This window comes from Promicromonospora umidemergens (genome assembly GCF_024171995.1).
GTDB lineage: Bacteria > Actinomycetota > Actinomycetes > Actinomycetales > Cellulomonadaceae > Promicromonospora > Promicromonospora umidemergens.
Window position 1 is genome coordinate 1 of the sequence record NZ_JAMTCT010000018.1, and the last position, 56,752, is coordinate 56,752.

At 72.4% G+C, this 56,752-nt stretch carries 53 protein-coding genes (1 of these 53 cut by a window edge); 27 read left to right on the top strand and 26 right to left on the bottom strand.

Annotated features, from left to right (window positions below):
- The coding region (locus tag APR04_RS31360) for a transposase (RefSeq protein WP_372496158.1) at positions 1-175 on the bottom strand (175 nt) is incomplete at its 3' end.
- 279 nt (positions 176-454) lie between these two features.
- On the opposite strand from APR04_RS31360, the gene APR04_RS22585 reads away from it, so the two are divergent.
- From APR04_RS22585 to APR04_RS22595, 3 genes are all read left to right on the top strand, one after another.
- A complete protein-coding gene (locus tag APR04_RS22585; protein ID WP_253874592.1) occupies positions 455-661 on the top strand; it encodes a hypothetical protein in 207 nt (68 codons plus the stop codon).
- Positions 658-1,014 carry a hypothetical protein gene (locus APR04_RS22590; RefSeq protein WP_253874594.1) on the top strand — a complete coding sequence of 119 codons (357 nt, stop codon included), beginning with the start codon at positions 658-660 and terminating at the stop codon, positions 1,012-1,014. Before APR04_RS22585 ends, APR04_RS22590 begins: the two co-directional genes overlap by 4 nt.
- A gap of 243 nt (positions 1,015-1,257) precedes the next feature.
- On the top strand, positions 1,258-2,922 hold the full coding sequence (locus APR04_RS22595; protein WP_253874596.1) for a thiamine pyrophosphate-binding protein: 1,665 nt from the start codon (positions 1,258-1,260) through the stop codon (positions 2,920-2,922).
- Here the strand turns inward: APR04_RS22595 and APR04_RS22600 are convergent.
- Genes APR04_RS22600 through APR04_RS22610 form a run of 3 tightly spaced genes read right to left on the bottom strand, consistent with a single transcriptional unit; the run spans position 2,919 to position 6,102 of the window.
- A complete protein-coding gene (locus APR04_RS22600) occupies positions 2,919-3,764 on the bottom strand; it encodes a carbohydrate ABC transporter permease (RefSeq protein ID WP_253874597.1) in 846 nt (281 codons plus the stop codon). The two genes, APR04_RS22595 and APR04_RS22600, sit on opposite strands and share 4 nt — an antisense overlap.
- Entirely contained in the window at positions 3,761-4,678 is a 918-nt protein-coding gene (locus APR04_RS22605; protein WP_253874599.1) for a carbohydrate ABC transporter permease, read from the bottom strand. The genes APR04_RS22600 and APR04_RS22605 overlap by 4 nt, the downstream gene beginning before the upstream one ends.
- Positions 4,675-6,102: an ABC transporter substrate-binding protein gene (locus tag APR04_RS22610; protein ID WP_253874601.1), complete on the bottom strand. Its 1,428-nt coding sequence runs from the start codon at positions 6,100-6,102 to the stop codon at positions 4,675-4,677. The genes APR04_RS22605 and APR04_RS22610 overlap by 4 nt, the downstream gene beginning before the upstream one ends.
- A gap of 139 nt (positions 6,103-6,241) precedes the next feature.
- On the opposite strand from APR04_RS22610, the gene APR04_RS22615 reads away from it, so the two are divergent.
- Both APR04_RS22615 and APR04_RS22620 read left to right on the top strand, forming a co-directional pair.
- Complete coding sequence (locus APR04_RS22615) at positions 6,242-6,763, top strand: PH domain-containing protein (RefSeq protein ID WP_253874604.1); 522 nt, start codon at positions 6,242-6,244, stop codon at positions 6,761-6,763.
- Positions 6,764-6,909: 146 nt separating this feature from the next.
- Positions 6,910-8,298 (top strand): PH domain-containing protein, encoded by a 1,389-nt coding sequence (locus APR04_RS22620; RefSeq protein WP_253874606.1) that lies wholly within the window; start codon positions 6,910-6,912, stop codon positions 8,296-8,298.
- A 56-nt stretch (positions 8,299-8,354) separates the two neighbouring features.
- Here the strand turns inward: APR04_RS22620 and APR04_RS22625 are convergent, their stop codons facing one another.
- The 3 genes from APR04_RS22625 to APR04_RS22635 form a co-directional block, all read right to left on the bottom strand.
- The gene (locus tag APR04_RS22625; RefSeq protein WP_253874608.1) at positions 8,355-8,681 is read right to left on the bottom strand and encodes a DUF5808 domain-containing protein; all 327 of its coding nucleotides are present in this window, start codon (positions 8,679-8,681) and stop codon (positions 8,355-8,357) included.
- 112 nt (positions 8,682-8,793) lie between these two features.
- Complete coding sequence (locus APR04_RS22630) at positions 8,794-9,741, bottom strand: diacylglycerol/lipid kinase family protein (RefSeq protein ID WP_253874610.1); 948 nt, start codon at positions 9,739-9,741, stop codon at positions 8,794-8,796.
- Positions 9,742-9,809: 68 nt separating this feature from the next.
- Positions 9,810-10,760 carry a helix-turn-helix transcriptional regulator gene (locus APR04_RS22635; protein ID WP_253874612.1) on the bottom strand — a complete coding sequence of 317 codons (951 nt, stop codon included), beginning with the start codon at positions 10,758-10,760 and terminating at the stop codon, positions 9,810-9,812.
- Positions 10,761-10,839: 79 nt separating this feature from the next.
- On the opposite strand from APR04_RS22635, the gene APR04_RS22640 reads away from it, so the two are divergent.
- Positions 10,840-11,289 (top strand): SRPBCC family protein, encoded by a 450-nt coding sequence (locus APR04_RS22640; RefSeq protein WP_253874614.1) that lies wholly within the window; start codon positions 10,840-10,842, stop codon positions 11,287-11,289.
- A gap of 24 nt (positions 11,290-11,313) precedes the next feature.
- Here APR04_RS22640 and APR04_RS22645 read toward each other — a convergent pair whose 3' ends face one another.
- Positions 11,314-11,886, bottom strand: a complete 573-nt coding sequence (locus APR04_RS22645) for a dihydrofolate reductase family protein (RefSeq protein WP_253874616.1) — start codon at positions 11,884-11,886, stop codon at positions 11,314-11,316.
- A 182-nt stretch (positions 11,887-12,068) separates the two neighbouring features.
- Here APR04_RS22645 and APR04_RS22650 point away from each other — a divergent pair, with 182 nt between their 5' ends.
- Positions 12,069-12,752, top strand: a complete 684-nt coding sequence (locus tag APR04_RS22650; RefSeq protein ID WP_253874618.1) for an alpha/beta fold hydrolase — start codon at positions 12,069-12,071, stop codon at positions 12,750-12,752.
- Between the two features lie 31 nt (positions 12,753-12,783).
- Positions 12,784-13,218 carry a VOC family protein gene (locus APR04_RS22655; RefSeq protein WP_253874620.1) on the top strand — a complete coding sequence of 145 codons (435 nt, stop codon included), beginning with the start codon at positions 12,784-12,786 and terminating at the stop codon, positions 13,216-13,218.
- A gap of 67 nt (positions 13,219-13,285) precedes the next feature.
- On the opposite strand, the gene APR04_RS22660 is transcribed toward APR04_RS22655, so the two are convergent.
- Positions 13,286-13,879: a hypothetical protein gene (locus APR04_RS22660; RefSeq protein ID WP_253874623.1), complete on the bottom strand. Its 594-nt coding sequence runs from the start codon at positions 13,877-13,879 to the stop codon at positions 13,286-13,288.
- A 136-nt stretch (positions 13,880-14,015) separates the two neighbouring features.
- On the opposite strand from APR04_RS22660, the gene APR04_RS22665 reads away from it, so the two are divergent.
- The 4 genes from APR04_RS22665 (at position 14,016) to APR04_RS22680 (ending at position 16,044) form a co-directional block, all read left to right on the top strand.
- Entirely contained in the window at positions 14,016-14,225 is a 210-nt protein-coding gene (locus APR04_RS22665; RefSeq protein WP_253874625.1) for an EF-hand domain-containing protein, read from the top strand.
- Positions 14,226-14,411: 186 nt separating this feature from the next.
- Positions 14,412-14,561: a hypothetical protein gene (locus APR04_RS22670; RefSeq protein WP_253874627.1), complete on the top strand. Its 150-nt coding sequence runs from the start codon at positions 14,412-14,414 to the stop codon at positions 14,559-14,561.
- Between the two features lie 217 nt (positions 14,562-14,778).
- The gene (locus APR04_RS22675) at positions 14,779-15,405 is read left to right on the top strand and encodes a TetR/AcrR family transcriptional regulator (RefSeq protein ID WP_253874630.1); all 627 of its coding nucleotides are present in this window, start codon (positions 14,779-14,781) and stop codon (positions 15,403-15,405) included.
- A 210-nt stretch (positions 15,406-15,615) separates the two neighbouring features.
- Positions 15,616-16,044 carry an organic hydroperoxide resistance protein gene (locus APR04_RS22680; protein ID WP_253874632.1) on the top strand — a complete coding sequence of 143 codons (429 nt, stop codon included), beginning with the start codon at positions 15,616-15,618 and terminating at the stop codon, positions 16,042-16,044.
- A 157-nt stretch (positions 16,045-16,201) separates the two neighbouring features.
- Here the strand turns inward: APR04_RS22680 and APR04_RS22685 are convergent, their stop codons facing one another.
- Positions 16,202-16,729 (bottom strand): CGNR zinc finger domain-containing protein, encoded by a 528-nt coding sequence (locus APR04_RS22685; protein ID WP_253874634.1) that lies wholly within the window; start codon positions 16,727-16,729, stop codon positions 16,202-16,204.
- Between the two features lie 374 nt (positions 16,730-17,103).
- On the opposite strand from APR04_RS22685, the gene APR04_RS22690 reads away from it, so the two are divergent.
- Together APR04_RS22690 and APR04_RS22695 are read left to right on the top strand one after the other, a co-directional pair.
- Complete coding sequence (locus APR04_RS22690; RefSeq protein ID WP_253874636.1) at positions 17,104-18,081, top strand: hypothetical protein; 978 nt, start codon at positions 17,104-17,106, stop codon at positions 18,079-18,081.
- Positions 18,082-18,357: 276 nt separating this feature from the next.
- Positions 18,358-19,266 (top strand): ArsR/SmtB family transcription factor, encoded by a 909-nt coding sequence (locus APR04_RS22695; RefSeq protein ID WP_253874639.1) that lies wholly within the window; start codon positions 18,358-18,360, stop codon positions 19,264-19,266.
- 60 nt (positions 19,267-19,326) lie between these two features.
- Here the strand turns inward: APR04_RS22695 and APR04_RS22700 are convergent, their stop codons facing one another.
- The 3 genes from APR04_RS22700 to APR04_RS22710 form a co-directional block, all read right to left on the bottom strand.
- The gene (locus APR04_RS22700) at positions 19,327-20,301 is read right to left on the bottom strand and encodes a hypothetical protein (protein WP_253874641.1); all 975 of its coding nucleotides are present in this window, start codon (positions 20,299-20,301) and stop codon (positions 19,327-19,329) included.
- 98 nt (positions 20,302-20,399) lie between these two features.
- Positions 20,400-20,855, bottom strand: coding sequence for a hypothetical protein (locus tag APR04_RS22705; protein WP_253874643.1), 456 nt, complete (start codon positions 20,853-20,855; stop codon positions 20,400-20,402).
- A 31-nt stretch (positions 20,856-20,886) separates the two neighbouring features.
- Positions 20,887-21,936 carry a DNA topoisomerase IB gene (locus tag APR04_RS22710; RefSeq protein ID WP_253874645.1) on the bottom strand — a complete coding sequence of 350 codons (1,050 nt, stop codon included), beginning with the start codon at positions 21,934-21,936 and terminating at the stop codon, positions 20,887-20,889.
- Between the two features lie 169 nt (positions 21,937-22,105).
- On the opposite strand from APR04_RS22710, the gene APR04_RS22715 reads away from it, so the two are divergent.
- From APR04_RS22715 to APR04_RS22740, 6 genes are read left to right on the top strand one after another with little or no spacing between them, the layout of a single operon-like run.
- Positions 22,106-23,236 carry a FecCD family ABC transporter permease gene (locus APR04_RS22715; protein ID WP_253874647.1) on the top strand — a complete coding sequence of 377 codons (1,131 nt, stop codon included), beginning with the start codon at positions 22,106-22,108 and terminating at the stop codon, positions 23,234-23,236.
- Positions 23,233-24,066, top strand: coding sequence for an ABC transporter ATP-binding protein (locus APR04_RS22720; RefSeq protein ID WP_253874649.1), 834 nt, complete (start codon positions 23,233-23,235; stop codon positions 24,064-24,066). The genes APR04_RS22715 and APR04_RS22720 overlap by 4 nt, the downstream gene beginning before the upstream one ends.
- Positions 24,063-25,076 carry an ABC transporter substrate-binding protein gene (locus APR04_RS22725; protein ID WP_253874651.1) on the top strand — a complete coding sequence of 338 codons (1,014 nt, stop codon included), beginning with the start codon at positions 24,063-24,065 and terminating at the stop codon, positions 25,074-25,076. Before APR04_RS22720 ends, APR04_RS22725 begins: the two co-directional genes overlap by 4 nt.
- Before the next feature lie 3 nt (positions 25,077-25,079).
- Entirely contained in the window at positions 25,080-26,759 is a 1,680-nt protein-coding gene (locus APR04_RS22730; protein WP_253874653.1) for an ABC transporter ATP-binding protein/permease, read from the top strand.
- Positions 26,756-28,396 (top strand): ABC transporter ATP-binding protein, encoded by a 1,641-nt coding sequence (locus tag APR04_RS22735; RefSeq protein WP_253874662.1) that lies wholly within the window; start codon positions 26,756-26,758, stop codon positions 28,394-28,396. The genes APR04_RS22730 and APR04_RS22735 overlap by 4 nt, the downstream gene beginning before the upstream one ends.
- 24 nt (positions 28,397-28,420) lie before the next feature.
- On the top strand, positions 28,421-30,397 hold the full coding sequence (locus tag APR04_RS22740; RefSeq protein WP_253874664.1) for a thioredoxin domain-containing protein: 1,977 nt from the start codon (positions 28,421-28,423) through the stop codon (positions 30,395-30,397).
- A 23-nt stretch (positions 30,398-30,420) separates the two neighbouring features.
- Here APR04_RS22740 and APR04_RS22745 read toward each other — a convergent pair whose 3' ends face one another.
- The 5 genes from APR04_RS22745 to APR04_RS22765 form a co-directional block, all read right to left on the bottom strand.
- Positions 30,421-31,815 carry a threonine/serine exporter family protein gene (locus APR04_RS22745; RefSeq protein WP_253874666.1) on the bottom strand — a complete coding sequence of 465 codons (1,395 nt, stop codon included), beginning with the start codon at positions 31,813-31,815 and terminating at the stop codon, positions 30,421-30,423.
- Positions 31,812-34,436, bottom strand: a complete 2,625-nt coding sequence (locus APR04_RS22750; protein ID WP_253874668.1) for a family 78 glycoside hydrolase catalytic domain — start codon at positions 34,434-34,436, stop codon at positions 31,812-31,814. Before APR04_RS22750 ends, APR04_RS22745 begins: the two co-directional genes overlap by 4 nt.
- On the bottom strand, positions 34,433-35,257 hold the full coding sequence (locus APR04_RS22755; RefSeq protein WP_253874670.1) for a carbohydrate ABC transporter permease: 825 nt from the start codon (positions 35,255-35,257) through the stop codon (positions 34,433-34,435). Before APR04_RS22755 ends, APR04_RS22750 begins: the two co-directional genes overlap by 4 nt.
- Positions 35,257-36,219, bottom strand: a complete 963-nt coding sequence (locus APR04_RS22760) for a carbohydrate ABC transporter permease (protein WP_253874680.1) — start codon at positions 36,217-36,219, stop codon at positions 35,257-35,259. The genes APR04_RS22755 and APR04_RS22760 overlap by 1 nt, the downstream gene beginning before the upstream one ends.
- 62 nt (positions 36,220-36,281) lie before the next feature.
- Positions 36,282-37,619 (bottom strand): ABC transporter substrate-binding protein, encoded by a 1,338-nt coding sequence (locus APR04_RS22765; RefSeq protein WP_253874683.1) that lies wholly within the window; start codon positions 37,617-37,619, stop codon positions 36,282-36,284.
- Positions 37,620-37,809: 190 nt separating this feature from the next.
- On the opposite strand from APR04_RS22765, the gene APR04_RS22770 reads away from it, so the two are divergent.
- On the top strand, positions 37,810-41,007 hold the full coding sequence (locus tag APR04_RS22770) for a family 78 glycoside hydrolase catalytic domain (protein ID WP_253874685.1): 3,198 nt from the start codon (positions 37,810-37,812) through the stop codon (positions 41,005-41,007).
- 31 nt (positions 41,008-41,038) lie between these two features.
- On the opposite strand, the gene APR04_RS22775 is transcribed toward APR04_RS22770, so the two are convergent.
- Positions 41,039-42,043 (bottom strand): LacI family DNA-binding transcriptional regulator, encoded by a 1,005-nt coding sequence (locus APR04_RS22775; RefSeq protein ID WP_253874687.1) that lies wholly within the window; start codon positions 42,041-42,043, stop codon positions 41,039-41,041.
- 170 nt (positions 42,044-42,213) lie between these two features.
- Here APR04_RS22775 and APR04_RS22780 point away from each other — a divergent pair, with 170 nt between their 5' ends.
- The 6 genes from APR04_RS22780 to APR04_RS22805 all read left to right on the top strand — a co-directional run bounded on the left by APR04_RS22780 (position 42,214) and on the right by APR04_RS22805 (position 52,239).
- On the top strand, positions 42,214-45,225 hold the full coding sequence (locus APR04_RS22780) for an MGH1-like glycoside hydrolase domain-containing protein (RefSeq protein WP_253874689.1): 3,012 nt from the start codon (positions 42,214-42,216) through the stop codon (positions 45,223-45,225).
- Positions 45,226-45,299: 74 nt separating this feature from the next.
- Positions 45,300-49,979: a family 78 glycoside hydrolase catalytic domain gene (locus APR04_RS22785; RefSeq protein ID WP_253874691.1), complete on the top strand. Its 4,680-nt coding sequence runs from the start codon at positions 45,300-45,302 to the stop codon at positions 49,977-49,979.
- A 121-nt stretch (positions 49,980-50,100) separates the two neighbouring features.
- The gene (locus APR04_RS22790; RefSeq protein ID WP_253874693.1) at positions 50,101-50,676 is read left to right on the top strand and encodes an iron transporter; all 576 of its coding nucleotides are present in this window, start codon (positions 50,101-50,103) and stop codon (positions 50,674-50,676) included.
- Positions 50,677-50,763: 87 nt separating this feature from the next.
- Positions 50,764-51,129: a DUF2171 domain-containing protein gene (locus APR04_RS22795; RefSeq protein ID WP_253874695.1), complete on the top strand. Its 366-nt coding sequence runs from the start codon at positions 50,764-50,766 to the stop codon at positions 51,127-51,129.
- 88 nt (positions 51,130-51,217) lie between these two features.
- Complete coding sequence (locus APR04_RS22800) at positions 51,218-51,727, top strand: nitroreductase family deazaflavin-dependent oxidoreductase (RefSeq protein WP_253874697.1); 510 nt, start codon at positions 51,218-51,220, stop codon at positions 51,725-51,727.
- Between the two features lie 62 nt (positions 51,728-51,789).
- The gene (locus APR04_RS22805) at positions 51,790-52,239 is read left to right on the top strand and encodes an SRPBCC family protein (RefSeq protein ID WP_253874699.1); all 450 of its coding nucleotides are present in this window, start codon (positions 51,790-51,792) and stop codon (positions 52,237-52,239) included.
- Here APR04_RS22805 and APR04_RS22810 read toward each other — a convergent pair.
- The 7 genes from APR04_RS22810 to APR04_RS22840 form a co-directional block, all read right to left on the bottom strand.
- Positions 52,228-53,676: a PepSY-associated TM helix domain-containing protein gene (locus tag APR04_RS22810; RefSeq protein WP_253874701.1), complete on the bottom strand. Its 1,449-nt coding sequence runs from the start codon at positions 53,674-53,676 to the stop codon at positions 52,228-52,230. The two genes, APR04_RS22805 and APR04_RS22810, sit on opposite strands and share 12 nt — an antisense overlap.
- A gap of 173 nt (positions 53,677-53,849) precedes the next feature.
- Complete coding sequence (locus APR04_RS22815; RefSeq protein ID WP_253874703.1) at positions 53,850-54,215, bottom strand: hypothetical protein; 366 nt, start codon at positions 54,213-54,215, stop codon at positions 53,850-53,852.
- The gene (locus APR04_RS22820) at positions 54,205-54,834 is read right to left on the bottom strand and encodes an Asp23/Gls24 family envelope stress response protein (protein WP_253874705.1); all 630 of its coding nucleotides are present in this window, start codon (positions 54,832-54,834) and stop codon (positions 54,205-54,207) included. Before APR04_RS22820 ends, APR04_RS22815 begins: the two co-directional genes overlap by 11 nt.
- The gene (locus APR04_RS22825) at positions 54,831-55,418 is read right to left on the bottom strand and encodes an RNA polymerase sigma factor (RefSeq protein WP_253874707.1); all 588 of its coding nucleotides are present in this window, start codon (positions 55,416-55,418) and stop codon (positions 54,831-54,833) included. The genes APR04_RS22820 and APR04_RS22825 overlap by 4 nt, the downstream gene beginning before the upstream one ends.
- 34 nt (positions 55,419-55,452) lie before the next feature.
- Complete coding sequence (locus APR04_RS22830; RefSeq protein WP_253874709.1) at positions 55,453-56,061, bottom strand: hypothetical protein; 609 nt, start codon at positions 56,059-56,061, stop codon at positions 55,453-55,455.
- Complete coding sequence (locus APR04_RS22835; protein ID WP_253874711.1) at positions 56,058-56,621, bottom strand: hypothetical protein; 564 nt, start codon at positions 56,619-56,621, stop codon at positions 56,058-56,060. Before APR04_RS22835 ends, APR04_RS22830 begins: the two co-directional genes overlap by 4 nt.
- Positions 56,618-56,752, bottom strand: partial view of a hypothetical protein gene (locus APR04_RS22840; RefSeq protein ID WP_253874713.1) — the end only. It continues 231 nt past the right edge of the window; the window shows 135 of its 366 coding nt (coding positions 232-366); the start codon falls outside the window, past its right edge; its stop codon occupies positions 56,618-56,620. The genes APR04_RS22835 and APR04_RS22840 overlap by 4 nt, the downstream gene beginning before the upstream one ends.

A 56,752-nucleotide genomic window follows, 5' to 3' on the forward strand; every position in this document is an offset into this window, starting at 1 on the left:
GCTGCTTCTTGTACGCGTTCACCCAGTTCCGCAGAGTCTGCTGCACCACACCATTCTCACGCGCTACCTGCGCGATAGTGCGTGAGCTCCGGATCACTTCCTGGACGCACGCGTCCTTGAACTCCGGTGAATACTTCTGTTCCGCCAACGGGCCATTCCTTCCAGTCAATCCCAAGAATTATATCTTGGGGCCAACTGTCCGAGAACCGTAGGGCGCCTCAAAGCCATCGAGACCGAGACCCGCGATGATGCAGACGCGGAGATGGTCTACAACTTTCACGTCGAGACCCACCACAACTATTATGTCTAGGCTGGCGCTGTCCCGATCCTGGTCCACAATGCCGCCCATGTTGGCCCGAACGGCACGTACGAGCCCAACCCGAAACATGGCCTGAGCCAGCGTGGTAAGGCCGCGCCCGAGCCCGCGGACGGGCAAAAGGCGCTGGATCGCTCGGTGCCCTACAAGAACACCTCGACCCGGCGTGTGGCTGTGGACAAGGAGAACGGGGAATTCGTCGTGCTCGATGAGCACGCACCTGGAAAGTTCCATGGTCACGTTCGGGAGTGGAACGGAACGCCGAACCAGCAGGGACTCAGGGACGAGATGAAGAATGCACTCGTAAAGAACGGCGATGTGAACAGGAAGGGGAAGATACTGTGAGCCTGGAGTACTACAAGTCGGAAGAGATTGACCGTGGGAAATTCCTGGCAGCCATCGAGGATGGCGAATCATTGCCTCTGCGCGAAGCGATGATATCTGCGGCCTTTCACATCGACGACTGGAAGTGGTTGCAAGGGCAATACGTCGAGCTTCTTGGGCATGACGATCCCTGGGTACGAAAAGTCGCGGCCACCTGCCTGGCCCATGTGGCACGAATCCACCGTCGTCTGGATGTCGCGGTGGTTCGCCCATTGATCGAAGCACTCCTGGATGATCCGGAAACCCGTGGCCACGCCGAAGACGCGCTCGAGGACATCGAAGACGTGATGCTCGTGGACGGCTCTGCAGGCTAGATCTCCGTGGCCGACATCTACGGAACGACCACTTGGCACCTGGACGGGGCGATATGCGCCCTCGTGCTGCACGAGAGCAGCCGCACCAACCTGGAATGACCCGGGGGGATATACTCCCGATCGTCAAGGCGGACCACACCGCCTGCGCTCGAAAAAGGGGCGCGCGACGGGCCCAGAGCCGGGCCCGCACGGGACACATACGGACCGCACCACTCATCCGTCACTGTTTCCCTGGAGGCCCCCGTGCCCACCGTGTCTGCCCACGTCGCCCGTACCGTCGCCCGCCACGTCGACCACGTCTTCGGCGTGATGGGCAACGGCAACGCCTGGTTCCTCGACGCCCTCGAACGCTCGACGACCGCACGCTTCACCGCCGTCCGCCACGAGGCCGGCGGGGTCGTCGCCGCCGACGCCCACTTCCGCGCGTCGGGCCGCATCGCCGCGGCCACCGCCACCTACGGCGCGGGCTTCACCAACGCGCTCACCGCGCTCGCCGAGGCCGCGGCGGCCCGCGTGCCGCTGGTCCTGCTGGCGGGCGACGAGCCGACGTCGGGCCCCCGCCCCTGGGACGTGGACCAGATAGCGCTCGCGGCCGCCGTCGGCGCCCGCACCTATACCGTCGGCCGCGCCGACGCCGCGGCCACCAGCGTCATCGCCATCGAGCACTCCCTGACCTACCGCGTGCCCGTGGTGCTGGCCATCCCGTACGACGTCGCCGCGCTGGAGGCAGGCCCGGTCCCCGACGCGCCGGAGCCCACCCTCCCCCAGCCCATGGCACCTACCGGGCCGTTCGACGCCGCCGCCATCACCGACCTCGCCAAGCACCTCGCCGGCGCTGACCGGCCGCTGCTGCTCGCCGGCCGGGGCGCCTGGCTCGCCGGCGCGGGCAAGGCGCTCGGCGACCTCGCGGAGGCGACGGGAGCTCTGACGGCGACCACGGCGCTGGGCCGCGGTGTCTTCCCCGACGACCGGTACGACCTCGGCGTCGCGGGCGGCTTCGGCGCCGAGCGGGCGATGGAGCTGGTCCGCGAAGCCGATGTCGCCGTCGTGGTCGGGGCGTCGCTCAACCAGTTCACCATGCGCTTCGGCGACCTGTTCGCGCCGGGCACGCGCGTGGTCCAGGTGGACACCGCGCCGGCGGCGACGCACCGGCACGTCGGCGGCTTCGTCCGCGGCGACGCCGCGCTCGTGACCCGCATCCTCATGGACGAGCTGCACACCCTGGGGGCAAAGCCGTCCGGGTGGCGGGAGTCCGTGGACGTCGCAGCGGCCCGCCGCTACGAGACCGGCCCGGCGGACGGGATCGCGCCGGACGGGCGCCTCGACCCGCGCGCCGTCGCGCACCGCCTCGCGAGCCTGCTGCCCGCCGACCGCGTCGTCGTCTCCGACGGCGGGCACTTCATCGGCTGGGCCAACATGTACTGGCCCGTCGCCTCACCCGACCGCATGGTCATGGTCGGCACCGCCTACCAGTCCATCGGGCTCGGCTTCCCCAGCGTCGCCGGCGCTGCCGCGGCCCGCCCCGACGACGCCGTCGTGCTCACCACAGGCGACGGCGGCGGGCTCATGGCGCTGGCCGACCTCGAGACCGCGGTACGCACCGCCGGCGGGCGCGGCATCGCCGTCGTCTGGAACGATGCCGCCTACGGCGCCGAGGTGCACGTGTACGGGCGGCAGGGCATCACGAAGGAGCCGATGCTCATCCCCGAGACGGACTTCGCCGCGCTCGCGGCCGCCGTCGGCGCCGAGGGGGTCGTGGTGCGCTCGCTCGCCGACCTGGATCGCCTGGCGCGGTGGGCCACCGAGCCCGTCGCCGACCGCCGCTTCCTGCTGCTCGACTGCCGGGTCTCGGGTGACGTGGTCGCCCCGTACCAGGAGGAGATCCTGGCGGCGAACCGCACGCACTAGCCCTTGGTCCCCGTCGTCGCGATCCCCTGCACGAAGTACCGCTGGCCCGCGAAGAACAGCAGGATCATCGGCACGGTGGTGATCACCGACGCCGTCACCACGACCTCCCACTGCGACTCGCCGCCCGGACCGAACTGGTCGATCAGCGCCTTGAGCCCGCGCGGCACCGTGAAGGTCGCCGCGTCCTGCAGGTACACCAGCGGGCGCAGCAGGTCGGTCCAGGATGCCTGCGCCTCGAACAGGAACGTCAGCACGAGCGCCGGCCGGCACAGCGGCACCGCGACCAGCCAGAACAGCCTCCACTCGCTCGCGCCGTCGAGCCGGGCCGCCTCGAAGGGCTCACGCGGCAGGCTGAGGAAGAACTGCCGCAGGAGGAACACGTAGAAGGCGCTGGCGAACAGGTTGCCCGCCCAGAGCGGCACCGTGGTGCCCACGAACCCCAGCCGGTGCCAGATGAGATACGTAGGGATCAGCGTGACGGCGCCCGGCAGCATCATCGTCGCCAGCACCACCCCGAACAGCGGCCCCCGCCCGCGGAACCGGTAGTGGGCGAACCCCCACGCGACCAGCGCGCTGGAGACCGTCACCGCGGTGGCCGCGAGCGCCGTCACGACCAGCGTGTTGCCCAGCCACAGGGCCAGGGGCGCGGACTGCCAGACGGTGAGGTAGTTCTCGAGCGTCGGGTGCTGGGGCACCAGGCGGTTGTCGAAGATCTCGGCCCGCGGCTTGAACGAGGCCGACAGGAGCCAGATCAGCGGGTAGACGAAGACGATGGTGAGGACCACCAGGGCGGTGACGACCACCGCCCGGACCCAGCGCCTGCGGCGGACCGGGTCGCTCATCGCTGCTCCCCCTCGTAGTAGACGAGCCTGCGGGACACGAGCAGCTGGACGGCGGTCACCACCATGATGACGGCGAACAGTAGCCACGCCAGCGCGGAGGCGTAGCCCATGTGGAGCTCGGCGAAGCCCTCGCGGAACAGGTAGATCACGTAGAAGAGCGCAGCGTCGTTGGAGTAGGTCGAGTTCCCGGCGCCGAAGTAGGCCGAGTACGCCTCGGTGAACATCTGGAACGCGGCGATGGTGTTGACCACGGTGACGAAGAACAGGGCGCCGCTGATCATGGGGATGGTCACGGTCCGGGTGCGGCGCCACCAGCCGGCGCCGTCGACGCGGGCGGCGTCGTACAGCTCTACGGGCACGTCCTGGAGCGCGGCCAGCAGGATCACGACGGCGGCGCCCACGGACCAGAGGCTCACCAGCGCGAGGCCCGGCTTGATCCAGTCGGGGTCTGTGGTCCAGCTCGGCCCGTCGATGCCTATGGTGCCGAGCGCCTCGTTGACGAGGCCGTACTCGCCGTTGAACAGCAGGAGCAGCAGCACGCCGACGGCGACGGGGGGCGTCATCTTGGGTATGAAGAACGCGGTGCGGAAGAACCCGGAGGCCCGGCCTGCCTGGTGCAGCAGCAGGGCGAGCGCGAGCGCGACCAGCACGTACAGCGGCACCTGCAGCAGCGTGTACTGCAGGGTGTTCCAGAGCGCGAGCCGGACCTGCGGGTCGTCGACCATGCGCTCGTAGTTGTCCAGGCCGACGAACGACGGGTCGGTCAGCACGTCGTAGTCGGTCAGGGAGAGGTAGCCGCTGTAGAAGATGGGCCAGGCCGTGAAGACCAGGAACCCGAGGATCCAGGGGCTGATGAAGGCCAGGCCTGCGGTGCGCTCGCGACGGGCGCGGGCGCTGGGACGTGCGGTCGTCACTGCTGTTCGTCCCACGTAGCCCACGCCTCGTCGAGGGCGGACTGCGCTTCCTCCTGTGCCTGGGCCATCGCGGCGGCGGGCTCCTGCTGGCCGTTGAGGACCCGGTTGACGCCGTCCTGCCAGGCGGTCTCGAACTCGGCGCCGGCGGGGTTGGCCGGGAGCGTGAAGGTGTGGTCGTTGGCCGCGTACATCGCGTCGATCGCGTCGTCCCACGGAGCGGGCGGGTCTGCGGGCACGAGCGTGTCGCGGATCTGCGCGTCCGCCTCCTCGTTGCCGGTCAGGACGCCGGTGAACACCAGGCCGTCGGCCGCCCGCGCGTCCGCCCGGACCTGTGCGGCCTCGGCCCAGGCCTCGGTCTCGGTCATGCGGGCGGCGTACGCGCAGGCTGCGGCCGGGTCCGCGGCGCCGACCGGGATCGCCCAGGCGGACCCGGTCGCGAAGGCGTGCACGTCGCCATCGGGTCCTTTGACCGGGCCGAACGCCAGCGGGGCGTCGGGTGAGCTCTCGTTCAGCACGTTGACGTACCACTGCTCCATCGCCATGGCGCCGAGCTGTCCGGTGGCGAACTGGTTGCCCGCCCCGAAGAAGTCCGCCGAGTCGCGGTACGTCTTGACGTCGGGGAAGCCGCCCTGGGCGTCGTAGACGGCGACGGCCTGTTCGAGGGCCTCCACCACAGCGGAGTCGTCCAGCTGTGCGGTGCGGCCGTCGTCGGACAGGAGGTCGGCGCCGCGGCCCTTGGCCCACAGCGGCAGGAACTCCGGCAGCTTGGAGTCGACTCCGATGACGGACAGCTTGCCGCCGTCACGGCGCGTCATGGCCTCGGTCGCGGCCAGGACGGCGTCCGGGTCGGACCCGTCGACGTCGGCCAGGCTCAGGCCCTCGTCCGCGAGCAGGTCGGCGCTGGCCATGGTGATCTGGACCATGTTGAACTCGGGGATGCCGTAGAGCTCGTCCCCGAAGGTCACCTCGGCCAGCGCCGGGTCGACGAACGCGTCGGTGTCGATCCCCTGCTCGTCGACGCAGGCCGACAGCGGCAGGATCGCGCCACGCGAGGCGAAGGTGCCGATCTGGTCGCGCTCGGCGTAGACGAGGTCGGGCGGGTTGCCCGCGGCCGCTGCCGAGAGGAACGCCTGCGGGTCGAGCGCGCCCTCGGACAGCTTGACCTCGGTGCCGAGCGCCTCGGTCGCGCGGTCGTGGCGCACCTCGCCGATCTCGTCACCCGTGCCGAACCCCATCACCTGGAGCGTGCCGCCGGGTGACGGCGACGCCCCGAAGTCGACGTCGGCGCCTGCGCCGTCGTCCGCGCCGATCCCGGTGGCGCAGCCCGTGGTCCCAAGCACGACGAGGAGCGCCGCTGCCGCGAACGGGCCGACGGCACGGGACCGGTGCGGGCGGCGGGGGCGGTGCGGGCGTGGCGCGGACATGGCGGCCTCCTCCGGGTGGCTGCCGGCTCCGCTCGACGGGCCGACCTCCGGATCATGGTGTGCCGGTGCTGCCGCACTCGCAGTTCGGCGCACGTCGAAAGGCGTTGCCGCAGCGCGCGCCGCTTGGGAGCATGGTGCCGTGACCGCGCCGACCGTCGACGAGAGTCCCGGCCCTGCCCTGCGCCTGCGCCCGCCACGGCACGCCGTGGACCCACGCGCCGTCGGCTGGTGGTCGCTGCAGCTCTGGCTGCTGACGGCCGTGCCGGTGGTCCCCCTGGGGGTGCTGGGCCTGCTGATCGCCCCCGCCCGCCCGTGGCTGCTCCTGCCCGCCGTGGTCCTGGCAGCCGTCGGGGCGCTCGCCGCCCTCACCCTGCCCAGGCTGTGGTTCCGCCACCACCGCTGGGAGGTCACCGACGAGGCCGTCTACACCCGTACCGGCTGGTTCTTCCAGGAGTGGCGGGTCGCGCCCCTGTCAAGGGTCCAGACCGTCGACACCGGGCGAGGCCCGCTGGAGCAGCGCTTCGGGCTGGCGACGCTCACGGTGACCACGGCGTCCGCCAAGGGGGCGGTGAAGGTGGAGGGGCTCGACGCCGAGACGGCCGCCGCGCTCGCGGCCGACCTCACCGTCGCCACCCAGGCCACGCCAGAGGACGCGACCTGAGCGGCGACGGTGCCGCGTGGGAGCGGCTGGACCGACGAGCCTTCCTCGCGGGCGCGCTCTACACCGCAGGCCCCGCCGCTGGAGCCGCACTCATCACGGGGTACTGGCTGGCCGTCGGCACCTCGGTCGGGGCGGCGCTGGCCTGGGTGCTGCCGGGGTTCGTGGTGGCCGTCGCCGCCGGCGCCGCGTCGGGCGAGTGGATGTGGCGCGTCACGAGCTACCACGTCGACCCGGAACGGTTCCACGTCAACACCGGCGTCGTGTTCCGCAAGCGCCTCGCGCTGCGCAGGGAGCGGATCCGTTCGGTCGACCTCACCGCCGACCCGGTGCTCCGCATGCTCGGCGTCGTGACCGTACGGGTGGGGACGGGCGAGCACGCCGGGACGGAGGGCACCGTCACCCTCTGGCCGGTGCGCCAGGAGTCGGCCGACGCGCTGCGCGGCACCCTGCTGGCGCACGCCGCGCGCCCGGACGGTCCTGGCGCCGAGGACGCCGGCGACGGGATGCTGGCCCGGGTGGACCGGCGCTGGATCCGGTTCGCACCGCTGTCCTTCCTCAGCCCGACGCTGGGCGGCGCCGCGGCCGGCGGCACGCTCCAGGTGGCCGACTGGTTCGGGATGCAGGTCCGCGTGGTCGAGACGGTCGGATCGTGGTTCGGCGTCGCGCCGGCGCTGCTCGTCTCGGCCGCGCTCGCCGTGGGCCTGCTCCTCGTCGGGGGCGTGGCCACGGTGGCCATCTGGGTCGAGTACTGGTGGAACCACACGCTGGACCGCAGGCCCGACGGCACGCTCCAGGTGCAGCGCGGGCTGCTGACCACCCGGTCGATCTCGCTCGAGGAGTCCCGGCTGCGCGGAGTGGAGGTCGTCGAGCCGCTCGCCGCCCGCCTGGCCGGCGGAGCGCGGGTCGACGCCGTCGCCACCGGCCTGGCGACGAGCGAGGAGGACAAGACCGACAGCCGGACCCTCCTGCCGGTGGCGCCAAAGGAGGTAGCCGACCGGGTGGCGGCGGACGTGCTCCGCGAGCCGTCCACCCCGCCGACGGCGGCGCAGCTCACGCCGCACCCGCCCGCGGCCCGCGGCCGCCGGCTGCGCCGGGCGTTCGGCACGGTGCTCGCCGCCGAGGCAGTCCTCGTGGTGCTCGGCCTGCTGCTCACGCCCGTGCTGCTCCACGTGGCCTGGATCAGCGCGCTGGTGCTGGTCCCGCTGGCGGTGCTGCTCGCCCTCGACGCCTACCGCGCGCTCGGCCACACGCTCACCGGCATCTACCTGGTCGCCCGCAGCGGCACGGTCCGCCGAGCGACGGTGGCGCTCCAACGGCGGGCCGTCGTGGGCTGGACCGTACGGCAGTCGGTGCTGCAGCGCCGGGCCGGGCTGATCACCGTCGTCGCGACGACCGCAGCGGGCCGGGGCGCGTACGCCGTCCGCGACGCCGCACAGCAGGACGGCCTCACCCTCGCCGACGCCGCCGTCCCCGGCCTGCTGCGCCCGTTCCTGGTCGGCGCGGACCTGCCGGAACGAGTCCTGCCGCCGGGCTGACGCGCTCGCCCGGTCGGCCGCCCGCCGGCCGGCCCGGCCCAGCCGGTCCGGCAGGGTCAGACGCCGACCTTCTGCCGCACCACGGCCACGGCCTTGCCGAGGTTCACGCTCCACCCGACGCCGAACACGCGGGGCCCCACGACGTGCTCGGCCTCGGGGTCCCACAGCCGTTCCCTGGCGCGCTCCAGGGTCGGGACGCGCAGCTCGTACGGGACGACCGACGCGATCTTGCCGTGCCAGCCGCGCTCCGCCTTCGGTGTGCGCAGCTCCTTCACGACCGCAGCGGCCATCAGCGCGATCGCGACGAGCGTGAGCAGCTTCTTCAAGCCCCCGCCGCCGTGCGCCGCCGTCTCGACGTGGTCGGTGTGCTTCTTGCGCGACATCTTGATGCCTCCCGTGCTCTCGGTATCGCCCCTGTGCGACCCATCTTGGGGCATGTGTCCGCAACTGGCCCGTGCAACGCGCGGACCCGGGCACCACCGGACGGCACAGTGCTCAGCGGACCCGCACGGCGCCCGGCTGGACGGTGACGGCGACCCGGGTGGTCTCCCCCAGGTCCTCGCCGTCGATCTCGAAGACGCGCGGCTCCAGCAGCTCGATGCTCATGCTGCGCAGGCGCAGATGCGTCGCGCTGTCGCTGCTCTCGGCCACGGCGCCGCCGGTGGCGAGCCGCTTGACGCCGTTGTCCCAGACCATGTTCCGCAGCGTGTCGGCCCACCCCGCCGCGTCGTCGGCGCTCAGGACGAGCAGGTCCAGCTCGCCGTCGCTCGGGTCAGCGTCCGGCAGGAGGTTGATCCCGCCCTGGAGGGTTCCGCAGTTGCCGATCAGCAGCGTGTGCACGCTCTCCTGGCCCAGCGGCTCGTCGTCGGCGGTGATCCGGACGTCGAGGGTGTCGCTGGCGGACAGGGCGCGGCCGAGCGACTCCACGTAGGCCAGCCAGCCGACCTTGTCCTTGAGGTCGTCGTCTGTCTCGGTGATCATGTGCGCGTCCAGCCCGAACCCGGCCAGGACCGCGAACGCGTGCCGCTCGGTCCCGCCGTCGAGGTCGATCTCGAGCCACCCCACGTCGATGGCCCGCGCCTCGGCGGTGAGCGCCCTCGTGAAGGCGGCGGCGACGTCGCCGAGAGGAACCCCGAGGTTCCGGGCGAGGAGGTTCCCGGTCCCGAGCGGGACGATCCCCAGCTCGACGTCGCCGCTCGCCTCGGCGAGGTGCTCGGCGACCGCGCGCACGGTCCCGTCGCCGCCCGCGACGACCAGCACGTCGGCGCCCGCCTCGATCGCCGCAGAGGCGGCGCCCTGGCCCGCGTCGTCGACGCTCGTCTCGAACCAGCGGGCCTCCGTGCCAGGGCTCGCCGCGGAGACTGCCTTCTCGAGCGCGGACTCGAGCTCCGTCCTGGTCGTCTTGGAAGGGTTCCAGATGATGCCCACGCGTCGTGCGGTCATGAGCGGAATGCTTCCACAGGACCCGGCAGTCATCGAGCCACGGCCACCGGCAAGCCGCCACCGCCTCCTCAGGAGTCGGCCACGGCAGCGGCGAGCCGCACCGCGAGCGCCCCGACGGCGGCCCGGAGCTCTGGTCCGCCCTCCACCCGGAACGGGAACGGCACGCTCGCCAGCCACTCCTGCGCGTACATCTCGGGGTTGCGGGTGCTGCCGACCAGCACGCACCCGCCGTCCGCCGGCTCGAGCCGTCCCATCTGCGCGCCGACCCAGGGGGCGACGTCGGCGAGCGGGGCGTCGAAGACGACGCGGGTGGTGAGCTGCCACCCCGTGCCCAGGTGCTCCTCGAGCGCCGTCACGGGGTCGAGGCCGTCGGGCGGTTCAAAGGCACGGTCGGTGTCCTCGACCGCGACGACCCGGTCGATGCGATACGTACGGGTCGCACCGGCGCGGTGGGAGTGGCACAGGAGGTACCACCGTCCGTAGCGCACGACGACGGCCCACGGGTCCACCTCGGCGACCCACTCGCTGCCGGACTCGCCCCGGTAGGTGACCAGCACGCGCCGTCGGGCCGCGATCGCCGCGACGAGCTCGCTGGTGACGGTGCTGTCCGGGCGGGCCGCGTACCGGTCCGGCGCGGCGGACGCGTGCTCACGCAGGGCGGACGCCTGGCGGCCGACGTTCTCTGGCAGCGCCCGGATCACCTTGCCGAGAGCCGTGTCGACGAGGTCGTCGGCGTCGGCGTGGCTGTCGAGCACTGCCATGACCAGGCCGAGCGCCTCGGTCTGCGTGAAGGTGACGGGTGGCAGCCGTGTCCCGCGCCCGAGCCGGTAGCCGCCGTGCGGGCCGCGGACCGACGAGACGGGGATCCCGGCCTCACGCAGGATCTCGATGTACCGGCGGGCGGCCCGTTCCGTGACGCCCAGGCGTTCGGCGAGCTCGTTCGCTGTCGTGCCGGGGCGGGTCTGCAGGACTTCCAGGGTGCGCAGCGCGCGTGCGGTGGGGCTGGTCTCGGACGGCACCTCAGCAGGCTATGCCCTCGACGCGCGAGTGGGCCGGGCCCAGGTCACGGTGGGGGCACGCCAACGAAGGGAGAGACTCGTGGCCAGCATCACGAAGTCGATCGACGTGGAAGTACCCGTGCGTACCGCCTATGACCAGTGGACGCAGTTCGAGGAGTTCCCCAGGTTCATGGAGGGCGTCGAGGAGGTCCGCCAGCTCGACCCGACCCACACCCATTGGACGACGAAGGTGGGCGGGGTCGAGCGGGAGTTCGACGCCGAGATCACCGAGCAGCACCCGGACGAGCGCGTGGCGTGGACGAGCCGGACCGGGCCGGACCAGGCCGGTGTCGTCACGTTCCACAAGCTTCAGGACGCCAGGACCCGGGTCACCGTGCAGATGGACTGGGAGCCCGGCAACGCCACCGAGAAGGTGGGCAGCGCGCTCAACTTCGACGACCGGCGCGTCGAGGGCGACCTCGAGCGGTTCAAGAAGTTCATCGAGTCCCGCGGTGCCGAGACGGGGGCCTGGCGCGGCGACGTGAGCTGACCGGCCGGTTCAGCGCACCGCCTCTCAGCGCACCACCTCGAAGACCTGCTTCTGGACGCCGTTCCTGTACGCCTCGTGCTCGACCAGCCGAAGCTGCTGGGCCGCCTTGTCGGCGTCGCTGAACAGCGGCTTGCCCTGGCCGAGGAGCACCGGGAAGACCAGCAGGTGGTAGGTGTCGATGAGGCCGGCGTCGGCGAGCGCCCGGGTGAGGGACACGCTCCCGTGCACCTGGATCTCGCCGACGTCGGTCTTCTTGAGCCGCGCGACGTCGTCCAGTGAGCGCAGGATGGTGGTCTCGCCCCAGGTGTCGGTCAGGTCGTCGTCGGTGAGCGTCGTGGAGACGACGTACTTGGGCAGCGTGTTGTACCGCGTGAACTCGTCCATGTCGGGCCAGACGGGCGCGAACATCTGGTAGCTCGCGCGGCCCAGCAGCAGCGCGCCCGCCTCTTCCTGCTCGCGCTCCTTGAGCTGGAAGGACTCGGGCACGGGGGCGACCGTCCGATAGGTCCACGCCGTGTCGTGCAGCTCGGGGTCTCCGCCGGTCGGGTCGACCTTGCCGTCGAGCGAGACGAAGTGCGTGGCGACGATGGTGCTCATGCGTGGTTCTCCTTGTCGTGGTGGCCACGCGATCCGCGGGCCTTCTGGCAGATCAGACGAGCGGGCGAGCGAAATTCATCGCACCTTGCACGGTTCGGGACAATCCGGAAGTAGAACGTCCGGAACTGGCTCTACCGTGGTGCGCATCGGCATTCTGCCGCACCGACCACGGAAGGAACATCATGGACATCCTGCTTGTCGGAGGCGCCTGGCTCGACACGTCCGCCTGGAGCGAGGTGGTGCCGGAGCTCGAGGCGCTCGGGCACCGGCCCGTGCCGGTCGCGCTTCCCGGCCAGGGCGACGGTTCGACGTCGGCCACGCTCGACGACCAGGTCGCCGCGGTGCTCGCGGCGGTCGACGCCGCGGACGGGAAGCCGCTCGTCGTCGGGCACTCGGCCGCGTGCACGCTGGCCTGGCTCGCTGCCGACGCGCGTCCGGAGGAGCTGGCCGGGGTGGCTCTCGTCGGCGGCTTCCCCTGGGACGACGGCAAGCCCTACGCCGACCTGTTCGAGATCACCGACGGCGTCATGCCGTTCCCCGGCTGGGGACCCTTCGAGGGGCCGGACTCCGCCGACCTCTCCGACGCGGCCAAGCGCGCCTTCGCGGACGCGGCGGTCCCCGTCCCCGAAGGAGTCGCCCGGGGCGTGGTGCACCTCACCGACGAGCGCCGGTTCGACGTTCCCGTCGTGGTGGTGTGCCCGGAGTTCACCGCCGCCCAGGCCCGGCAGTGGATCGACGCCGGCGACGTGCCGGAGCTCGCGCGGGCCAAGCACGTCGACCTCGTGGACCTCGACTCGGGCCACTGGCCGATGTTCACGCGTCCGGCCGAGCTGGCCCGACTGCTGGCGGACGCGATATCTCGATGACCAGGTCGGCACCGGTCGTTATGGTGACCCGATGCCAAAGGTCCAACATTTCCAGGTCACCTTCGACTGCGCCGAGCCGGAGCGGGTCGCCCGGTTCTGGTGCGAAGTGCTGGGGTACGTCGTACCGCCGCCTCCCGAGGAGTTCGCCTCCTGGGACGAGTACACCAGCTCGCTGCCGCCCGAGCAGCGGGACACGGACTTCGCCTGTGTCGATCCGACGGGTGTCGGTCCGCGCCTGTACTTCCAGCGCGTGCCCGAGGGCAAGATCGTCAAGAACCGGGTGCACCTCGACGTGCGGGCCGGCGCCGGGCTCGTGGGCGCGGAGCGGCTTGCCGTGCTCGAGGCCGAGGCCGCACGGCTGATCGCGCTCGGCGCGACGCACGTGCTCACGCAGTACGCCGACGAGGAGAACGAATCCTGCATCACCCTGCAGGACATCGAGGGCAACGAGTTCTGCGTCGACTGACGGACGTCTCCGTCGAGTGCTGGGTTTTTGCCCCTCTACCGCGCGTGGAGGGGCAAAAACCCAGCACTCAACGCTTCAGGCCTAGGGTGCGCAGCTCCAGGTCGGCCAGGCGGCGCACCGCGTCCGGGTCGCCGGCGCGCCACGCGCCGACCGGGTCGTCCGTGATCCGGGTCAGGGTCCGCAGCGGCTGGTTGGCGAGGGCGCGGAGCGCCAGCAGCTCCGGGTCGGCGCCCGCGAACCGCCGGGCCGCGCCCGCGCGGCGCACGAACCGGACGCGGAACGGCACGTACAGGACGGCCACCAGCAGCACCGGGATCAGGAACACCGCGATCCCGACCAGCAGCGCGACGTCGGCCACCGTCTCGGCCTGGGAACGCCCGGCGGCCGCCAGGCTCTCGGCCGCGTCGGCCGCCCCCTTGAACGGTGCGGCCAGGTCGTCCCCCACGGCCGGAAGCCCACCGACCCGCCCCTCGACGTCGTGGAAGCGGCCCGCCATCTCGTCGGCCGCCGACGCCGTCGCGAGCCCCGGCCGCCCCAGCGTCAGGGTCACGTCGTGGACCTCCCGCCCGGCCCAGGCCCACGCCGCGATCCAGGCGACCAGCAGCAGGTCACCCAGCACCTGACGGGCACCTCGGGCCGGTGCGGCCGCATACAACCTCATGGTCTGGTCCTCCGGGCGTCGACGAGTGCCACGCCGCACGGTATCGGACGGCAGCCGACATTCGGGGCGCCACCACGCGACCGTTCTGTGGTTGCATACTCTCCGACTTGTTCCCGGCATCGCGGAGGTACTGCCCATGACCACCAACGACGAGCTCACCCGCACGTTTGTCGAGTTCGACGGCGACGGCGACGGCCGGATCACCGCCGACGAGTTCCGCCGGGCCATGGCCACCCGCGGTGAGGAGACCACCGACAAGGACCTCGACGAGATCTTCGGCAAGGCCGACCACGACCAGGACGGCCGCATCGACCTCGCCGAGTTCACGAAGGCCTGGGACGCCTGAGGGAACTCACCCACCTGGTCAGGAGGCCCTTCCGCACAGGTCCCACCTGGCAGGAGGGCCTTCTCGCTGCGCGGGCGACGCCCGCCCGTCATGCCGCCAATGCCCGAGATGCGAATTACGGCGAACAGGAACAGTATCGAGGTAGCACGGCGCAATCGAGCGTCGTGCCGGAGGAAGGAGATCGACATGCCAACGTGGCTCATCCTCATCCTGGTCGGCGTGGCCCTCGTGATTCTCGGGGTCGCCACCGAGATAGGCCAGTTCCTCATCTGGATCGGTGTGATCGTCGTCGTGGCCAGCCTGATCATCGGCCTCGTCCGGCGCAGCCGGACCTAGCGGCGCCGGCCGCGCCGCGAGCAGCAGGGTCGCCGAGCGCCAGCTCGCTCGGCCACGTGGTCCGCTCGCGGCGCGGCCGACCGCACCGCCCCCTCACCCACGCCGCCGCCCAGGAGACGCTCCCAGGAGACGCTCCCCAGGTAGACGAACCCGTCCGTACACCCCGGCGTAGACTGTTCCGTCAGATCATCCGGGACGGAAGCGAGCAGGTGGCGGCATGAGCACGACGACGTCCGGCGAACCGGCCAGGGGCCCCGTCGGAGCCGGCAGCCCCCGCTCGACCCGGGACCGCATCCTCGACGCGGCGACCGAGCTGTTCTACACCCAGGGCGTCCGCGCGATCAGCGCCGACAAGATCATCGAGCGCGCCGGCATCACCAAGGTGACGTTCTATCGGCACTTCCGGACCAAGGACGCCCTGGTGGTGGCGTACCTCGAGCGGCAGGCCGCGTGGGAGCGGAGCGCGCTGGAAGGGTTGCGCACGTCCGCCGGCGACGACGCAGAGGCGCTCCGGCTGTTCGTCGCCGCGATCGGCGCGGAGAGCTGCAAGCCGGGCTTCCGTGGCTGCGCGTTCATCAACGCGGCGGCGGAGTACGCCGAACCTGACGGGCCGGTCCGGAGGACGGTCGCCGAGCACCGGGCCTGGTATCGGGCGACGTTCGCCGAGATGCTCGGCGGGATGGGTGTGAGCGGCACCGCCGAAGCCGCCGACGAGCTGATGATGCTGCGCGACGGCGCGATGGTGTCGGGCTATCTCGACGAGCCGTCCCGCGTGGGCGCCGCCCTGGAGCGCGCGGTCACAGCGATCGTCGACGCCGGCCGGGCGGCCCGCCCCGCCGGCTGACCACCCGCCGTCGACCACTGCTCGCCCGCGAGCGCCCGCCCGCAGCCCGTCGCCACGAAAGTGGCGGCGGGCTGCGGCCTTTCCAGGACAGTCCCGCTCCTCGGCCAGACCCGGACTTGTGCCGCCGCGGCATCCCACCTACGGTAGACGTACTAGTTCGTCTACCGAGGACCGGCGTACCGCCGCCGGTCCCCACGAAGGAGCTCCACCATGGCTGACAGCATCTACACCGCGATCGCGACGTCCACCGGCGACGGCCGCGCCGGAGGCCGGGCCGCCACCGACGACGGCATGCTGGACCTCACGCTGGCGATCCCGACGGCGATGGGCGGGCCCGGCGGCGGCACCAACCCCGAGCAGCTCTTCGCGGCCGGCTGGGCCGCCTGCTTCCACAGCGCGCTCAAGGGCGTCGCCGCGGCACAGAAGATCAAGTTCGCCGACTCCGCGGTGGTCGCCGAGGTAGGCATCCACCCGGCCGACGGCGGCGCGTACGGCCTGAGCGCCGCACTGCACGTCGAGCTCTCGGGCGTGGACCAGGCCACCGCCGACCAGCTCGTCGAGGCCGCCCACGCCGTCTGCCCCTACTCGAACGCCACCCGCGGCAACATCCCGGTCACGATCGACGCGACCATCGCCTGAGCCGCAGGCGCAGCGCAGGGTGCGGGCCGAGGTACGAGGCACGCGCCCGGAGCGGAGCCGCAGGCTCAGGCGAAACGGGTAGAGCGGAGCCGCAGGCTCAGGCGAAACAGGTAGAGCTGAGCCGCAGGCGCAGCGCAGGGTGCGGGCCGAGGCTCTCTCATCGTCCCGCACCCGTTCGCTCGCGGTGCCTCCGGACCGCCGCCCGGTTGGCGCACCGCACGGAGCAGTACCGCTGACGCCCGTTCCGGGTGACGTCGACGACGACCGCCGTGCACGGTTCGGCCGCGCACCGCCCCAGCCGGTGCATCCCGCGCGTGACCAGGTGGAGCGAGGTACCCACGCTGATCACGGCGCGCAGGACCGAGGACAGCACCTGGCCCTCGTCCCGGTAGTGCAGGTGCCACCCCTCACCGTCATGGTCGGTGAGTCGTGGGTATGCCGCGGTCGCGGCCATCTGTGCGTTCAGCAGCGCGGCGCGCCGCTCCGGGTCCACCGCGTCCACGATCCGCAGCCAGTCGTCGATGACGAGGCGCAAGCGGCCGTGGTCGTCCGGACCCTCCTCGAAGTCCATCGTCATGCCGAACTCACGGGTGCGCGCCTCGATACCCGCGCGGTCAGCCGGCCACTCGTTGGCGAGCGACGCGGCGAGCAGGACCGCGTACTCGCCGTAAGGGTTGAGATGCATAACGCCATTACAGCATCGTGTGGTGCATGGCACCCCCGCACACCCTTCCCGCATCGCGGACCAGCAGGCACCAAGCGCACGAGCACACCTGGACGACCGAATCACGCCACCCGACCTCGACGGGCTGTGTGCTCTACGTGCGGTGCACCACCTGCGGCACCCGCCGCGTGGACCTCCAGGGCGACCGGAACACACCGCCGACTCCCCTGAGCAGGGCTATCGGGGACTACCCGGCCCGCTGATACTTCGCATGATCACCTTGACCACGGGACGCCGTCGACCACAGATTCAGACCCGATGGGTCCGGCACGACACTTTCGCACCGCCGCGCAACGGAGCGCGGGGGCGACCGCCCGGGCCGGACTGGAGTCACTGTGGAATCAGACCGCAAGCCCGTGCTGGACCGGCGGAGCCTCCTGGTGGGCGCGGCGGTACTCGGCTCGGCCGCCGCCCTGGGCATCGCACCGCCGGCCGCCGCGGCGGTGCCCGGCTTCCCCGCCTTCACCCGCCTCGGCGCGGCCCTCGACAGGTCGGCACTCGCGTACAACCCGACGGGTGAGCTCATCTTCCCCTCGGTCCGGCGCGTCGCCGGCCGGGTGCAGAACCCGCTGGGTGCCTGGTACATGTACTACGCGCCGCACGACGCGCCCGGCGGGATCTGCCTCGCCTACGCCGACTCCCTCGCGGGACCGTGGCGGGAGTACTCGGGCAACCCGGTCATCCCTCGCACCTGGTCGCCGCACTACTCGGTCAGCCACGTCTCGAGCCCGCACGCGGTCTGGAACGCCGCGGACGGGCGGATGTACCTGTACTTCCACGGGGAGAACACCACGACCCGGGTGGCGACGTCGGCCGACGGGCGGAGCTTCGCCTACGGCGGCACGGTGCTGCACACCGGGATGCTGCCCTCGAACGTCAGCGAGACCTCCTACGCGCGCGTGTTCCCGCACCCGACCGAGGCAGACACCCACATCATGCTGTTCATGGGCAACCAGGCCGGGACCCGCAAGATCTTCATCGGCTGGTCGAACCAGCTGGCCTCGGGCTGGCAGTTCAAGCACGCCCCGCTGATCTCGCCGGCCTCTGGCGAGGGCGGCCAGCTCTCGGGCGCCCACTACTGGTCGCGGAACGGCGGCGGTCACGTGGTCTACCACAGCGGCGCAGGCACCATCCACGTGGCCGACGTCGGTACGAGCTTCGACCGCGAGAACCACCTCGGCGTCCTGTACACCGAGCCGGTCGCCACCCGGGCCGCGGCGCCGAGCTTCGCCGAGGAGGACGGCCGCCTCTACATGCACTACGAGGCCGGACAGCGCGGGAACACCAACATCGCGATCGCCCGGGCCGGCTGACCGCACCGGCGCACCCCCGACAGGTGGGACGGGACCACGGCCCTGACTCGGCGTACTCGGTACGGCGAGCCAGGGCCGCAGGCCGTGCCGCACCCGGGCCAGCCCGCACCCGAGGCGATGTAGGCGATGTACCAGACAGCGGGACTGCGCCTCTCTACAGTTCGCGCGCGAGCGCGTCTCGTGAGAGCCGGACCAGCCCGAGGGGAACCTGTGCTGCGCATTCACTTCTCCGCCGCCGACCTTGTGCGGACCCGAGTCGGAACACGAGTTGATCCCATGTGGGAGCTCGTCCTCAGCGTCCACCAGGTGACCCGGCCCGAGTCGTACTTCGGTTCCTGGAGCAGGCTCTCCCGACGAAGGCTCGCGGAGGCCAGGCTGCTGCGCGACGCGGAGCTGCTCGCGACCCTCGCGCCCAGCCGTGGCTACTTCCCCGACTTCCTCACGCCCGCGGACCGGCCGGCCGAGTTCGAGGCGGGCGTGGAGACCGCACTGTCCACGAACAAGCACCGTCTTCGCGCCGAGGTCGGCCGGCTCGACGGCGGCAGAGGGGCCGGCCCGTGGCTCGACGACATCGCGGCCGGACGTCCTGCCGCACTGCACCGGCTCGGCCTCGCGATGCGGCGCTACCACCGGACCGTGATGAGCCCGCACGTGGACCAGGCAGCGGAGATCACCGGCCGCTGGGTGGCCCGGCTGGCACACCGGACCCTGACGCACGGCGTGGATGCCGTACTGAGCCGGCTCGGCCCGGCGACCCGCTGGCGGACCCCGGTCCTGGAGGTCGACTACCCGGTGCGGCGGGACCTCCATCTCGAAGGGCGCGGGCTGTCCCTCGTCCCGACGTTCTTCGGCGTCAACCACCCGATCACCCTGGCCGACCCGCTGCTGCAGCCCGTCCTGGTCTACCCGGTCAGCCGCGAGCCGTTCTGGCTGCCCGGTGGCGGCCGCCCCCAGGGCGAGGCCCTGAGCGAGCTGCTGGGCGAGACCCGCGCAGCGGTGCTCCGCCTGATAGACGTCGAGCTGACGACCACGGCGCTCGCAGCGCGGACCAGGACGTCTCCCTCCAGCGTCAGCCGGCACACGGCCGTGCTCCGGCGGGCGGGCCTGATCACCACCCGGCGCAGTGGTACCTCCGTGCTCCACCTGCGCACCACGATGGGCGACGGGCTGGTCCACGGCGGCTGAACCTCAGCGAACCACCGCCACAGCACTCCGGCGGTGGCCGACGTCACGGGCCGGTCGACGTCACGGGCCGGCCGACTCCGGAGTGGCCGTAGGAGAGGCCGACGAGTCCGGCGTCGGCCCAGGGGTCGGCTCGACCGGGGGCTCTGTGCTCGGTTCCGACGTCGGATCGGCGCTCGGGGGCGGGGCCACCGGCGGCGTCGTCGTGCCACCGCCGGTCGAACCCGTGCTGCCCGTGGTGTCCCCCGCGGAACCGCCGCCAGTGGCCCCGCCGCTGCCCGAGCCACCGCCCGAGCCACCGGTCGCGCCCTCGCTCGCGCCGCCATGGTCGGGCGCCGGGCCGACCGGCGCGGCGCCCCCGGACCCGCGCCCAGAAGTCGACCACGGGGCTGCCGGACCTGGCTGGGCGTGCCCGGCGTCCGCGACGCCCGTCACCGCGTCGAGGATGGCCGATCGACGCGTGTCGAGGGTCTTGAGGTAGGCGACGGTGCGCGCTTCGGAGCTCCGATCGTTCGGCGGCCGGATCTCCAGGGCCGCTCTCCCCGCGTCGAGCGCGCGGCGCAGGCTGCGCAACGCCGCGGAGGGCGTCGCGCTCCGAGCGGCAGCCTGAGCATGGGCCGTCTCGCCGTCCTCGACCGCGTCGGCAAGGCGGGTCCGCGCCTCGGTCAAGCGTTCCGTCCCGCCGGCGCCGTCCGACGGCTGGTCATCCAGGGCTACGGCCGGCAGGTCCGGGACTCCCGCGACGGACGCGGCCACGCCGACGTCGTCCGGGTGGTCCCCACCCAGCACGAGCGCGCCGCAGATGCCGAGCGCGACCACCGCGAGCGTCACACCGCCCGCCACCACGACCCGCACCCTCGACCGCGCCTGGTCCGGGACGAGACCGGCCCCGGCACCGTCGGCCGGCGGGCCGTCCGGCGTCGTCAGATCGCCCGCCGACGCCGCTGCCCGCGCCTGCGCCGAACCTGGAATCGGCGTGCCGACCCGTGCCGGCTCGATGTGCTCAAGGTGGCGGGTTGGCCTCGGGTTCTCGATCACGAGGGAACGATAGCGCGTATGGGTGAAATGTCGGTTGAGCCCGTTCCGCGAACGACCGTTGCGCCGAACCGCACGACTCTCTTAGTGAGCCGGCTCCCTCAGTGAGCCGGCGCGCGCTGAGCCGTACGCGACCGAGCACGGCGGCCGCTGATGCTCGGCACACCGTTGGGCCCTCCCGCGTCCCAGGCGCGCGCGATGCCGAGGCGGCGCAGGTGGTCTCCGGTCACCGTGGACCCGTCGGGACCGATCCAGTGCTCGAGGCCGAAGCGGTCATCGGTCGCCGCGTCCCAGCGGCGCATGAAGGGTGTGCCGTTGTCCGCGATGACGACCGAACCGTAAGCGGTGGGCAGCGCGGTGGCCGGGAGATGGATGAGGGTGTAGATCTCTGCGAGGTCCGCCGGGCCCACGGAGGACACGCTGTACCAGTTGCCGTCCGCGTCCCGCTGGACCGCGTACCCGCTGGCGTCCAGGACGACGCTGAGGCGGGGCAGGTCGGCGTCGAGTAGCTCCTGGCTGGTCTGGTAGACGGTGCCGACCTGGGCTGCCTGGGTCATCGCGAGATCTCCTTGCCGTCGAAGGGGGTAATCACCTATCAAAGCGGATTTGTCGCGATTCCGGGGTGCGAACGGTGATGGCGGTCAAAAATTTCAGGAGGGCACGCTCGTCGGCGTCCATCCAGCGGGACGTGCGGACGGCGTTGGCGCGGGACCGCTCGATCAGGCGGTCGAGGTCCTCGCGGTCGTCGGCGAGGATCGCGGGGTGGATGTAGCTCTTGCGGCACACCGCGGGGGTGTTGTGCAGGTGGGCGGCGGCGATCCGGACCGCCTCGGCACGCTGCTCGTCGTGCTCGCGCCCGTTCGCCGGCTCGAGGCGGCGCAGGTGGCCCAGCGCGACCGCGCTGGCTCCCCACGTCCGGAACGTCTTGGCCGTGTAGTCGGCGGCGGTCACCAGGCCGAGGTAGGCGTTGACGTCGCGTGACCCGACGCTCCGGACCTCGTCACCGTCCACGTACTGCAGCAGCTGCTGACCGGGCAGCTCCCGGCAGCGGCGGACGATGTTCGCGACCCGCCGGTCGTGGACCACGACGTCGTGCGGTGTGCCCGACTTGCCCGGGAAGCGGAACCGCACCTCGGCTCCGTCGACCGTGGCGTGCCGGTTGCGCAGCGTCGTCAGCCCGAACGACTCGCCGGACCGCACGTACTCGTCGTTGCCGACCCGGACCAGCGTCGTGTCGAGCAGCCAGACGACGGTCGCCACCACGCGCTCCAGGCTGAGTCGCGGTGCGCGCCGGTCGGCGTCGACCCGCCGGCGCAGCGGCACCAGCGCCGCGCCGAACTCCGCCAGCTCGTGGAACTTGGCGGCGTCGCGGTACTCGCGCCACCGGCGGTGGTACAGGTACTGCTTCCGGTTCTTGGCGTCGCGCCCCGTCGCCTGCACGTGACCGGTGGCGTCGACGCAGATCCACACGTCGGTCCAGGCGGGAGGGATGGCGAGCGAGCGGATCCGCGCGAGCGTCTCCTGGTCGGTGATCCGGGCGCCGCGATGGTCCACGTACGTGAATCCCTTGCCGCGCCGGTGGCGGTGGATGCCGCGGTCGGCGTCGCAGCTGTGGGTGAGCAGGTCCCCCACGCTCATCGCAGCCCCTTCCGCAGGTCTCCCCCGTACCGGCAGGCTTCGCCTCCAGCCACTATGGCCCGGCGGTCCCTGGCTGGCATCCGGTGTCGGCGCGGCCGTCGGACGACGATCGGGTCGTGCCGGCTCGCCTCATTTGCCACTGAGAATGATAATCAGTACGGTTCCGTCCGTGCCGCTGAAACCGCCCGCCCCGGCGACCCGACCCGAGAGCGTCGCGGACGGTGCGGTCCCGCCCGGCCGCGTGCGTCGTCAACTGGTCCGGCGCACCTGGCTGCTCTGCCTCGGGCTCGCGGCAGCCGCAAGCCTGCTGGTGGTGGTCTCGGGCGCGGTGGGGTCCGTGGCGGTGAGCCCGGTGCAGGCGGCGCAGATCGTGCTCGGGCACCTGCTGCCCGGCATGCCATGGATGTCCGACGGATCGCTGACGCCGTTGCAGGACCAGGCGGTCTGGCAGTTCCGCCTGCCCCGGACTCTGCTGGCCGGCCTTGCCGGTGCCGGGCTCGCCATGGCGGGTGCCCTGATGCAGGTCACGGTCCGCAACCCCCTGGCAGAGCCCTACATCCTCGGGGTCTCCTCAGGGGCGAGCGTCGGCGCGGTGCTGGTGATCGTGCTCGGCTCGGCCGCACTGGGCGGGCTGTCACTGAACGTCGCGGCCTTCGCCGGTGCGCTGGGCGCCTGTGCGTGCGTGGCGACGCTGGCGCGCAAGAACGGCGCCCTGTCCCCCACGCGGATGATCCTGGCTGGCGTGGCGCTCGGCACGCTGTTCAGCGCCATCACCAGCTATCTGACCATCTCCACCAGCGCGCAGAACGTCGTGAGCGTGCTGTTCTTCCTGCTGGGCAGCGTGTCGGCGGCGACCATGTCCAGCCTGATCGGCCCCGCCGTCGCGCTCGCCGTGGCAGGGGTGGTCTCCGCGCTGCTCGCGCGGTCGCTCAACGCGCTCATGACCGGGGACGAGTCCGCGGTCTCCCTGGGGGTGGACGCCGCGCGCCTGCGCGGGCTGCTGCTCGTGGTGGCCTCGCTGCTGACCGGCACGGTGGTGTCGGTCGCCGGCGGGATCGGGTTCGTCGGGCTCGTCGTCCCCCACATAGCCCGCATCGCGGTCGGCGCGGACCACCGGCGGATGCTGCCGGTCACGGTGCTGGGCGGCGCCGTGTTCCTGACGGCCGCCGACCTCCTGGCACGCACCGTGACCGCCCCGACCGAGATCCCGCTGGGCATTCTCACCGCGTTCGTGGGCGCTCCGTTCTTCCTGTGGCTGATGCGCCGCGGGGACGCCGAGCGGGCGGGGTTCGGACGATGAGGGTGCAGTTTGACGACGTCACCGTGAGCCTCGGGGGCCGCGACGTCGTGCAGCAGGCGTCACTGACCGTCGAGCCGGGATCCGTCGTCGGCCTGGTCGGGCCGAACGGCAGCGGCAAGTCCTCGCTGCTGCGGACGCTCTACCGGGCGGTGCGCCCCCGGCAGGGAACCGTGCGGATCGACGGGCAGGACGTCCAGCACCTGACGGGCCGCCGGGCGGCCCGCGCGGTGGCGGTGATGCTGCAGGACCCGCCCACCGACTTCGACCTCAGCGTCGAGGAGACGGTGCTGCTCGGCCGGGTCCCGCACCACGCGGCCTTCGGTCGGGACACCCCCGAGGACCTCGACGTCGTCGCCGACGCGATGCGGCGCACCGGGATCACCGACCTGGCCGACCGGATGGTCGCCACCCTGTCCGGCGGCCAGCGGCAGCGCGTCATGCTCGCCCGCGCCCTCGCCCAGCAGAGTCCCGTGCTGGTGCTGGACGAACCGAGCAACCATCTGGACATCAGCCATCAGCACGAGCTGATGACGACCGTCCGCAGCCTCGGGCGCACGGTGCTGGCGGCCTTGCACGACCTGAACCTCGCGGCCCAGTACTGCGACCGGGTGGTCGTGCTGGACGGCGGCCGCATCGTCGCGGCGGGGCCTCCCGCCCTCGTGCTGACCCCCGACCTGATCCGCACCACCTTCGACGTCGACGTCCGCGTGCACGGGGACGCCGACGAACCGGTCTTCGCGTTCCGCCGGCTCGTCACCGGCGACGACGACGGCGGCGACGCCGTCCTGCCCCACGACGAACCCCTCCCAGAAAGCAGCCTCCCCAGATGACTCGCACGTCGCATGCTCGTACCCGCTCCGCCGGAGCCGCCGTGCTCGCCGCCGGTGCCCTGCTCCTCGCCGGCTGCGGGTCCGCGGTGACGCAGACCCCGAGCCGGGCCGACACGGACGACGCGGTGACCGTGGAGAACTGCGGCCGCGAGGTGACCGTCGACGACGCCCCCGAGGCGGCGGTCGGCATGCACCCCGCACAGACCGAGCTGCTGCTGCGCCTGGGCCTGGCCGACCGCCTCGCCGGGCAGGCGCAGGCCACCGCGCAGGCCCTGCCGGACGACGTCGCCCCGCTCGCCGAGGACGTCCCCGTCCTCGGTGACGCCATGCCACCGAGCCGCGAGGACCTCCTCGCCGTCGAGCCCGACTTCGTGTACTCGCCGACCACGTACGAGTTCACCGCCGAGCAGGGTTTCGCAGGCATCGACCAGCTCGAGCAGGCCGGAGCTGCCGTCTACGTCGCGACCGGCGGCTGCGCGGACCGGCGCATGACCGGCCAGGTCACCGACCTGTTCGACGACCTGGAGAACGTCGGCGAGATCTTCGGCGTCCGCGAGGAGGCCGCCGGTCTCGTCGCGGACAGCGAGGCGGCGCTGGACGAGGTCGCCACGGCGGTCGCCGACGTCGAGCGGCTGCGGGTGGCGCAGGTGTACGTCGAGGGGACCACGCTGCAGGCCATCGGCGCGGGCATCGAGCACGACATCCTGCGCCTCGCCGGAGCCGACAACGTCTACGGCCCGGACGACCCGGCGTTCGCGGAGTTCTTCGCCGCGACGATCACGCCGGAGTCGCTCGCCGCCGAGCAGCCCGATGCGCTCGTGTTCTCGGTCTACGACGAGGAGCACGAGGCCGCGACCCGCGAGTACCTGACGACCACGTTCCCGGACATGCCCGCCGTGCGCGAGAACCGGCTGATCGCCGTCTCCAGCGCCGACGTGTTCCCCGGGACGCTCGGCAACATCTCGATCGTGCGGGAGATCGCCGAGCGGCTCTACCCCGACGCGTTCTGACCGGTGGTCCACCGCCGCCTGCTCCAGCTCGCCGGGGCCGTCCCTGGTGCGATCCTGGCCCTGGCCGGCCTCGGGGTCGTGCTCTCGGCCCTGCACGTGGCGTTCGCGATCACCGCGGGGTCGGTCATCGCGGTGCTCGTCCGTGGGGAGGGTGACCCGCTGCCCGCCGTGGCGGCGCTGATCGGGATCACCCTGGTCCGGGGGGCGCTGACCGGCGCGCGCGAGCCCGTCGCCGCACGCTTCGGCGCCACCGTGCGGGTCCGGCTCCGCCGACGTCTGCTGACCCGGCTCGGCGCGGTGCCGGTCGCCGAGCGCGACTCCGGACAGGCCACGGCGACGGTCGTCGACGGGGTCGACGGCCTGGACGCCTACTACACGCGCTACCTGCCGCAGCTGCTCGTCGTGCTCGTCGTCCCCGCCGTCGTCGTCGCGCTCGTCATGGCGCGCTCGGCCGGAGCCGGCGTCGTGCTCGCGATCGCCGCCGGGCTCGCGATCCTCGCGCCGCGAGCATGGGACGTCCGGCTGCTGCGCACCGGCCGGCACCGGTGGGACCGGTTCACGCGACTGTCCTCCGACTACGTCGAGGCGCTGCAGCAGATCCCGCTGCTGCGTGCCTTCGGAGCGACCGGGCGGATCTCCGCCAGGCTCGCCGACGACGCCGACCACCTGCGCGGCTTCACCATGGCCCAGCTGCGCCTCTCGCTCGTCGAGACCTTCGTGAGCGGCCTGGCCATGCACCTGGGCACCGTCCTCGCGGTGGTCGCCGCCCTGTCGGCGGTGCTCTCCGGTGACCTGCGCGCCGCGTCCGCCGTGACCGTGCTGCTGCTGGTCCGCGAGTGCTTCCGTCCCGTGCAGGAGCTGGGCACGAGCTGGCACGCCGGGTACCTCGGCCTGACCGCCGTCGACGGCCTCGACCAGTTCCTCTCCCGGACTCCGGCCGTCGTCGAGGACGGCACCAGCTCGGCCCCCGCCCGGGCCGGGTCCGTCGAGGTGGACGACGTCACCTATCACTACCCCGGGACGGGCCGGGGCGTCAGCCGTCTGAGCCTGCGGGTCGGACCCGGCGAGACCCTCGCCGTCGTCGGACCTTCCGGATCGGGCAAGAGCACCCTCGCCCGCCTGCTGGAGCGGGAGGTCGACCCCGGCACCGGGCAGCTCCGCCTCGACGGCGTCGACCTGCGCGACTACACCCCCCGAGCACGCAGCCGGAGCGTCGTGGTCGTGCCGCAGGACCCGACCCTGTTCGCCTGGACGGTGCGCGACAACCTCCGCCTCTACCGGCCCGAGGCCACCGACGCCGAGGTCGAGCGCGCCTGCGCGGTCGCGGACGTCCACGACGTGGTCCGCGCGCTGCCCGACGGGTACGACACGGTGCTGGCCGAGAACGGCGAGCAGCTCTCCGGCGGGCAACGACAGCGGCTCGCCATCGCCAGGGGGCTCCTGTCGCAGGCACCAGTGCTCGTGCTCGACGAGGTCACCTCCGCCCTGGACGCCGACACCGAACGCCGCGTCATGGACGCCGTCGCCACCGCCTCGCCCGCACGGACGACAGTCATCATCGCCCACCGCGAGAGCGCCTGCCTGCACGCCGACCGGTGGATCGCGCTCCAGGACGGGCGCACGGTGGCGAGCGGCGACGGCCCGCCCTCGCTGCCTGCGCTGACCGCGGGAGGTGCCCGGTGAGGGCCGTCCTGCGGCTGCTGCCCGTCATCGCCACCCGCCGCGGCCTGTTCGTCGAGACCGTGCTGTGGAGCGTCCTCAGCCAGACCGTCGTGCTCACGATCGCCCTCGGTCTCGCCCTCGCCGTCGGACGCGTCATGGCGGGCGAGCCCTTGCCCATCGGGCTCACCGCACTCACGCTGTGCGCCCTCGGCGTCGTGGCGGCCGCGGCCGCATGGCGCGAGTCGTGGGTGTCGCACGACCTGGCGTACCGGCTCATCGGGATGCTTCGTGGCCGGGTCTTCGACGCCCTGCGCCAGGCGCTCCCTGCCCGCACCCGCCACCGGCGCACCGGCGACCTCGTGACGACGATCGTCGCCGACATCGAGACGCTCGAGTGGCTCTACGCGCACACCGCGGCGCAGACCCTGAGCGCGCTGCTCATCCTGTCCGTCAGCACCGCCGTCTCGGTCTCGCTCAGCCCGCTGCTGCTGCTCGTGTGGGTTCCGCTGCTCGTCGTCGGCGTCGTGGTGCCCCTGGGTACCGCGCGCCGGGCGCGCCGCGACGGCGCGGCGCTCGCCGCCGGCTCCGCCACGCTGCGGTCGGACCTGCTCGACACCGTCCGCGGGCTGCGCGAGCTCGCGGGCGCCGACGCCCTCGGCACCCAGCTCGACCGCATCACCGACGACACCCGCGCCCACGCACGCACCCAGGTCAGGGAGGCCGCCCGCCTCGGCCTCGAACGCGGCGTCGCCGACATCACCCTGGCCGCCGCCGCGCTCGGCGCCCTCGGTGTCGTGCTGGCCGACCGCGCCGCGATCGCCCCTGCCGACATCCCGCTGGCGGTCACGGTGGCCGTCGCCGGGCTCGGTCCGGCGGCACAGATCGCCGACCTGCTGCGCAACGCCGGCACCCTGCGCGCGTCCGCTGAACGCATCACGGGCGTGCTCGCCACGCCGCCCGCCGTCGACGGGCCTCCTGCCGGGCGCACCGGGCCGGCGGTCGACGGCGAGGTGGGCCTCGTCCTCGACCGGGTCACGTTCGCCTACGACGGGCGCCGCCCCGTGCTCGACGGACTCAGCCTGCACGTCCGCCCCGGCCAGATCGTCGCTCTCACCGGCCCTTCCGGTGCGGGCAAGACCACCGCCGCACGGCTCGCGCTCCGCATCTGGGACCCCGACGCCGGAAGCGTGCGCATCGACGGGAGCGACCTACGGTGCCTGCCCGACGCCGAGCTCCGCGACCTCGTCGCCGTCGTCCCGCAGTCGTCACCGCTGCTGCGCGGGACCATCCGCAGCAACATCATGCTCGGCGACCCGCGAGCGACCGACGCGATGGTCGACGCCGCCGCGCGCTCGGCAGGGCTGCTCGACGCGTCGAGCGGGATCCCGCTCGGGCTGGCGACCCCCGTCGGGGAGCACGGCGCCGGCCTGTCCGGGGGCCAGCGCGCCCGTGTCGCCATCGCCCGCGCACTGCTCCGTGACCCCCGCGTCCTCGTCCTCGACGAGCCGACGGCGTCGCTGGACCCCGAGGCGGACACCGCCATCATGGACTTCCTCGCCCGAGCCACCGACCGTGCCACCCTCCTCGTCGCGCACCGGTCCGCCACTGTCGCCGCCGCCCACGTCGAGGTCGTCCTGCGTCCCGCGCACGACCGGTGAGCCGCCGCATGTCAGGCTGGTGCGATGCCGAACCGTCTGGGGACCGCGACCAGCCCGTACCTCCTCCAGCACGCGGGGAATCCCGTCGACTGGTGGGAGTGGGGCGCCGAGGCGTTCGCGGAGGCCCGGCGCCGCGACGTCCCGGTCCTCCTGTCCGTCGGGTACGCGGCGTGCCACTGGTGCCACGTCATGGCGCACGAGTCGTTCGAGGACGCCGGCGTGGCCGAGGTCGTCAACGCCCGCTTCGTCGCCGTGAAGGTCGACCGGGAGGAGCGGCCCGACGTCGACGCCGTCTACATGAGCGCGACGACCGCGCTGACCGGGCAGGGCGGCTGGCCCATGACCTGCTTCCTGACCCCGGGGGGCGAGCCCTTCTACTGCGGCACCTACTATCCCCGCGAGCAGTTCCTGGCGCTGCTCGACGCGATCACCGAGGCCTGGACGAACAGCAGGGACGCCGTCGAGCAGCAGGGCGCTGCGATCACCGAAGCGGTCGTGCGCACGTCGTCGCGCCTGACGCCCGAAGCGCTCGACGACGCAGCGCTCGACCAGGCCGCGCGGCTCGTGGCCCACGCCGCCGACCCGGTACGGGGCGGGTTCGGCGGTGCGCCCAAGTTCCCACCGTCCATGACGCTCGAGCACCTTCTGCGCCACCACGCCCGCACCGGTGATCCCGGGTCGCTGCGCATCGTCGAGCGCACGTGCGAGGCCATGGCGCGCGGCGGCCTCTATGACCAGCTCGCGGGCGGGTTCGCGCGGTACGCGGTCGACGACGCCTGGGTCGTGCCGCACTTCGAGAAGATGCTCTATGACAACGCGCAGCTCCTGCGCGTCTACCTGCACCTGTACCGCGCCACGGGATCGCCGCTCGCTGGGCGCGTCGCCCGCGAGACCGCCGACTTCCTCCTGGCGGACCTGAGCACGCCAGAGGGCGGGTTCGCCTCCGCGCTCGACGCCGACACCGACGGCGTCGAGGGGCTCACCTACGTCTGGGCTCCCGAGCAGCTCACGGAGATCCTCGGGCCGGTGGACGGGGCCCGGGCGGCACAGGTCCTGTCCGTCACGACCCAGGGCACCTTCGAGCAGGGCACCTCGACGCTCCAGCTGCCCGAGGACCCCGACCCGGCCTGGTGGACCGGGGTGCGGACGCGGCTGGCCGAGGCCCGGGCCACGCGGCCCCAGCCCACGCGGGACGACAAGGTGGTCACGGCGTGGAACGGCCTGGCGATCGCCGCCCTCGCAGAGGCCGGGGTGCTGCTCGGCCTCCCTGACCACGTCGAGGCGGCCCGGAGGTGCGCCGACCTCGTCCTGAGCCTCCACCTCGTCGACGGGCGCCTGCGGCGGGCGTCGCGCGGCGGCGTCGTCGGGGCGGCGCCCGGGGTCGCCGCCGACCACGGTGACCTCGCCGAGGGACTCCTCGCCCTGCACCAGGCGACCGGTGAGGCGCGGTGGCTCCAGGCCGCCGGCGCGCTGCTGGACACCGCGCTGGCCCGGTTCGGCGACGACGCCGGCGGGTTCTTCGACGCGGCCGACGACGCCGAGCGCCTCGTGAGCCGGCCGAAGGATCCCACCGACGGGCCAGAGCCCTCGGGCCAGTCGGCGCTCGCCCGGGCCCTGTGCACCTACGCGGCCCTGACCGGCTCGTCCCGGCACCGTGCGGCCGCCGAGGCAGCGGTGGCCGCCGCCGGCGCCCTGGCCCGGCAGGCGCCACGGTTCGCGGGCTGGACGCTCGCCGCCGCTGAGGCGCTCGCCGCCGGCCCGCTGCAGGTCGCCGTCGTCGGGCCCGACGACGCGGCGCGGGCCGCCCTGGAGGACGTGGCGCGGCGCGCGGTGTCGCCGGGGCTGGTGGTCGCCGTCGGCGAGCCGGACGCCCCTGGCGTGCCCCTGCTCGCCGGCCGCCCGCTCGTCGACGGGCGGGCTGCCGCATACGTGTGCCGCGGGTTCGTGTGCGACCGGCCGGTGACCACGCCCGACGACCTCACGGCCGCGCTCGGTGGCTGAGCGCCACCGCCTCCGGTCCGCCGTCAGTGGCGGACGCGCGCGCGGGACCGGGCGACGCTGGCGAGCGTGGCCCGCACGGGTGTCCCGAGGTAGATCCCCAGCGAGGCGCCGGCCGCCAGCCCGACGCCGACCGACGCCGCGAGGACGAGGGAGCTCGCGCCGCCGCCTGTCGACGCCGGGTCGGCGTGCACCATGCCGAGCAGCCCGTAGAACACGGCGCCGCCGGGGACGAGCGGCACGATGGCCGCCGTCGTCACCGCGACGGACGGTACGTGCAGCCGGTGGGCGACCAGGACCCCCGCGAAGCTGGCGAGCAACGCCGCGACGCCGCTCGCCGCCGCCTCGTGCAGGTGTGACGTCAGCCCAACGACGTGGCCGAGGGCCGCGACGGCACCCAGCACGGCGCTGACGGCGAGGATCCGCGTGCCTGCGCCGTTGAACAGCGCGACGGCGACCGCGACGATGACCGCTCCGGCGAGCTGGTTCGGCAGCGGACCGAGCGGCGGCGGACCGTCCGGCAGGGTCATCTGGTACCCGAGCACGCTGCCGAGCTCCAGCCCGGCCAGGATGCCCACCACCAGGCCGAGCGTCTGCAGCGTGACGTCGAGGATGCGCCCGGCCGCCGTGAGCGCGAACCCGTCGATCGCGTCCTGCGCCGCGCCCACCACGGTGAGGCCGGAGAGCATGAGGACGATCCCGGACGCCACGATGATGGAGGGCAGCACCCCGGCGAACGGCTCGACGTCCGCGGCGGCGAGGGCGGACACGGCCACCGCGACCACCGTCGTGACGAAGGCTCCGGCGATCTGGCTGAAGAACGACGGCACCCGCAGCCGCGCGAGCCCGGACTGGGTCGCCGCGGCGCCCAGCGCCGCGACGAAGGTGAGCACCACGACCACCGCAGATCCCCCGGCAAGGATGCTCGCGCCGACCGCCAGCAGCGCCCGGGCGGCCACGACGACCGGCTGCCGGTACCGGAACGGCACACGGCGGATCACCCGGAACGCCGTCCGCGCCTCGTCGAGGCCCATCCCCTCGTCGATGTCGACCAGCAGCGCCTGGAGGCGCTGCAGCTTCGTATGGTCGGGCGCCGACACGCGCACGACCCGGAGCAGCGTGTGCGGCCAGCCCTCGCCGCCGCGGTGGTACGACAGGGTGATCGACGTGTAGGTCACGTCGACGTGCACGCCCTGGAGCCCGTACGCATGGGCCACGCGCGTGATCGCCAGGGTCACCTCGTGGGCGGACGCGCCGACCGCGAACATCGACTCGCCGATGCGCATCGCCAGGTCCAGGGCCCTGAGCACCATGGCGTCGTCGACGGCGGGCTGCACCTCGGTGTCCGGTGCCTGCGACGGATCGGCGTGCAGGGCCTTGCGCACCGACGTGTACAGGCTTCGACGAGGTGGCTGGGTCATGCACTCCATTCTGCAGCCGCCGGCGCTCCGGCATCCGTCGAGGGGGCGGCGGACCCGCTGAGGCGCTGCTCGGAAGGCCTCGACCCCGGCTGGACCGCACCTTCGAAGCGGTGCGTACCGAGGCCGACGACGACGGGCGTCTCCGCGCCGGGGACCCACACCTCGGCCGTGACCCCGTAGGGCACCTCCACGACGAGGAGCACGCGTCCGTCGTCGATCCGCCAGGAGCTCTCGATCCGGCCGTAGGGCGAGTCGACGGCGGTGCGCGCGTGCGCGAGCTGCCCCGTGACGAGCGGGCGCACCTCGACCCGCCGCCAGCCGGGCGCCGTCGGCGCGAGGCCGCCGACGCACCGGTGCAGCCAGTCCGCCACGGCGCCGTACGCGTAGTGGTTGAACGAGGTCATGTCGCCGGGGTTGACCCTGCCGTCGGGCAGCATCGAGTCCCAGCGCTCCCAGATGGTGGTGGCACCCATAGTGACGGCGTACAGCCACGAGGGCGGTGCCTTCTGGAGCAGCATCCGGTACGCGACGTCCGGGCGGCCGGCCACGCACAGCGCGTCGAGGACCAGCGGCGTCCCCAGGAACCCGGTGGCGACCCGGTAGCCGGCGGCGACGACCAGCTCCACCAGGCGGTCGCCCGCGGCACCGCGGGCAGCCGGGTCCGCGACGAGGTCCCAGCACAGGGCGAGGGCGTAGACCGTCTGGCAGTCGCTGAGCACCCGCCCGCCAGGGGTCACGTACTCGTGGTTGAACGCGCGGACGGTCTCGTCCGCGAGGGCGCGGTACCGGTCGGCGTCGGCATCGTGACCGAGCGTCCGTGCGGCGGCCGCGAGCAGGCCCGCCGAACGGGCGAAGTAGGCCGTCGCGACGACGTCGGGGTCCGCGGCGGCCTTCGCCGGGTCGTCGGGCGGCGCCGCCGGATCGAGCCAGTCACCGAACTGGAAACCGCCTCTCCACAGCTTGCCGTCGCCGGCGAGGCCCGCGACCTTGTCGACCCAGGCGCGCATCGACGGGTACTGCCGCGCGAGCAGGTCGTGGTCCGCGTACGCCAGGTGCAGCACGGACGGCACGACCGTGGCGGCGTCGCTCCAGCCGGCGGCGGCCGGGTCCGGCTCCCTGAGCACGTCGGGGACGACGTAGGGCACTCCGCCGTCGGGCCGCTGCTCGGCCGCGAGGTCCTCGAGCCAGCCCGCCAGGAAGCCCGACGTGTCGAAGAGCGTCGCGGCAGTGGGGGCGAACACCTGGATGTCCCCGGTCCAGCCGAGCCGCTCGTCGCGCTGCGGGCAGTCGGTCGGCAGGTCCAGAAAATTGCCGCGCATGCTCCAGACCACGTTCTCGTACAGCCGGTCGACGTCCGGGTCCGACGACTCGAACCACGCCGTGCGACGCAGGTCGGAGCCGAGCACCAGAGCCGTGACATCAGCGGCCGCGACCTCGGACAGCCCACAGATCTCCGCGTAGCGGAAGCCGTTGAACGTGAAGGTCGGACGCAGCACCTCGACATCCGCACCGCTCAGCACGTAGCTCGCCGTCGCCTTGGCGCTGCGGAGCGGGCGCATCGCGAGCTCACCCTCCTCGAGCACCTCCGCATGGCGCACCGTGACCTCGTCACCCGCGCGCCCCCCGCGGACGACCAGCTCCACCCAGCCGACGAGATTCTGCCCGAAGTCCACGATCGTCCCGCCCGACGCCGACATCCCGGCGACCGGCACCCGGTCCGTCACGCGCACCGCCGGGCCACGGCGGGCGACCAGCCGCGCGAGGTCACCCGGCACCACCTCGACGGGCTCGCTCCCCCCGCGGTCGGGCACGTTCGGCACCCGCAGGTCGCGGCGCTCGCCGTCGTAGAGGTCGTCGAAGAGGATGCCGCTCCGGCTCGCCCGCCACGACCCGTCCGTCACGATCCGCCGGCGCGAGCCGTCGGCGAACTCCAGCTCGAGCTGCGCAAGGAACGCCAGCCGGGAACCGTAGCTCGACCGGTTGCCCGGCCAGACCAGCTGGCCGCGGTACCAGCCGTTGCCGACGAGGGCGCTCAGGGTGTTCGGCCCCCTGCGGAGACCGGTCAGCACGTCGTAGACCTGGTAGCGCAGGCGGTGCTCGTACGCGGTCCAGCCGGGCGCGAGGACGTCGTCGCCGACCCTGCCGCCGTTGAGCGAGGCCTCGTAGACGCCGTGCGCCGACGCGTAGAGACGCGCACGCACCGGCAGCTCGTCGAGGTCGAAGTCGGTGAAGACCAGCGGCGCGCCGTCGTCGAGCCCGCCGAGGGACACGGGGCTGACGAACGCCGCCGACCAGTCCTCGGGCCCCAGGAGCCCGACCTCGACGGGGACCGCATCGCTCCACGGCGTCCACCGCTCCCCCGACCCGACCCGGACCCGCACCCGGCCGTGCCCGCGCGGAGCGAGCGGCGCGAACGGCCAGTCGACGAGGACGCTCTCACCGCTCGGCACCGTGGCGAGCGACGTCGCGCCGGCCGCGTCCTGGAGCTCGACCTCGTACCGGTCCGACGCCCAGCCCGGTGCGCGGACGTCGAGCACCCACGAGAGCCGTGGCGTGGCGGTACCGAGCACCGCGCCGGGCTCCGACTGCTCGAGCCGGAGCCGGGTGACCAGTGCGGTCACTCGAGCCCGGTTCCGACGACACCCTTGATGTACCACTTCTGCAGCGCGATGAAGACGATGAGCACCGGGATCATCGCGAGCACCGCACCGGCCAGCCCGATCGCCGGTGAGAGCACCGAGTTCTCCCCGCCGGCGAGGGGCGCGAGCGCCACGTTGATCACGCGGTGCTCGGGGTTCGGCGCGACCACCTGCGGCCAGATGTACATGTTCCAGGCCGTCAGGAAGCTGATGGAGCAGAAGGTGGCCAGCGCCGGCCTGGCGAGCGGCAGGGCGATCGAGACGAGGACGCGCAACCAGCCGGCGCCGTCGATCCGTGCCGCGTCGATGAGGCCGGGCGGGAGCGTCACGAAGAACTGGCGGAACAGCAGGATCGCGAACGCGCACTGCGCGGCCATGGGGATGATGAGACCCGCGAACGAGTTCAGCCACCCGAGCTGGAAGGTCACGACGAAGAGCGGGATCAGCGTGAGGTTCGCCGGCACGAACATCGGCACGACGAGCGTCGCGAGGATGACGGCGCTCCACCGGAACGGGATCTTCGCCAGGGCGAAGGCGGCCGGGAGCGAGATGAGGAGCTGGAGCCCCACGATGCCGAGGCTGAAGACGAAGGTGTTGCCGATCACCTGAGGGGTGAGGTAGTCCCACGCATCGACGAAGTTCTGCCACACGGGTGTCTCGGGCAGCAAGGGCTGGGGGAACGCGCTGATCTCGCGCGCGGACTTGAGCGAGCCCGAGACCATGAACAGCAGCGGGAACGCCAGGACGAGCCCGCACACGACGACGAGCGCGTAGCGCAGGGAGAGGTACAGCCGCGTGGACATCAGCCGCGCTCCTTCCGGAAGCGGACGATCGCCCGCGAGAGCAGGACGACGCCGATGATGAGGGCGAGCTGGAAGAGGGACAGCGCGCTTCCGTAGCCGATGTCACGTTCCGTGAACGCGACCTTGTACGAGTACAGCGCGAGCGACTGGGTGGTGCCGAGCGGGCCGCCGTCGGTCATGATCAGCGCGACCTCGAACGAACCGCTGACGAAGCTCACCGCCTGCAGGACCGCGACCAGCACGGTCGTGCCCCACACGTTGGGCCACGTCATGCTCCAGAGCTGGCGCCACCGGCCCGCGCCGTCGAGCGACGCCGCCGCGTAGATGTCCTCGGGGACCCGCTGCAGGCCCGCCAGGTAGAGGATGATGACGATCGGCAGCGCTCCCCAGATCATCATGAGCACGAGGGCGGGCAGCGCCCAGGTCGGGTCGGCGAGCCAGTTCGGTCCGTCGACGCCGAACAGCGCGAGGAACTGGTTCACCAGGCCGCTGCGGCCGTTGTACAGGTTCACCCAGATGATGGCGGAGACGGCGGCGGAGGCGATCATCGGCGTGAAGTAGAGAACTCGCCAGGCGCCGATGCCCGGCATGTTGACGTTGACGACGACCGCCAGGACGAACCCGACGAGGGTCGTCGGGATCACTCCCAGCACCACGAACAGGGCGGTCACGCCGAGCGCCTGCCACATCGCCGGATCGGTGAAGAGCCGGGCGAGGTTGTCGAGCCCGACGAACACGGGCGTGCCGAAGAGGTCCCACTCGAAGAAGGCGAGCACGAGGCCGCCGAGCGCCGGCACGATCACGAAGACCGTGAAGGCGAGCATCGCGGGCGAGACGAAGAGGGCGGCGACGAGCGCGTCGCCGCGTCGGTCCTTCCGTCCGGGCGAACGCTCGGCAGGCTCGGCCTGACGTGGCGGCTCCACGGGGCGCGACGGTGTCACCGTCATGGGGGTTCCTGTCACGGGTTGCTCCTCCGGACCGGGGCCGGGTGCGGGAACGGCTGCTCCCGCACCCGGCCGGCGACCTACTTGGTCTCCTTGGCGATGGCGGCGTTGACGGTCTCCTCGGCCTCCTGGAAGGCCTCCGCGACGTCCCGCCCCTCGAGCAGCACTTCCTGGGTCGCCTTCTTGGTGGCCTCGGCCATGACGCTGGCGCTCGCCCCCGGCATCTGCGTGAGCAGCACCGCGGTGCGGGCGGACTCACCGAAGATCTCGATGCTCGCGGGCGGCGGCTCGCCGTCCTTCCAGGTGCCGTTGCTGATGCCATCCTCGGTCGGCGGGATGACGCCGCCCACCTCCTGCGCGATCTTCATCCCTGCGTCGGTGTCGTAGAACCACGCCAGGAACGCCCACGCGGCGTCCTGGTTCTCGCTCGTCTGGGCGATCGAGAGGCCGTAGGACCCCCCGCCGGCCGTCGAGCTGCCGTCGATCGTGGGCAGCACCTGCACGTCCCAGTCGGCGTCCGTGAGCGCGAGCTGCGTCTGCGGGACGGCCCCGCGCGAGGCGATCGCCATCGCGATGTTGCCCGAGCTGAACTGCAGGGTCGGGTCGTCCCCGGTCGTGGTGTACTCCCCTGACGCGGTGCCGTACGGCTCGAGCAGCGTGGTCCAGGCCTCGACCGCCTCGGGCTGGCCGATACCGGACTTCCCCGTCTCGGCGTCGTACACGTACCCGCCGTAGGCCTGGATGACCGGGCCGTACACGATCTGCGCGGAGCCGTCGGCGAGCGGGGCGGCGAGGCCGGTGACCGCACCGTCCGACTTGCTCTGGATCTCCTCGGCGACGCGGTACATGTCCTCCCAGGTCCAGTCCGCCTCTGGGTACTCCGTGACGCCGGCCTGCTCGAACAGCGACTTGTTGTAGTAGAGACCGACCGAGTCGGCGCTCACCGGCAGGCCGGTCACCTGCTCCGGGTCCGCGAGCGGGCGGTACTGCGCGACGAACTGGGGCAGGAAGTCGTCCATCGCCAGGTCGCCCAGCTTGCCCTCCTCGATGCCGGGCGCGAGGTCGAGCGTGACGTTGTTCTTCGCCAGCGTGTCGGCGAGGAAGTCGACGTTGAAGAACACGTCGGGCAGGTCCTCGCTCAGGCGGGCGGTGGCGAGCTGCTGCGCGTACTCCGCGCCGTCGTCGGTGGTGCTGCGCACCTCGACCGTGCGGTCGGGGAACTCCTTCATGTACGCGTCGGCGTACTCCTTGAACTGGGGCTCCAGGCTGGTGATGGTCGTGAGGACCACCGTGCTGCCCTCGACCTCGTTGCTTGCACCGGCTGTGTCCGAGCTGCCGCACGCGGCGAACAGCGGGATGACGGCGAGGGCGGCGGCGACCGCCGTCGGCCTACGGACGCGATGGGGACGTGACGTCATTGTCGACAGATCCTCTCCTGTGAGGGCTGCAAGGGGCGCTTCATGGCATCAGCCCCGGGGACCGACGTCGATTGAAACCTTTCATCTGATGGTTCTGCAGTGGGGCGCGAATGTCAAGGCTGAAGCCCGAGCCAGCCGCGAAGAAGGTTCTGATACGTTTCAATCCCCCGCGATCGAGAGGACGTCGGCCATGACGGAGCGGTCAGGACGAGTCGGCACGGTTCCCGGGCGCCTGCGGGTCGACGCGCGCTCCACGGTGCGGGACGACCGCTTCGTCGTCCTCGCGACCTCCCCCCGCCCGCGCCTGTCGTGGAGCCTGCCACTCGTTCGCGACGGCCAGGCACAGACCGCCTTCGAGGCGGTCGTGCGCGACGAGCCGGGGACATCCGTCTGGACGAGCGGAGTCGTCGAGAGCGCCGACCCCTGGACGCGGGTCTCGGTCGACCTCGCCCCGCACGCCCTCGGGACCTTCACGGTGCGCTGCCAGGACGAGGCAGGGGCGTGGTCGCCGTGGGCGACGCCCGTGCCGCTGGAGACCGGGCCGCACACCCTCGCGGACTGGGGCGGCGCCAGCTGGGTCGCCACTCCCCCGCCGGCCGTCGCACGCCGCACCTTCGAGCTGGCACGCGCGCCCCGCCGCGCGCGACTCCACCTCACCGCACAGGGCCTCATGCGCGCGAGCGTCAACGGCACGCCGGTGAACGCCTCGGCGAGCGACCCGTCGCGGACCGACGCCGGCCTGGCGCTCTTCCGCACCTACGAGGTCACCGATCTCCTCGTGCCCGGCTCCAACGTGCTCGACCTCGCGCTCGCCCGGGGTGAGTGGGCACGGACCGGCCTCGATCCGCGCGTGCTGGCCACGCTGGTGGTCGAGCACGCCGACGGCAGCCGCACGTTCCACGGCACCGGGGCGGGGATGCTCGTGGGCGCCGGGCCGGTCACGATCGAGGAGCCCTTCTATCTCGAGGCGCACGAGCCCGACCGCGCTCTCGAGCTCGGCACGGCATCCGTCTCGGTACTTTCTCCCGACCGTCCTTCTCCCGGCGGACCTTCGACCGGCGGTCCGGGGAACGACGTCGCGGCGCCGCCGCGCACCGTCCGGCCCGACCCCGGCCCTCCCCTGCACGTGGTCGAGACCCTCGTCCCGGCACCCGTCGCGAGCGCCGACGCCGAGGTCCGGCTCTTCGACGTCGGCGTGAACGTGGCCGGGCGGAGCCGGCTGATCATCGAGGACGCGTTGCCCGCTGGAACGGTGGTCCAGGTCGTGCACGGCGAGCACGTGGGCAGCGACGGCCGGCTCGACACGACGAACCTCACGATGCCGTTCGATCACGGGCGGGTGCGGCAGGCAGTGCGGTACACGATCGGCGCGCCGGCACGCGGCACGGGAACGGGCCACACGCTCGAACCATGGTTCAGCTACCACGGGTTTCGCTACCTCGAGGTGACCGGCCTCCCCGCGGGCACACGGATGCGGGTCGAGGTGCGGACCCTGCACAGCGACCTCCGCCCGACCGGCGACCTCACCACCGACGCGCCCCTGGTCGACGCGCTCGTCGCGAGGGGCCGGCGCACCGTGCTCAACAACGTGCACGGCATCCCCGAGGACTGCCCCACGCGCGAGCAGTCGGGCTGGACCGGGGACACCGCGAGCGCCGCCGAGCTCCAGCTCGCGGCGTTCGACATGCAGGCCTTCTTCACCAAGTGGCTGGCCGACCTGCGGACGAGTCAGCAGCCGGACGGCGCGATCCCCGCGATCTCGCCCGACGTGCGCGCGGAGCGGGTCCCCGCCGACCCGGTCTGGGGCGCCGCGCTGCAGCGGGTCCTGGAGAACCACTGGCTGCACTACGGCGACCTCGACGTGGTGCTCGAGACCCTCCCGGCACTGCGCGGCTGGGTCGATTTCCAGCTCTCGTGCGCCGGCGCCGACGGCACGATCAGCCTCGCCCCGATCAGTTACGGCCACGACTGGCTCGCGCTCGAGCAGACCCCGCCCGAGCTGCACCACACGGCCGCGACGCTCGACGCGCTCCGGGTGCTCGCCACGTTCGAGGAGCTCACGGGGGCGGCGGAGGCAGCGGGCCTCCGCCGGGCGCAGGCCGACGCGCTCCGCCAGGCCGCGCGCGCGGCGTTCGTCGACCCCACCCCCGGCCCGGACGGGCTCTCGGTGGGCAACGGGTCCCAGGGATCCCTCGCGGTCGCGGTCGAGAGCGGCTGGCTCACCCCTGCCGAGTCGGCCGCCGCCGTCGCGCGCCTCGAGCAGGACGTCCGCCTCCGCGGCGACCGCGTCTCGTCGGGCTTCGCCACCACCCGCACCGTGGTGCGCGCGCTCGCCCGCCACGGCCGGTCCCAGGTGCTCTTCGACGCCCTGCACCAGCCCGCCGAACCAGGCATCGGCGCCATGCTGGACCACGGCCCCGGCACCTTCTGGGAGTGCTGGTGGATCGACCCGGAGAACACCGGGACCGGCTCGCTCGACCATGTCGGCCTCGGCGGCCCGTTCGCCGCGTGGGCGTGGGAGTTCCTCGCCGGGGTACGGCCCGTCGCGGGCGGGTACGCGCGGTTCGTCGTCGAACCGTGCGTCGTCGCGGGGCTCACCCGGCTCACCCTCGACACCGAGACGGTCCGGGGGCGCATCGAGGTGCGGCTCGACCGGGACGGCTCGCGGCTCGACCTGGCGCTGACGGTCCCCGTCGGCGCGGAGGCTCTCGTGCGCCTTCCCGGATCCGCCGAGCAGGTCGTCGGCCCTGGCCGCCACCGGTTCGTCGCCGACGCACCCGTGCCACAGCCGGCGGTGCCGCACGCCGAGCCCGACGCCACGACCGCTCCGTGGGCCCCGCTCTCGACGGACGTCGACGGCGACCCGCTGCTCCTCCAGGCGGCGATCGCGGACCAGCGGGTCGAACCCGCCGGTTCGGCCTCGGCGGTCGCCGTGCTCGAGCACGGCCTGCGCTGCATGCCGGTACCACACGCGCAGCTCGAAGGTCCCGTCCTGCGGGTCAGCGGCGGTGTCACCGACGGCGTCGTCGGCGAACCAGCCGGTCCGCTCGCTCGCCTCCGGTTCCCCGACCCGCTCGACCTCACCCAGGCCCGGTTCGTGTTCGCGATGTTCGACCTGTGCTCCGACCCGTCCGCCCGAGCGCTGCGCACCGAGCTCCGGCTGATCTCCGCCGACGGCGAGACCCTGGTCACCAACCAGCGGCTCTGGCCGGCGGGCTGGGTACGTACGACGCTCGCGGTCGCGGGATGGGCGGGCGCCGGCGCGGTGGTCGCGATCGAGGCCGGCGTCCGCTACGTCGACGGCGGGACGACGGCGCCGTCGGGCCCACCTGCCGTCTTTCATCTCGGCCAGATCGGGTTCTCGCGCGCTCGTCCGACCTGGCCGTGAACCACTGCGCCCACCGGCCGCCGCGGCGGGCTCAGCGTGGCGCGGAGCTGTCGCGCACCATCAGCTCTGGCGGGAGCCGCAGCTGCTGGTGCTCGTGCTCCGGGTCGTTCGACTCGGCGAGCACCAGCTCGATCGCGCGCTCGGCCAGGAGCTCGGTGGACTGGCGGACCGTACTCAGGGGGACGACGGCGGACTGGGCGTAGTCGATGTCGTCGTACCCCACTACCGCGATGTCCTCCGGCACGCGGATGTCCTCGGACAGCACGAGCGCCTGCAACAGCCCGAGCGCAAGCAGGTCGTTGGCCGCGAACACGGCGTCGGGCCGCTCGCTCTTGGCCATCGCCTCGATCACCGCACCGGCGGCGCGCCCTTCGGCGATCGTCTGGTCGCGGGTGTCGACGTGGCTGAGGCGGACGCCCTGGTTGCCGGCGCAGACGTCCTGCGCGCCGAGCCAGCGGTCCTCCACCTGGTGCCGCGGGCCGCCGAGGAAGGCGATGTGCCTGCGGCCCGTCTCGATCAGGTGCCGCGCGACCATCGCGCCGCCCGCTCGGCCGTCGAGCGTGATCGAGCAGAAGCCCGGGTCGCCGTGGATGTCGAACAGGACGAGGGGCATCCCACGGGCGCGCAGCTGCCGCATCCGTGGGGTGATGCCGTCGATCGGCGCGACGAGCATCCCGCGCACCCGCTGCTCCTCGAACAGGTCGAGGTAGCGGTCCTCCCGTGCCTCGAGCTGATCGCTCGAGCCGAGCACCACCGTCTGCCCGACCCGCTCGCCGGCCGCCTCGCACGCGTGCGCGAGGTCGGCGAAGAACGGGTTGGCCACGTTGAGCACGATCATCCCGAGCGTCGTGCCCGTGCCCATCCGGAGCTGCCTCGCCAGGCCGTTCCGCACGAAGCCGAGGCCGTCCATGACTCCCAGCACGCGGTCGAGCGTGGCCTGGGAGACCCGGTCGGGCTTGTTGAGCACGTTGGAGACGGTGCCCACCGACACACGGGCCGCCTCTGCGACCTCGCGGATGCCGACCGACCTGTCCATCACCCCTCCGACCGCTTGACCGAGATTCCATCCTAGAGGCCGGCCCGAGCCCGTCAGCGGGACTGCCGCCGACGCCGCCGACGGTCCCGCTGCACGATGGTTGACAGCCAGGGCCTCTGTCCCTAGCCTACTTGAAACGTTTCATCTTTCATAGCAACGGAGCTATCCCGATGAGCACCAGCGATGACCGTTCCTCTCTGAGCCGACGCCTCTTCTTCCAGCGAGCCGGGGTCGTCGCCGCGGCGACCGCGCTGATCCCCCACCCCGCACGCGCGTCCGCCGCGCCGGACGCCACCTCCTACCGGCTGGAGAACGGGTTCGTCCGCCTCTCCGGCGCGCACGGCAAGCTGACCGAGCTGGCCTGCGACCCGGCCGGCACAGGCCGCTACGAACCCACTGCCTTCCGGTCGGTGTTCCTCGGCGCCTCCGACTTCTTCGACGCCGGGCACAACGGCGACGTCACCTGGACCACCGAGGGGACGACCCTGCGGCTGTCCGGGATCCAGCTCCCCTCCCCGGCGAACCTCCGCCAGGAGCAGCTCAACGCGCCCGTCGCCCTCCCCTCTGGCGGCACCCTCGGCCAGACGTTCGTCGCGACGGCGCACCGCTTCACGCGCGTCGGCGGCCAGTTCCCGACCTGGAACAGCTCGAGCTCGACGATGACGCTGACCCTGTACGCGGGCACTCCCGGCACCGGCCTGACCGAGATCGGCCGCCAGCGGGTCGACCCCCTCCAGGACAACGGATGGGCCTACGTCGAGGTACCCGCTCAGCCCGCAGGCACCTACTACCTCGAGGCCTCCGACGGTTCGGGCTCCCCCGGCTGGTGGGCCCACAGCGGCGATACCAGCGTCGACGTCGGCGGCGCCGCCTACAGCGACCGGGTCCGGCTGTCCGGGCGGACGATGACCCTCGACGTCGAAGGCTTCGACGTCGAGGGCATCGCGTCCTGGGACCTGAGCCTCGACGGCCCGAGGCTGACGATGTCGCACGAGCTGCGGTGGCAGGGTGACCCGCGTGCTGACCTGGGCACGACGCTGAACACGACCTGGGCCAAGGACGGGTTCTCGGTCGACTACGCGGACGGCGTCCTGTTCAGCCGGTTCATCGGCGACGACGGGTACTACATCCCGGCGCAGCAGCTCAAGCGCCGGGCCGCCTGGACCAATCCCGTGCTGGGCACCAAGTGGGTCGGGGCCACCGGCACCGGCCCCTACGACCTCCGGTTCACGGCGCCCCTGCCGATCCTCGGCGGCACGATGACCGACGACTCGATGAAGCTGACGCTGAACACCGGCAGCACCGAACCGGCGCAGGTGATCTCGCGGTCGGTCACGATCGACGTGCAGGCCCACACCGAGGCGCTGCCCGACGCCTTCCCCGCCTTCCTGGCGTCGGACCAGGTCCGGGCGACGCAGCTCTCGACGTTCTACTGGGAGCGGGCCCTGAGCTTCCGGTTCAGCGGGCACGCGGCCGACTGGGCCGACTGGGAGGGGCGCATCCTGGACTGGACCGGCACCGTCGGTGCGGCGGAGCAGTCGGCGAGCCTCCTGAACACCAAGCAGGACGACGACGGGTACGTCTGGTCATGGACGGACTCACAGGGCTGGCCCTTCCCCGATCCCGACCTCTACGACAGCAGGCACTTCACGTCCAACGCGATGTACATCCTGGGTGCGTGGCGCTACTTCTCCTGGACCGGCGACTCTGCGTTCCTGAGCACGATGCTGCCCCGCGTCAGGCGTGCCATGGACTTCTACCTGGACTCGCTCGGCGGCAGCAGCGGCGTGGTCACCATCGACTCGCCCGACCACGACGCACGGGACGGTGCGGTGCCCTCCAACTACTGGGACATCACGTCCCACGGCTACCTCGACGCCTACGCCAACGCCTACTTCTACGGTGCGCTGAAGGCGATGGCCCAGCTCGAGGACTTCGTCGGGAACAAGGCCCGGGCGAGACAGCTGGACGCGCTGCGCCCGACCGTCCGGGCGCGGTACAACGAGCTGTTCTGGAACGACACCGCCGGCCGGTACGTGCAGTCGATCGACGTCGACGGCGTGGTGCACGACTACGGCGCGACCTACGTGAACCTCGAGGCCGCGTCGTTCGGGCTGCCGTCGGCGGCACAGGCGAGACGGATCTTCGACTGGCTCGACAACGGTCACACCGAGCTGCAGGACTCGGTGGTGCTCATCGAGGGCGGGAGCCAGGCGCCCAAGATCGAGCCAGGGCACACCATGGGACAGAGCTTCACGGCCGACGCACGGTTCACGAGCGTCGCGGCGCGGTTCCCGACCTACAGCGAACGCGGTGCCGCGTTCACGATGACGCTCTACCGGGGCCTGCCCGGGACCACGCCGCAGGACAAGGTCGCTGAGCAGGAGTTCAGCGACTGGGGCGACGGCGGCGTGGCGCACCTCGAGCTGCCGAGCCAGGCGCCGGGCGTCTACTACCTGGAGGTATCGAACGTCACCGGGTCGCTCGCGTGGTGGTCGTCGGCGACCGCCGTGCCTGGCGCATCGGCCTACACCGACGGCGCACCGGCGCCGGACGCCCGGTCGCGGTTCGTCGTCGCGCTCGGCGAGCACTACGAGGGACCCGCTGACATCTACTCCACGTGGGTGTTCGCACCGCGGGCGACCACCCGCCGGAACAGCTACTGGTTCTTCCTGAACAACCTCAACACCCCGTGGGGGCACCAGGTGCAGGACGGCGGCGCCATCCTCTACACCTCGGGGTTCGACGTGATGGCGCGTGCCCGCTATCGCTCCGCCGACGACGCCTGGGCCCGGCTGACGGCGATCCTCGACCGCTGGAGCGAGCCCGACCACATCTCGGGCGGCACCCCGCTGTTCCGCGGCGAGAGCACCGTCGACAGCGGCACAGGCAGCACCTCGGTCGGGACCGACATCCCGTTCCCCGAGAGCGGGCTGGCGCCGGCCAGCTTCATGTACGCCTTCGTCGGGGTAGAGGCTGAGCCGGACGGTCTCGTGATCACCCCCAACCTGCCCTCGTCGCTCAGCCACGCGGGCGTACGGAACCTCTACTGGCACGGGAAGCGGCTCGAGCTGACCGTGACCCGCGACCGGATCACGCTGCGGGGCGACGGCGTCCGCACGAGCCGTCCCTACCGGCCCGGAAGGTCGGTGCGGCTCAGCTCCAAGCTGCTGTCGCGCTGACCCGGCCTGCCGGGGCGGAACCGCGTCCGCCCTCGGCGACGTGAGATCGAACGAAGTCGTCAAAGGAGACGTCTGTGCTGATCACGAACATCCGGCAGGCCGTGCGGCGCACTCTGGTGCCCGCCCTCGCAGCAGTTCTGGTCGGTGTCTCGCTCACCGGGACCGCCGCCGTCGGCCGCGCAGAGACCGGCGATCCCGGTGGGGTCGGTGCGGTCACGGTCGGGACGCTGTCCGTGAACCACCTGGAGGAGGCCCTCGGTATCCCCGTGGACCCACCTGTCTTCTCCTGGCAGCTCGACGGGCCGGGGCGCGGCATCGTGCAGACGGCGCGACAGATCCAGGTCGCGACGTCGGCCGACGGCTTCCAGGACCCCGACGTGTGGGACAGCGGCCGGGTGGAGAGCAGCGAGTCGGTGAACGTCCCGTACGACGGCGAGCAGCTCGAGGCGACGACCCGCCACCACTGGCGGGTCCGGGTGTGGGACGGCGCTGGCACGGCCACCGGATGGAGCGAGCCGAGCTCGTTCGAGACCGCGCTGCCCGCCGACGCCACCAGTGCCGGGTCGTGGGGCGCGGAGTGGGTCGGCGGCCCTCCGGACGGGCCGAGGGGCACCGGGTGGAGCGACTACACGCTGCGCGTCCGGACCAGCGACATCACCGAGGCGCTCGGGATCGTCTTCTACTCGGACTCCACGGCGGACAACGCCTACATGTGGCAGCTGTCCGCACGTGGCGAACCGAGCCTCCGGCCGCACAGCCGCACCAACGGGAGCTGGGCCCTGCTCGACGACGTCCCGGTCCCGGACGAGGCCCTGCCCGGCGGTCTCACCGCCGAGCACGAGATCGCCGTCGCCGTGGCCGACGGCCGGGCGACCACGAGCATCGACGGACAGGTCATCGACTCCCGTGCCATCCCCCTGCGGTCGTCCGGCACCATCGGGTTCCGGTCGGCCCAGGGCGAGTCCGGCGACGTCGACGAGGTGACCGTCACCCAGGGTGGCGAGACGCTCTTCCACACGGACTTCTCCGACGGCGTGAACCCGTTCGCGATCGGCAGCGTGGACGACGGGCGCCTGAAGGTCTCCGGCGTCGTCGAGGACGGCGTGCTCACCAGCGAGGAGCGTGCCCTGCCGCTGCTGCGCAAGGACTTCCGCATCGACCGACCGGTCGCCTCCGCCCGGCTCTACTCCACGGCCCTCGGTGTCTACCGTGCCGAGATCAACGGGGCCCGGGTCGGTGACCACGAGCTGGCGCCGGGCTGGACCGACTACAGCCAGCTGGTCCAGTACCAGGTGTACGACGTCACCGAGCTGCTCCGGCAGGGTGACAACACGATCGGGGCGATGCTCGGGACGGGCTGGTACGCGGGCCACCTCGCCTGGGTCGGCCAGCACCGGTACGGGACCGACCCGGCGTTCCTCGGCCGCCTCGAGGTCACCTACGAGGACGGGACCAGCTCGGTCGTGACGACCGACGAGTCGTGGGACACGACGCCCGGCCCCGTCCTCGACGCGGACCTCCTCATGGGTGAGACCTACGACGTCCGCCACGAGGTACCCGGGTGGAGCGAACCCGGCCGCTCGGGTGCCTGGACCGCGGCCCGCGTGTCCGCTCCCCCGGTCGGTGACCTGCACGCGCAGACGGATCCGCCGGTACGGGTGACGGAAGAACGACCCACCGAAGCCGTGACCACGCCCGCCGACGGCGTCACGGTCTACGACCTGGGCCAGAACATGGTCGGCTGGGTCCGGGCCCGGCTGACGGGACGGCCCGGCGACGTCGTGACGATCCGCCACGGCGAGGTGCTCAACCCCGACGGGACGCTCTACACCGCGAACCTGCGCACCGCACGGGCGACCGACACGATCACCCTCGGCGCCGACGGCACCGCCGAGTACAGCCCGACCTTCACCTTCCACGGGTTCCGGTACGCCGAGATCACCGGTCTGGACACTCCCCCCGCGGCCGACGACGTCACCGGCATCGTCGTGGGCACGGACAACCGGGCGACGTCGACGTTCGACACCTCCGACCCGATGCTGGACCAGCTGCACTCGAACATCGTCTGGGGCGTGCGGGGCAACTTCCTCTCCGTGCCGACCGACACCCCCGCTCGCGACGAACGGCTCGGCTACTCCGGTGACCTCAACGTCATCGCCGAGACCGCGACGTTCAACCACGACGCCTACGCCTTCCTGACCAAGTGGCTGAGGGACATGCGGCTCCGGCAGGCCCCGAACGGGGCGCTCCCCGGCGTCGCCCCCGGCACCGAGCCCGGCGTCGGCGAGAGCAACGTCTCCGCCGGCTGGGGCGACGCCGGAGTCACCGTCACCCATGCGACGTGGACGCAGTACGGCGACACCCGGGTCATCGACGACAACTGGCAGATGATGGTCGATCTCGTCGGCTTCTGGAGCTCCGTCGCGCAGGACGACATCGTCCCGGAGGGGCACGGCATCGGCGACTGGCTGAACCTCGACGACGCCACCCCCAACACGCTGATCGCCACGGCCTACTACGCCCACGACGCACGGCTGCTGAGCGAGATGGCGCGGGCCACCGGCCGCGACGAGGCGGCCGACGAGTACCGCGCGCTGTTCGAGCGTGTCCGTGCCGCCTACGCAGACCGGTTCATCGCCGCGGACGGGACCATCGGGAGCGGCTCGCAGGCGGGGTACACGATGTCGATCGACATGGGGCTCGTCCCCGAGGACCGGCTGGACGCGGTGGGCGACCAGCTCGTCGCGGCCGTCGAGGCCCGCGACTGGCACCTGTCCACGGGGTTCCTCGGCACGCCGCACCTCCTGCCCGCGCTGTCGGCCGTGGGTCGTGACGACGTGGCCTATCGGCTGCTCCTGGAGAAGGGGTACCCGTCCTGGTTGTACGAGGTGACGATGGGCGCGACCACCACGTGGGAGCGCTGGGACTCCATCCGCCCGGACGGCTCGTTCCAGGACCCCGGCATGAACTCCTTCAACCACTACGCCTACGGCGCCGTGGGCGAGTGGATGTACTCCTCCATCGGCGGCATCACGGCGACCAGCCCCGGCTACTCGACCTTCGACGTCGCCCCTCGACCCGGTGGCGGTCTCACCCACGCCGCCGTGAGCCACGACTCGCCCTACGGAGTGGTCCGGTCCGCCTGGGAGCAGCGGTCCGACCACGACCTCGCGCTCGACGTGACGGTCCCAGCCAACACGACGGCGCTGGTCCACGTCCCGGCGACCGGTCGGCACGCTGTCTCAGAGGGCGGCGCCGGCGCCGCCGACGCACCCGGCGTCCGGTTCGTGCGGATGCAGGACGGCGCGGCGGTCTTCGAGGTCGGGTCGGGCACGTACGCGTTCGAGTCGCACGCCGTTCGCGGTCACATCGGCGAGGCCGCCGACGAGGCCTCGGCCTTCCGCCAGGAGGTCTCCGAGCTCGTCACGTCCGGCGCGGTGGGCCGCGGGGTGGGCAAGCGTCTGCTCGCCGAGGCGTCCGTGCTCGACCGCGTCGTCGGCTCCGCCCACGAGCACGTCCTCGCCGGCCGGGAGCGAGCCGGCCTGGCGTCCGCGACGAAGGCGCTGTCCCGGGTCGCGGAGCTGCGGGAAGCGCTCGACCGCTGGACGGACGACGGCTCGGTCGGCGAGGCCGACGCCGAGGCGCTGGTCGCGTCGCTCGACCGGACCGGCGCCGCGCTGTCCGCTGCGAGCACGCTGCTGCTCGGTGTGACCGTCACGCTGGAGCTCACCGAGCCGGACGTCGTCCCCGGCTCCACCGCCCACCTGGAGGCGGCCCTCGCGAACGGCGGTAGCTCCCGGCTGACCGAACCGACCCTGACCCTCGACCTGCCCGCCGGGTGGTCGGCGGAGCCGGGGACCAGCCCTCGGACGGTGCGACCGGGCACGTCCGTGATGCTGCCGCTGGCCCTGTCGGCAGGGCCCGAGGAGCCGGTCGCAGACGGCGTCACCCTCGACGGCGTCGTGACCTACCGTCACGGCCGGGCCACGATCGCCGTGCCCGTGACGACGGTCGTGGACGTGGTCTCCCCGGTCGAGATCGTCTCCCTGGTGGCCGAACCGGACGTCCTGGAGGGGCCCGGCGGCTCGACGACGGCGGTCGTCACGATCCGCAACCGTCGTACCGCCGCGCCGTTGACCGGCGTCGTCGAGCTCACCGCGCCCGACGGGTGGGTCCTGGACCCGGCGACCGTCCCGTACGACCTCGCCGGAGGTGGGGAGGCGAGCATCAGCACGTCCGTGACCGCGCCGGACGACGCAGGCGCGCCGGCCGGGACCATCGAGGTCACGGCGCTCTACGGCGACGCGGGCACCCCGGGCGACCGTGCCGACCTACGGATCACCACTGCCATCGAGTCGTGGGGCTTCGAGACGGACGGCGAGGCCGAGGGGTGGGAGCCGACCAACCAGCTCGACGGCTTCGCGGTGGCGGACGGCGCGGTTCAGGCTACCTCCACGGGCGGGGACCCGGTTCTGTCGTTCACCGGGCCGATGTCGCTGGACGCGTCGGCGGGCGCGACCGTGGAGATCACCATGACGTCGTCGACCGCCGGTGAGGGACAGGTCTTCTGGGGAACGGCGGACCAGCCCGGGGCCGCGGAGCACCGGAGCGCCCGGTTCGGGGTCGCTGCGGGCGGGCCGCAGGTCTACCGGGTGAGCGTCCCGCCGCAGGCGAGCCCGATCACGACGCTGCGGATCGACCCGCTCAGCACGGTGGGTGAGGTTCGGATCGAGAGCATCCGCGTGCTCCGTTAGCGGGTGGCCCCGTCCGAGGGCGCCACCCGCCGACGGGGCACGCGGGACGACCCCGGATGCGGGTTCCCGCCGGACGGTGGAGCATCGAGAGCACCCACCACCCCTGGACGAGGAGGCACGGATGACGACACCAGCCACCACACCGCCGAGGGACCCCGGCTCGTCGGAGGCGACCGAGCGCCAGCTACGGCTCGCCGTCGCGCAGGGTGCGGCCTACCGCAAGGCCCTCGACCACATGGCTCAGGACGTCGCCGACGCCGGGGGCACCCAGCAGGCGGGCGACTACCTGGTCGGCTACGCCATCGAGAAGGCCGAGGGGATGTACCACCTGGAGGACGGCGAGCTGGTGTGGCACAACCCGGGCGCCGCCAACGCGCACGTGGAGGTCGTCGTCTGCGACGGGGCCGACGGTCGCTTCGTCCCCGGCCTGAACGTGAGCGCGACGCTCGTGACGCCCGGCGGACAGGAGCTCGGGCCGTTCCCGCAGGAGCTGGTCTGGCACCCGATGCTCTACCACTACGCGCGCAACTGGGAGCTGCCGGAGGACGGCGAGTACACACTGCGGGTGCACGTGGACCCGCCGACCTTCATGCGGCACGACGAGATCAACGGACGGCGGTTCGCGGCACCCGTCGACGTCGAGTTCGCCGGGGTACGCATCGAACGTGGTGCCGAGCCGGTCGACCCGCCGAGCTGAGCGGGCAAGGCAGCAGCCGCCGGCCCGGCCGGCCGGCGAGAGCCCTTCAGCAGAGCATCACGAGAACCCACGAGGAGGAGGACGGACATGAGCGAGTTCGCAGGCCCCACAGGACCGATCCGCGACGTGACCACCGGGATGACGGTGGTCGACGCCGACGGCGAGGCGGTGGGAACCGTCGACGAGGTGCGCATGTCCGACGCCGGCGCCACCACCGGCGCCGGCCAGTCCTCCGAGACGTCGGGCAACGTGCTCACGTCGCTCGCCGAGATCTTCAGCACCGACAGCGGCATGAGCGAGCAGGCCCAGGAGCGCCTCGCGCGTCTCGGCTACGTCCGGGTCGACGCCAGCGGCCTGTTCTCGGGACACCGATACGTCGAGGCGGACCAGATCGCCTCGGTCGCGGGCGACGAGGTGCGGCTGTCCGTCGCGGCGGACCAGCTGTTCAGATGAGCCCACGCGGGCCTGCTTGACCCACTGCGGAGCGGACGTGATGGTTGTCGTCGTACACGGAGTCGGCGCAAGCGGAAGGTGGGACGGTATGTGGATCGGGACCCTCTGGGTGATCGTCGGCCTGGTAGTGCTGGTGCTGAGCGTGCTCCTGACGCTCGTGGTGGTCATGCGCACCAAACGCCCGCAGGCGCTCGTCGTCGTCCGAAGGTTCAACCGCCGGTTCAACAATCCTCGGATGCTGCGGCTGGCGGGCCGGTCCGGATCGGCGCTCGCCGTGGTCCGGCACGTGGGGCGGCGCTCAGGAACGCCGTATGCGACCCCGATCGGGGTGCTCCCCATGGACGACGCCTTTCTCGCGATCCTCTCCTACGGGTCCGATACGGACTGGCTGCGGAACATCCGTGCGGCAGGCTCCGCGGAGCTGGTGAACGACGGGCAGACGCACCAGGTGACGGCGGCGCAGATCATCGGACGGGCCGAGGCGCTGCCCTACCTGCCCAAGGCGCAGCTCCCGTTCGTGCGGCTCTTCGGGGTCACCGACTTCCTCGTGCTCGAACGTGCTCAGGTCACCTCGGGGGGCGCGCCCTCGGCGGCGTAAGGGAGCCCAGGGTCCGAGCGGGCGCGGTACGGTCGTGTCCGAGAGCACCACGGAGGGCAGCGATGAGCACAGACACCCCGCGGCACACCGTCACCGCGACGACGCACGTCGCCGAGCCACCCGAGCGGGTCTGGGCGGAGCTCATGCACCCCGGAGCGCGATGGGTGCTCGGCGCCAACATCGAGACGGACTTCCGTCCAGGCAGCCCGATCACCTTCGAAGGTCACTTCTTCGGCCGCGTGTTCGCCGACAAGGGCCAGGTCATCGCGGTCGAGCGGCCGCGGCTGCTGCACTTCACGCACTTCGCGCCGCTCAACGGGCTCGAGGACGTCCCCGCCAACTACCACGAGATCCGCATCGTCCTCGAGCCCGACGACGGTGGCACGCTCGTCACCGTGGTCGAGGAGAACTTCGACACCGAACGGCACGCGGCCGCTGCCGAAGGGCACTGGAAGGACGCGCTCGCCACGCTCGCGCACCGCGACGACGGAACCCCCACGTCACACAGGTGACCGCTCGCGCCGAGCCCTGGCCATGCCGGCCAGGAGATCGACCACGAGGAACGCCACGAGGGTGTAGCCGACCAGCGGGAGGAACCACCCGACCGCGACAGCCCCTGCGGCGACGGCGACGACGCCCCACCACGGCGCACCGCGCAGCGCGCCTCTGGCCGGTGGCGGGCCGCCGAGGCCCTGCGGCTCGCGGGTAGGACGCCGCTTCCACCACATGAGGTAGCCGAGCACGACCATGGAGCCGATGCCCAGGGCCAGGACGAACAGCACGAGCTGGTTGGCCAGGCCGAACAGGAGCCCCATGTGCAGGTCGACCCCCCAGGTGCTGAGCTTGGCCGCCAGCGGGAAGTCCGCGACATCGGCGCGGTCGACGACCTGCATCGTGGTCTCGTCGATGGCGACCGAGTCGCCCTCCGTCGGGAAGCTGCTCTTGGTCTCCTGGACGACCCAGGCGGTGCCGGGCCCGGCCGGCGGCTTGATCTCTACCTCCCCCGTGTTGACGTTGACCTGTTGCGCGACGGCCAGGACCGCCCCGAAGGCAGCGGCGTCCGACGCTTCCAGGTCCGCACCCGGCGCACCTCCGTGCCCCGCGTGCCCGTCACCGGCGTCGGGGGCGTCGTCGGCCAGGCTGGTGCTGACCGACGGGGTGAGCCAGCCGAGGCTGGTCCGCAGCTCGCCGACGTTGGCACCGCCGTGCTGGGACCAGGTGATCCCGGTCGCGGAAAGGAACAGCGCGCCCAGCACCACGACGGCGCCGACGGTGGTGTGCCACGACAGCACACGCCGATACCCGGTGCGCCGCGCCTTCGGACGTGCGCTGCGTGCCGCGCGGCGGGAAGCGCGGAGCCGGTTGATCCACAGCACGAGCCCCGCGGTGGCGACGATGCCGAGCCAGGAGGCGGCGAGCTCGCTGTACAGCCGGCCAGGGTCACCCAGGTGCAGGCTGCGGTGCAGGTCGGAGACCCAGGCACGCAGCGGCAGCGCGCCACTGGAGCCGTAGGTGACCAGGTCACCGCGGACCTCGCCGGTCCCAGGGTCCACGAACACGGCGCGCGACTCGCTCGGCCCCAGACCGTCCTGGGCGAACATGACCCGCGTGGTGTCCCCCGCTCCGGGGGCGGGGCGCACCGCTGTGAGGGCGGCGCCCTCGCCGATGTGGGTCTGAGCGATCTCGACCTGCTCGTCGAGGGGCACGGACGCGTCGGTGGCCGGGGCATGCAGCTCGTGGTCGTACACCACCTGTTCCAGGGCGGGGGTGAGCGCGTACAGAGCGCCGCTGGTCGCGGCGACGAGGATGAACGGGCCCACCAGGATGCCTGCGTAGAAGTGCAGCCGCCGCAGCAGCGGGCCGAACCACGGGCGGCGACCTCGGCTCGACAGCGAGGGGTAGGTCTCTCCGGGCCTGGTGGACGTTCTGTCGACAAGCGTCTCGGTCATCGATGGGTCTGCTTTCAGATGAAGAGGAAGACCTGCTGGGCGACGGCCCACGTGACAGCGTCTTCGCCGGCGCAGCCGCCGCCTGAGTAGGACACCCGTGATTCGTAGCGATGGAGGATCCGGATGGGACCCGGGCGAGGATCAGGCTCCATGCCGTCGCGCTGTCGGCCGGGTCACGAGCGACCCGGTGCCAGAGCTGGTGGCAGCTCGTCGACGTGGACGACCGAGACCGCGATGTAGGCGTTCGTCAGTCCCTGCTCGGCCAGGAGATCGCGAACTGCCTGGTCCACGATGCGCGTGAGGCGGGTGGCGCTGTCGGTCGCGTGCACACCGAGCGCGATGTCGACGTGGACACCGTCCTCGTCCCGGTGGACCAGGACCGGTGACGCCTCGTCGGCGCGCAGTCCGAGCCGTCGCGCGCTCGCGCCGATCGTCCTCAGCACGGCCGAGCCGGTCGCGTAGACGTCCGAGACGCCGTCGATCGCACGCACGGTCGCCTCGATCTCCGCCGCGACGTGGGGCAGGTGCTCAGCGGTCAACGGGGTCTCCCTCGGTTCCGGGCAGCGGTCGCACGTCCCGGACGGTGATGTCGATCGCTGTGATGTCGAGCTGGGTGTGAGCCGCGAGACGGTCGGCGATCTCTGCGCGCAGCCGCGCGATCAGGTTCGGGATCGCCTGCCCGTACGGGACGCTGACGTCGACCAGGACGCGGACGGGGGTACCGAGCACGCTCACGTCGCCCTCGAAGCGGCAGCGTCCGACCAGGACGCCGGGAACCACGTTCTCGGCGCCACGGACCAGTCCCCGCACCGCGCCCTCGGTGATGACCAGGTCCGCATTCGGCCGGGGCGGCGCCAGCGGGATCCGGCGCCCGGCCCGGGCCTCCAGCACGATGCCGCCGAGCACGCGCCGCACCCAGCTCTCGTCGGTCTCCGGTTCGGCCGCCAGGTCGGCAGCGATGAGGTCCGGCGTCAGGCGACCGAGCCGTTCGAGGGCGTCCAGGGCGAGCCGGCAGGCTGGAGACCTGTCGATCGACGGGTCCGACGGCGTGCGGCCGGCCTCCAGGTAGTCGGTGAGCTCCTCGATGGTGTGCCCGTCGAGGTCCTCCGGCTCGAGCTCGAACCGGTGCGGAGCCGGCGTCTCGTCCTCAGCGGTCATCGCCATTCCTCCATCCGCACGATGATGTGCTTGCGCGCACGTGCCAGCAGCCCTCGGACCGTGGTGACAGGGACGTCCATCGCCTCGCCGATCTCGTCGTAGGAGTATCCACCCACCTCGCGCAGCACCCAGCACTCGCGCTCGGCGTCGGTGAGCCTCTGGAGCGCCGCGTCGAGGGCGTCGACACCTGCCCGGGTCTCCGCCACGCGCGAGGGCGCGGCATGGGCAGGAGCCGGGTGGTCGATGTCTGCGGTGCTGACCTGCGGGCGACTGGCACGGAGGCGGTCCAGAGCCTTGCGACCGACGATCCGCATGAGCCAGCTGCGCAGCTTGCGCGGGTCCTCCAGCTCGGGAAGGCGCTGCCAGGCGGTCACGAAGGCCTCCTGGACGACGTCGTCCACCTCCGCGCTGCCGTTCAGGATGCGACGCGTCGAAGCGCGCATCATGGGCGTGTACCGCCGCACGATCACGGAGAACGCCGCGACGTCTCCGTCGGCCGCGCGTCCGGCGACGATGCCGTCATCAGCCTGCTCCAGGGGGGACGGGAGCTGCTCATCCCTGCCTCGGGCGGACTGCTCCCTCATGCGACTCCCCACTTCCGGCAGCTCTGGGAACGGGTCACCGGACACGGGCCGACGCGCGCAAGCGGTCCCGCCAGCGCTGGTCGGCCAGATGAACGAGGACGGGAATCTCCCGGCCCGCGAACGCGTCCCACTCCCGCACCGCGAGCTCGGCCGCTGACAGCACACGAGCCAGGTCGGCGCCGCGCCGCACCGTCATCGTCAGCCTGATCGCCGGCTCTCCCTTCACGCGGTACACGCCCGTGCGGGCCGAGAACACGTCGGGCCGCTCGCCGAGCGCGCGCGCGAGCATGGCCTCGGGGAGATCGTGGTCGACGGAGGTGGCTCCCTCGTCGGTCTGCAGCCGGAGGACCGTCCGTGTCCTGCCACCACCCCGGGTGAGGACGAACACCACCAGGAGGACGACCAGCACCGTCGCGACGGCAACCGTGACCGTGACGGCACCCGGCACACCGCCTGTCCGCGGCAGGGTGGCGGCCCAGGTCCTGACCGGCGACAGTGCTGCCGTCACCGGGTCGGTCGGCAGCCAGGACCTCGTCCAGCCCGCCGCCGCCCCGGTCAGGATCGCCGCCGCCCCGGACGCGACCAGCACGAGACCGCCGACCAGGAGCAGCGCACGGTTCAGAAGCCTGCTGGTCGCACTCATGAGAGCACTCCTCGCCGTGCTACGTGCAGCTTGGGCACGGTCGAGAACCCCACGGCGCCGAGCGCCGCACCCGCCGCGTCGGTGGCGGCGTCACCGTCGACGGCGACGCCGCTGGTCGGGGTGAGCCGCACCGTCGTGCGCCGGCGGCCTACCGTGGCGGAGACCTGACGTGGCTCGATCCCGCAGCGAGCGGCGACGGCCGCAGCTACCGCGTCGGCGAGCACACCGTCGTCGACGAGCAGCGCCAGGCGATCGGTGTTGCGTGAGCGTCGCGGCAGCCGTCCGGGCAGCACGGCCGCGGTCACCGCCGAGAGGCCGAGAATCACCGCGAGGGCGCCGGCCACGGTCGCGGCTCGTCGGTCTGCCCCTGAGGACGGTCCGGCCAGCCGGTCGGTGACCGTCTCGCTGAGCCCTGGATCGACGTGCCGTCCGACGGACAGGGCGATCACCGCGACCAGCAGTGCCACGAGAACCATGGCGAGGACGACCGCTGGGCCGGTGCGAGCCGAGTGCTTCTCGCGACGCAGGACGCGTCGGTACACAGCCTCTTGTCTGTTCACCACACCCTCCTTCCGCTGACCTGGTGCACACCCGAGAACCGCACGTCGACCGCGGTGACCGTCCGGCCGGCCAGGTCGCGCATCCCGACGATCACGCCTCGGCGAAGCCGCGAACCGCGCTCTGCCGCCGA

Coding starts and splice junctions, on each gene's coding strand:
- APR04_RS22600 (WP_253874597.1), bottom strand. CDS start 3,764: ATGAGCGACCCGGTCCGCCGCAGGCGCTGGGTCCGGGCGGTGGTCGTC.
- APR04_RS22610 (WP_253874601.1), bottom strand. CDS start 6,102: ATGTCCGCGCCACGCCCGCACCGCCCCCGCCGCCCGCACCGGTCCCGT.
- APR04_RS22625 (WP_253874608.1), bottom strand. CDS start 8,681: ATGTCGCGCAAGAAGCACACCGACCACGTCGAGACGGCGGCGCACGGC.
- APR04_RS22630 (WP_253874610.1), bottom strand. CDS start 9,741: ATGACCGCACGACGCGTGGGCATCATCTGGAACCCTTCCAAGACGACC.
- APR04_RS22645 (WP_253874616.1), bottom strand. CDS start 11,886: ATGAGCACCATCGTCGCCACGCACTTCGTCTCGCTCGACGGCAAGGTC.
- APR04_RS22650 (WP_253874618.1), top strand. CDS start 12,069: ATGGACATCCTGCTTGTCGGAGGCGCCTGGCTCGACACGTCCGCCTGG.
- APR04_RS22655 (WP_253874620.1), top strand. CDS start 12,784: ATGCCAAAGGTCCAACATTTCCAGGTCACCTTCGACTGCGCCGAGCCG.
- APR04_RS22660 (WP_253874623.1), bottom strand. CDS start 13,879: ATGAGGTTGTATGCGGCCGCACCGGCCCGAGGTGCCCGTCAGGTGCTG.
- APR04_RS22665 (WP_253874625.1), top strand. CDS start 14,016: ATGACCACCAACGACGAGCTCACCCGCACGTTTGTCGAGTTCGACGGC.
- APR04_RS22670 (WP_253874627.1), top strand. CDS start 14,412: ATGCCAACGTGGCTCATCCTCATCCTGGTCGGCGTGGCCCTCGTGATT.
- APR04_RS22675 (WP_253874630.1), top strand. CDS start 14,779: ATGAGCACGACGACGTCCGGCGAACCGGCCAGGGGCCCCGTCGGAGCC.
- APR04_RS22680 (WP_253874632.1), top strand. CDS start 15,616: ATGGCTGACAGCATCTACACCGCGATCGCGACGTCCACCGGCGACGGC.
- APR04_RS22685 (WP_253874634.1), bottom strand. CDS start 16,729: ATGCATCTCAACCCTTACGGCGAGTACGCGGTCCTGCTCGCCGCGTCG.
- APR04_RS22695 (WP_253874639.1), top strand. CDS start 18,358: ATGTGGGAGCTCGTCCTCAGCGTCCACCAGGTGACCCGGCCCGAGTCG.
- APR04_RS22705 (WP_253874643.1), bottom strand. CDS start 20,855: ATGACCCAGGCAGCCCAGGTCGGCACCGTCTACCAGACCAGCCAGGAG.
- APR04_RS22710 (WP_253874645.1), bottom strand. CDS start 21,936: ATGAGCGTGGGGGACCTGCTCACCCACAGCTGCGACGCCGACCGCGGC.
- APR04_RS22720 (WP_253874649.1), top strand. CDS start 23,233: ATGAGGGTGCAGTTTGACGACGTCACCGTGAGCCTCGGGGGCCGCGAC.
- APR04_RS22725 (WP_253874651.1), top strand. CDS start 24,063: ATGACTCGCACGTCGCATGCTCGTACCCGCTCCGCCGGAGCCGCCGTG.
- APR04_RS22740 (WP_253874664.1), top strand. CDS start 28,421: ATGCCGAACCGTCTGGGGACCGCGACCAGCCCGTACCTCCTCCAGCAC.
- APR04_RS22745 (WP_253874666.1), bottom strand. CDS start 31,815: ATGACCCAGCCACCTCGTCGAAGCCTGTACACGTCGGTGCGCAAGGCC.
- APR04_RS22755 (WP_253874670.1), bottom strand. CDS start 35,257: ATGTCCACGCGGCTGTACCTCTCCCTGCGCTACGCGCTCGTCGTCGTG.
- APR04_RS22765 (WP_253874683.1), bottom strand. CDS start 37,619: ATGACGTCACGTCCCCATCGCGTCCGTAGGCCGACGGCGGTCGCCGCC.
- APR04_RS22770 (WP_253874685.1), top strand. CDS start 37,810: ATGACGGAGCGGTCAGGACGAGTCGGCACGGTTCCCGGGCGCCTGCGG.
- APR04_RS22775 (WP_253874687.1), bottom strand. CDS start 42,043: ATGGACAGGTCGGTCGGCATCCGCGAGGTCGCAGAGGCGGCCCGTGTG.
- APR04_RS22780 (WP_253874689.1), top strand. CDS start 42,214: ATGAGCACCAGCGATGACCGTTCCTCTCTGAGCCGACGCCTCTTCTTC.
- APR04_RS22790 (WP_253874693.1), top strand. CDS start 50,101: ATGACGACACCAGCCACCACACCGCCGAGGGACCCCGGCTCGTCGGAG.
- APR04_RS22795 (WP_253874695.1), top strand. CDS start 50,764: ATGAGCGAGTTCGCAGGCCCCACAGGACCGATCCGCGACGTGACCACC.
- APR04_RS22800 (WP_253874697.1), top strand. CDS start 51,218: ATGTGGATCGGGACCCTCTGGGTGATCGTCGGCCTGGTAGTGCTGGTG.
- APR04_RS22805 (WP_253874699.1), top strand. CDS start 51,790: ATGAGCACAGACACCCCGCGGCACACCGTCACCGCGACGACGCACGTC.
- APR04_RS22810 (WP_253874701.1), bottom strand. CDS start 53,676: ATGACCGAGACGCTTGTCGACAGAACGTCCACCAGGCCCGGAGAGACC.
- APR04_RS22820 (WP_253874705.1), bottom strand. CDS start 54,834: ATGACCGCTGAGGACGAGACGCCGGCTCCGCACCGGTTCGAGCTCGAG.
- APR04_RS22825 (WP_253874707.1), bottom strand. CDS start 55,418: ATGAGGGAGCAGTCCGCCCGAGGCAGGGATGAGCAGCTCCCGTCCCCC.
- APR04_RS22830 (WP_253874709.1), bottom strand. CDS start 56,061: ATGAGTGCGACCAGCAGGCTTCTGAACCGTGCGCTGCTCCTGGTCGGC.